59 protein-coding genes, 1 tRNA gene and 1 pseudogene (2 of these 61 cut by a window edge) are annotated in these 57,671 nt (G+C 38.2%); 40 read left to right on the top strand and 21 right to left on the bottom strand.

The annotated features are described in order from the left end of the window. Both QUD79_RS14310 and QUD79_RS14305 read right to left on the bottom strand, forming a co-directional pair. Window positions 1–176: the 5' portion of a hypothetical protein gene (locus QUD79_RS14310; RefSeq protein WP_184426757.1), read on the bottom strand. Its footprint begins 142 nt before the window's first position; the window shows 176 of its 318 coding nt (coding positions 1–176); it begins with the start codon at window positions 174–176; its stop codon lies beyond the left edge, outside the window. A 438-nt stretch (window positions 177–614) separates the two neighbouring features. Continuing rightward, window positions 615–1,127 (bottom strand): hypothetical protein, encoded by a 513-nt coding sequence (locus tag QUD79_RS14305; RefSeq protein ID WP_184426756.1) that lies wholly within the window; start codon window positions 1,125–1,127, stop codon window positions 615–617. Between the two features lie 142 nt (window positions 1,128–1,269). On the opposite strand from QUD79_RS14305, the gene QUD79_RS14300 reads away from it, so the two are divergent. Next, window positions 1,270–2,801, top strand: a protein-coding gene (locus tag QUD79_RS14300; RefSeq protein ID WP_385957716.1) for an IS3 family transposase whose coding sequence is annotated in 2 segments (ribosomal slippage) — window positions 1,270–1,732 and window positions 1,732–2,801 — 1,533 coding nt in all. Because the reading frame shifts where the segments join, the coding sequence is not laid out codon by codon here. A gap of 15 nt (window positions 2,802–2,816) precedes the next feature. On the opposite strand, the gene QUD79_RS14295 is transcribed toward QUD79_RS14300, so the two are convergent. Then, window positions 2,817–3,188 (bottom strand): hypothetical protein, encoded by a 372-nt coding sequence (locus QUD79_RS14295; RefSeq protein WP_184426754.1) that lies wholly within the window; start codon window positions 3,186–3,188, stop codon window positions 2,817–2,819. Between the two features lie 161 nt (window positions 3,189–3,349). On the opposite strand from QUD79_RS14295, the gene QUD79_RS14290 reads away from it, so the two are divergent. From QUD79_RS14290 to QUD79_RS14225, 14 genes are all read left to right on the top strand, one after another. Further along, the gene (locus QUD79_RS14290; RefSeq protein WP_221435291.1) at window positions 3,350–3,616 is read left to right on the top strand and encodes a hypothetical protein; all 267 of its coding nucleotides are present in this window, start codon (window positions 3,350–3,352) and stop codon (window positions 3,614–3,616) included. 221 nt (window positions 3,617–3,837) lie between these two features. Further along, complete coding sequence (locus QUD79_RS14285) at window positions 3,838–5,391, top strand: Mu transposase domain-containing protein (RefSeq protein WP_184426752.1); 1,554 nt, start codon at window positions 3,838–3,840, stop codon at window positions 5,389–5,391. Beyond that, a complete protein-coding gene (gene istB, locus QUD79_RS14280; RefSeq protein ID WP_158088381.1) occupies window positions 5,381–6,136 on the top strand; it encodes an IS21-like element helper ATPase IstB in 756 nt (251 codons plus the stop codon). Before QUD79_RS14285 ends, istB begins: the two co-directional genes overlap by 11 nt. Beyond that, on the top strand, window positions 6,133–6,624 hold the full coding sequence (locus tag QUD79_RS14275; protein ID WP_085286189.1) for a hypothetical protein: 492 nt from the start codon (window positions 6,133–6,135) through the stop codon (window positions 6,622–6,624). Before istB ends, QUD79_RS14275 begins: the two co-directional genes overlap by 4 nt. Further along, window positions 6,605–7,561 (top strand): tyrosine-type recombinase/integrase, encoded by a 957-nt coding sequence (locus QUD79_RS14270; protein WP_184426750.1) that lies wholly within the window; start codon window positions 6,605–6,607, stop codon window positions 7,559–7,561. The genes QUD79_RS14275 and QUD79_RS14270 overlap by 20 nt, the downstream gene beginning before the upstream one ends. A gap of 88 nt (window positions 7,562–7,649) precedes the next feature. After that, window positions 7,650–7,979 (top strand): type II toxin-antitoxin system PrlF family antitoxin, encoded by a 330-nt coding sequence (locus QUD79_RS14265; protein ID WP_184426748.1) that lies wholly within the window; start codon window positions 7,650–7,652, stop codon window positions 7,977–7,979. Window positions 7,980–7,999: 20 nt separating this feature from the next. Further along, on the top strand, window positions 8,000–8,455 hold the full coding sequence (locus QUD79_RS14260) for a type II toxin-antitoxin system YhaV family toxin (protein ID WP_184426776.1): 456 nt from the start codon (window positions 8,000–8,002) through the stop codon (window positions 8,453–8,455). Between the two features lie 58 nt (window positions 8,456–8,513). After that, window positions 8,514–9,179, top strand: coding sequence for an RHS repeat-associated core domain-containing protein (locus tag QUD79_RS14255; protein ID WP_246455045.1), 666 nt, complete (start codon window positions 8,514–8,516; stop codon window positions 9,177–9,179). 3 nt (window positions 9,180–9,182) lie between these two features. Then, window positions 9,183–9,545 (top strand): immunity 8 family protein, encoded by a 363-nt coding sequence (locus QUD79_RS14250; RefSeq protein ID WP_246455047.1) that lies wholly within the window; start codon window positions 9,183–9,185, stop codon window positions 9,543–9,545. Window positions 9,546–9,702: 157 nt separating this feature from the next. Beyond that, entirely contained in the window at window positions 9,703–10,701 is a 999-nt protein-coding gene (locus tag QUD79_RS14245; RefSeq protein WP_286288811.1) for a transposase, read from the top strand. Between the two features lie 189 nt (window positions 10,702–10,890). Next, entirely contained in the window at window positions 10,891–11,739 is an 849-nt protein-coding gene (locus QUD79_RS14240) for a transposase (RefSeq protein WP_286288809.1), read from the top strand. A gap of 189 nt (window positions 11,740–11,928) precedes the next feature. Further along, complete coding sequence (locus QUD79_RS14235) at window positions 11,929–12,777, top strand: transposase (RefSeq protein ID WP_286288809.1); 849 nt, start codon at window positions 11,929–11,931, stop codon at window positions 12,775–12,777. A 306-nt stretch (window positions 12,778–13,083) separates the two neighbouring features. After that, window positions 13,084–13,668: an RHS repeat-associated core domain-containing protein gene (locus QUD79_RS14230; protein WP_184426957.1), complete on the top strand. Its 585-nt coding sequence runs from the start codon at window positions 13,084–13,086 to the stop codon at window positions 13,666–13,668. After that, the gene (locus QUD79_RS14225) at window positions 13,668–13,964 is read left to right on the top strand and encodes a hypothetical protein (RefSeq protein WP_184426959.1); all 297 of its coding nucleotides are present in this window, start codon (window positions 13,668–13,670) and stop codon (window positions 13,962–13,964) included. The genes QUD79_RS14230 and QUD79_RS14225 overlap by 1 nt, the downstream gene beginning before the upstream one ends. A 46-nt stretch (window positions 13,965–14,010) precedes the next feature. Here QUD79_RS14225 and QUD79_RS14220 read toward each other — a convergent pair whose 3' ends face one another. Further along, window positions 14,011–15,393: an IS4 family transposase gene (locus tag QUD79_RS14220; protein WP_286288804.1), complete on the bottom strand. Its 1,383-nt coding sequence runs from the start codon at window positions 15,391–15,393 to the stop codon at window positions 14,011–14,013. A gap of 212 nt (window positions 15,394–15,605) precedes the next feature. Here QUD79_RS14220 and QUD79_RS14215 point away from each other — a divergent pair, with 212 nt between their 5' ends. The 6 genes from QUD79_RS14215 (at window position 15,606) to acnB (ending at window position 21,780) form a co-directional block, all read left to right on the top strand. After that, the gene (locus tag QUD79_RS14215) at window positions 15,606–15,818 is read left to right on the top strand and encodes a hypothetical protein (RefSeq protein WP_286288803.1); all 213 of its coding nucleotides are present in this window, start codon (window positions 15,606–15,608) and stop codon (window positions 15,816–15,818) included. Window positions 15,819–15,841: 23 nt separating this feature from the next. Beyond that, entirely contained in the window at window positions 15,842–16,840 is a 999-nt protein-coding gene (locus QUD79_RS14210; protein WP_286288801.1) for a transposase, read from the top strand. 497 nt (window positions 16,841–17,337) lie between these two features. After that, window positions 17,338–17,610, top strand: coding sequence for a type II toxin-antitoxin system TacA family antitoxin (locus QUD79_RS14205; protein ID WP_184420851.1), 273 nt, complete (start codon window positions 17,338–17,340; stop codon window positions 17,608–17,610). Beyond that, the gene (locus QUD79_RS14200; protein ID WP_184420853.1) at window positions 17,600–18,127 is read left to right on the top strand and encodes a GNAT family N-acetyltransferase; all 528 of its coding nucleotides are present in this window, start codon (window positions 17,600–17,602) and stop codon (window positions 18,125–18,127) included. Before QUD79_RS14205 ends, QUD79_RS14200 begins: the two co-directional genes overlap by 11 nt. A 480-nt stretch (window positions 18,128–18,607) precedes the next feature. Then, window positions 18,608–18,943, top strand: a complete 336-nt coding sequence (locus QUD79_RS14195) for a hypothetical protein (protein ID WP_184420855.1) — start codon at window positions 18,608–18,610, stop codon at window positions 18,941–18,943. Between the two features lie 245 nt (window positions 18,944–19,188). Then, window positions 19,189–21,780, top strand: a complete 2,592-nt coding sequence (acnB, locus tag QUD79_RS14190) for a bifunctional aconitate hydratase 2/2-methylisocitrate dehydratase (protein WP_184420857.1) — start codon at window positions 19,189–19,191, stop codon at window positions 21,778–21,780. A gap of 77 nt (window positions 21,781–21,857) precedes the next feature. Here the strand turns inward: acnB and ubiT are convergent, their stop codons facing one another. After that, window positions 21,858–22,400, bottom strand: coding sequence for a ubiquinone anaerobic biosynthesis accessory factor UbiT (gene ubiT / locus QUD79_RS14185; RefSeq protein ID WP_184420859.1), 543 nt, complete (start codon window positions 22,398–22,400; stop codon window positions 21,858–21,860). Between the two features lie 138 nt (window positions 22,401–22,538). On the opposite strand from ubiT, the gene ubiU reads away from it, so the two are divergent. Together ubiU and QUD79_RS14175 are read left to right on the top strand one after the other, a co-directional pair. Then, window positions 22,539–23,531: a ubiquinone anaerobic biosynthesis protein UbiU gene (gene ubiU, locus QUD79_RS14180; RefSeq protein WP_184420861.1), complete on the top strand. Its 993-nt coding sequence runs from the start codon at window positions 22,539–22,541 to the stop codon at window positions 23,529–23,531. A gap of 100 nt (window positions 23,532–23,631) precedes the next feature. Then, complete coding sequence (locus QUD79_RS14175) at window positions 23,632–24,498, top strand: U32 family peptidase (protein ID WP_184420863.1); 867 nt, start codon at window positions 23,632–23,634, stop codon at window positions 24,496–24,498. Window positions 24,499–24,517: 19 nt separating this feature from the next. On the opposite strand, the gene QUD79_RS14170 is transcribed toward QUD79_RS14175, so the two are convergent. Beyond that, window positions 24,518–25,267 (bottom strand): molybdopterin-synthase adenylyltransferase MoeB, encoded by a 750-nt coding sequence (locus QUD79_RS14170; RefSeq protein WP_184420865.1) that lies wholly within the window; start codon window positions 25,265–25,267, stop codon window positions 24,518–24,520. Between the two features lie 363 nt (window positions 25,268–25,630). Here QUD79_RS14170 and QUD79_RS14165 point away from each other — a divergent pair, with 363 nt between their 5' ends. After that, window positions 25,631–26,848, top strand: coding sequence for an alginate export family protein (locus QUD79_RS14165; protein ID WP_184420867.1), 1,218 nt, complete (start codon window positions 25,631–25,633; stop codon window positions 26,846–26,848). A gap of 119 nt (window positions 26,849–26,967) precedes the next feature. Then, window positions 26,968–27,540 carry a molybdenum cofactor guanylyltransferase gene (locus QUD79_RS14160; RefSeq protein ID WP_184420869.1) on the top strand — a complete coding sequence of 191 codons (573 nt, stop codon included), beginning with the start codon at window positions 26,968–26,970 and terminating at the stop codon, window positions 27,538–27,540. Window positions 27,541–27,613: 73 nt separating this feature from the next. On the opposite strand, the gene moeA is transcribed toward QUD79_RS14160, so the two are convergent. Both moeA and QUD79_RS14150 read right to left on the bottom strand, forming a co-directional pair. Continuing rightward, window positions 27,614–28,864, bottom strand: a complete 1,251-nt coding sequence (moeA, locus tag QUD79_RS14155; protein WP_184420871.1) for a molybdopterin molybdotransferase MoeA — start codon at window positions 28,862–28,864, stop codon at window positions 27,614–27,616. Window positions 28,865–29,122: 258 nt separating this feature from the next. Beyond that, window positions 29,123–29,788: a hypothetical protein gene (locus QUD79_RS14150; RefSeq protein WP_184420873.1), complete on the bottom strand. Its 666-nt coding sequence runs from the start codon at window positions 29,786–29,788 to the stop codon at window positions 29,123–29,125. Between the two features lie 243 nt (window positions 29,789–30,031). Between QUD79_RS14150 and QUD79_RS14145 the strand changes: the two genes are divergently transcribed. Together QUD79_RS14145 and QUD79_RS14140 are read left to right on the top strand one after the other, a co-directional pair. Next, a complete protein-coding gene (locus QUD79_RS14145) occupies window positions 30,032–30,409 on the top strand; it encodes a YacL family protein (RefSeq protein ID WP_184420875.1) in 378 nt (125 codons plus the stop codon). A gap of 66 nt (window positions 30,410–30,475) precedes the next feature. After that, window positions 30,476–31,549: a DUF6242 domain-containing protein gene (locus QUD79_RS14140; protein ID WP_246454841.1), complete on the top strand. Its 1,074-nt coding sequence runs from the start codon at window positions 30,476–30,478 to the stop codon at window positions 31,547–31,549. A gap of 449 nt (window positions 31,550–31,998) precedes the next feature. On the opposite strand, the gene QUD79_RS14135 is transcribed toward QUD79_RS14140, so the two are convergent. From QUD79_RS14135 to QUD79_RS14115, 5 genes are all read right to left on the bottom strand, one after another. Further along, window positions 31,999–33,108, bottom strand: a complete 1,110-nt coding sequence (locus QUD79_RS14135) for an NF038122 family metalloprotease (protein WP_184420877.1) — start codon at window positions 33,106–33,108, stop codon at window positions 31,999–32,001. 489 nt (window positions 33,109–33,597) lie between these two features. After that, complete coding sequence (locus QUD79_RS14130; RefSeq protein ID WP_184420879.1) at window positions 33,598–34,983, bottom strand: hypothetical protein; 1,386 nt, start codon at window positions 34,981–34,983, stop codon at window positions 33,598–33,600. Window positions 34,984–35,175: 192 nt separating this feature from the next. Next, window positions 35,176–36,332 (bottom strand): IS3 family transposase gene (locus QUD79_RS14125; RefSeq protein ID WP_184420881.1). Its coding sequence is split into 2 segments (ribosomal slippage): window positions 35,176–36,086 and window positions 36,086–36,332, totalling 1,158 coding nucleotides; the frame shifts between segments, so codons are not numbered across the junction. A gap of 309 nt (window positions 36,333–36,641) precedes the next feature. Then, complete coding sequence (locus tag QUD79_RS14120) at window positions 36,642–37,511, bottom strand: hypothetical protein (protein WP_184420883.1); 870 nt, start codon at window positions 37,509–37,511, stop codon at window positions 36,642–36,644. A gap of 22 nt (window positions 37,512–37,533) precedes the next feature. Next, a complete protein-coding gene (locus tag QUD79_RS14115; RefSeq protein ID WP_184420885.1) occupies window positions 37,534–38,073 on the bottom strand; it encodes a hypothetical protein in 540 nt (179 codons plus the stop codon). A gap of 1,058 nt (window positions 38,074–39,131) precedes the next feature. Between QUD79_RS14115 and QUD79_RS14110 the strand changes: the two genes are divergently transcribed. The 5 genes and pseudogenes from QUD79_RS14110 to QUD79_RS14090 all read left to right on the top strand — a co-directional run. Beyond that, on the top strand, window positions 39,132–39,389 hold the full coding sequence (locus tag QUD79_RS14110) for a ribbon-helix-helix domain-containing protein (protein WP_184420887.1): 258 nt from the start codon (window positions 39,132–39,134) through the stop codon (window positions 39,387–39,389). Then, window positions 39,376–39,666, top strand: a complete 291-nt coding sequence (locus QUD79_RS14105) for a type II toxin-antitoxin system RelE/ParE family toxin (protein ID WP_184420889.1) — start codon at window positions 39,376–39,378, stop codon at window positions 39,664–39,666. Before QUD79_RS14110 ends, QUD79_RS14105 begins: the two co-directional genes overlap by 14 nt. Window positions 39,667–39,671: 5 nt before the next feature. Then, window positions 39,672–42,029, top strand: a complete 2,358-nt coding sequence (locus tag QUD79_RS14100) for a TOTE conflict system archaeo-eukaryotic primase domain-containing protein (protein WP_184420891.1) — start codon at window positions 39,672–39,674, stop codon at window positions 42,027–42,029. Window positions 42,030–42,078: 49 nt separating this feature from the next. Continuing rightward, a complete protein-coding gene (locus QUD79_RS14095) occupies window positions 42,079–42,273 on the top strand; it encodes a hypothetical protein (RefSeq protein WP_184420893.1) in 195 nt (64 codons plus the stop codon). A gap of 86 nt (window positions 42,274–42,359) precedes the next feature. Beyond that, window positions 42,360–42,713 (top strand): annotated as a pseudogene (locus tag QUD79_RS14090) (JAB domain-containing protein); the annotation flags it as partial. A 223-nt stretch (window positions 42,714–42,936) separates the two neighbouring features. On the opposite strand, the gene QUD79_RS14085 reads toward QUD79_RS14090, so the two are convergent. The 5 genes from QUD79_RS14085 to rpsU all read right to left on the bottom strand — a co-directional run bounded on the left by QUD79_RS14085 (window position 42,937) and on the right by rpsU (window position 47,867). Beyond that, window positions 42,937–43,013 (bottom strand) — tRNA-Ile (locus QUD79_RS14085). A 263-nt stretch (window positions 43,014–43,276) separates the two neighbouring features. Continuing rightward, window positions 43,277–45,115 (bottom strand): RNA polymerase sigma factor RpoD, encoded by a 1,839-nt coding sequence (gene rpoD / locus QUD79_RS14080; protein ID WP_184420895.1) that lies wholly within the window; start codon window positions 45,113–45,115, stop codon window positions 43,277–43,279. 130 nt (window positions 45,116–45,245) lie between these two features. Continuing rightward, window positions 45,246–47,003, bottom strand: coding sequence for a DNA primase (gene dnaG / locus QUD79_RS14075; RefSeq protein WP_184420897.1), 1,758 nt, complete (start codon window positions 47,001–47,003; stop codon window positions 45,246–45,248). A 164-nt stretch (window positions 47,004–47,167) separates the two neighbouring features. After that, complete coding sequence (locus QUD79_RS14070) at window positions 47,168–47,611, bottom strand: GatB/YqeY domain-containing protein (RefSeq protein WP_184420899.1); 444 nt, start codon at window positions 47,609–47,611, stop codon at window positions 47,168–47,170. A 40-nt stretch (window positions 47,612–47,651) separates the two neighbouring features. Beyond that, complete coding sequence (rpsU, locus tag QUD79_RS14065; RefSeq protein ID WP_184420901.1) at window positions 47,652–47,867, bottom strand: 30S ribosomal protein S21; 216 nt, start codon at window positions 47,865–47,867, stop codon at window positions 47,652–47,654. Between the two features lie 214 nt (window positions 47,868–48,081). Between rpsU and tsaD the strand changes: the two genes are divergently transcribed. Next, window positions 48,082–49,095, top strand: coding sequence for a tRNA (adenosine(37)-N6)-threonylcarbamoyltransferase complex transferase subunit TsaD (gene tsaD / locus QUD79_RS14060; RefSeq protein WP_184420903.1), 1,014 nt, complete (start codon window positions 48,082–48,084; stop codon window positions 49,093–49,095). Here tsaD and plsY read toward each other — a convergent pair. Further along, complete coding sequence (plsY, locus tag QUD79_RS14055) at window positions 49,092–49,688, bottom strand: glycerol-3-phosphate 1-O-acyltransferase PlsY (RefSeq protein ID WP_184420905.1); 597 nt, start codon at window positions 49,686–49,688, stop codon at window positions 49,092–49,094. The two genes, tsaD and plsY, sit on opposite strands and share 4 nt — an antisense overlap. A gap of 216 nt (window positions 49,689–49,904) precedes the next feature. On the opposite strand from plsY, the gene folB reads away from it, so the two are divergent. The 4 genes from folB to QUD79_RS14035 all read left to right on the top strand — a co-directional run bounded on the left by folB (window position 49,905) and on the right by QUD79_RS14035 (window position 52,918). After that, a complete protein-coding gene (gene folB / locus QUD79_RS14050) occupies window positions 49,905–50,261 on the top strand; it encodes a dihydroneopterin aldolase (protein WP_184420908.1) in 357 nt (118 codons plus the stop codon). Continuing rightward, window positions 50,261–50,773, top strand: coding sequence for a 2-amino-4-hydroxy-6-hydroxymethyldihydropteridine diphosphokinase (folK, locus tag QUD79_RS14045; protein ID WP_184420910.1), 513 nt, complete (start codon window positions 50,261–50,263; stop codon window positions 50,771–50,773). The genes folB and folK overlap by 1 nt, the downstream gene beginning before the upstream one ends. Then, window positions 50,770–51,582: an undecaprenyl-diphosphate phosphatase gene (locus tag QUD79_RS14040; protein WP_184420912.1), complete on the top strand. Its 813-nt coding sequence runs from the start codon at window positions 50,770–50,772 to the stop codon at window positions 51,580–51,582. Before folK ends, QUD79_RS14040 begins: the two co-directional genes overlap by 4 nt. A 178-nt stretch (window positions 51,583–51,760) precedes the next feature. Continuing rightward, a complete protein-coding gene (locus tag QUD79_RS14035; protein ID WP_184420914.1) occupies window positions 51,761–52,918 on the top strand; it encodes an acyl-CoA dehydrogenase family protein in 1,158 nt (385 codons plus the stop codon). A 4-nt stretch (window positions 52,919–52,922) separates the two neighbouring features. On the opposite strand, the gene QUD79_RS14030 is transcribed toward QUD79_RS14035, so the two are convergent. Continuing rightward, the gene (locus QUD79_RS14030) at window positions 52,923–54,326 is read right to left on the bottom strand and encodes a transporter substrate-binding domain-containing diguanylate cyclase (protein ID WP_184420917.1); all 1,404 of its coding nucleotides are present in this window, start codon (window positions 54,324–54,326) and stop codon (window positions 52,923–52,925) included. A 305-nt stretch (window positions 54,327–54,631) separates the two neighbouring features. Between QUD79_RS14030 and QUD79_RS14025 the strand changes: the two genes are divergently transcribed. Further along, on the top strand, window positions 54,632–55,480 hold the full coding sequence (locus QUD79_RS14025; protein WP_286288771.1) for a tetratricopeptide repeat protein: 849 nt from the start codon (window positions 54,632–54,634) through the stop codon (window positions 55,478–55,480). A 31-nt stretch (window positions 55,481–55,511) separates the two neighbouring features. Here the strand turns inward: QUD79_RS14025 and msrA are convergent, their stop codons facing one another. Further along, window positions 55,512–56,054 carry a peptide-methionine (S)-S-oxide reductase MsrA gene (gene msrA, locus QUD79_RS14020; protein WP_184420921.1) on the bottom strand — a complete coding sequence of 181 codons (543 nt, stop codon included), beginning with the start codon at window positions 56,052–56,054 and terminating at the stop codon, window positions 55,512–55,514. 173 nt (window positions 56,055–56,227) lie between these two features. Here msrA and QUD79_RS14015 point away from each other — a divergent pair, with 173 nt between their 5' ends. Next, window positions 56,228–57,472 carry a sensor histidine kinase gene (locus QUD79_RS14015; RefSeq protein WP_184420923.1) on the top strand — a complete coding sequence of 415 codons (1,245 nt, stop codon included), beginning with the start codon at window positions 56,228–56,230 and terminating at the stop codon, window positions 57,470–57,472. A gap of 35 nt (window positions 57,473–57,507) precedes the next feature. Further along, a protein-coding gene (locus tag QUD79_RS14010; protein ID WP_184420925.1) for a response regulator transcription factor crosses the window boundary here: on the top strand, window positions 57,508–57,671 show its beginning. Its footprint extends 376 nt past the window's final position; only the first 164 of its 540 coding nucleotides appear in the window; its start codon is at window positions 57,508–57,510; its stop codon lies beyond the right edge, outside the window.

Below are 57,671 nucleotides of genomic sequence, written 5' to 3'. Positions count from 1 at the left end.
GTAATAATTAATCTTTTGTTTGGAAAAATCTTTTCAACCTTTGAAGTACTGATATAGCTGCCCGGTGAAAATCGGTAGGTCTCATCTTCTTCGCAAGTGCCCCAAAGGATTTTGCCGATCAATTCCTCATCATCAAAAACAGAAACGATGTACCAATCTTTAACCGTTGTACTCATGACCTAACCCTCATAAGAATTTAAGATGATCATAGATAAATTTCAGTTAAAAACATACTGAAAGCATGGATCTAATATCGACTTTTTCACTCTAAAATTGGCGTTGACGATAGACTGCTGCTATGGTCATGATCAGACAAATAGATATTTGTTAGCCATTAATTTTACAAATATTAATTAAGCGGTTGGTGGCGAAATTGAGCCTTGTTCCAAGGTCATGCTGATCGTGTTTCGGCTTAATAATTTTTGTTGTTCCAAACGGTGGTATTTGGTGTGCCATTCGGATGAGAATTTACAATTATATATTACCTTAAAAAGACACACCTAATTTCATCTTGATGATACGAGGACGTTAGTCCCCCTGAAACAAGAATTGCATAGGAATGAAACAAAAATAATAATTATTAAATTAATCACGGCTCAAATCGGCAGTTTTGGTTATTTGCCGTAGGCATGAAAATAAGGATGAGTTTTCTGCTTATTTAAGTAAGTCATGATCTTTTGACTGAGCTTTTCTTCTTGTTCTTTATTACTAAGTGATTCAGTCGATTTGATTAATGATTTAACAAATGCTTGGTCGGTGAACAACTGGTCAACATCTAGCGGTTTATTTGTATTGCTCGTTTTGAACAACGAATTGGATTCAAGCAAAAAGAAAATATAAACGTAAAGCTCAAGTGTCAACTTAATGTCATATTTAAATACCATCAAATAGAGAAACTGAGCGTAAAAGTATTTCTCCACTTTTCGACTGGCTTTTCTTCCCCCGCGATATTGATGAGCAACACACATCACCATCAAGGCAAGCAGTGAATCAATTGATTTGGTGGCATAAAGATTGTTGAGTTGCGCGGGGTTTATTTGCTTTAGGTTGTCGATGAACCTTTCTGTCGATAAGCCGTTAGGAAAATGATGGGTTTTAAAAATCCGTTTTTTCATTTCATCAGGCAATTGGAATGCACAATTTTGCACTCTGGCTTTTCGGTTTAATAAATTCCAGAAAGGATGTACGCGCCCAAACCCCCCTGTGTCAGGATAGTTGTCGCCTCAGTTTTTCATAAAAGTTCAACAGGGAGCGGTAAGTTAGTAATGAGTGAAACATTATCCAGAAGATCACAAGAAAGCGGTTATTAGAAAGCTGATTGAAAGTGGCTTATCATTACGTCAATTCGCAAAGCTAGAAAGTATCAACTTATCTACTTTGTATTCATGGCGAGATAAGTATTTAAAAGCAGGTTCTAGTTTGACAGATAGTAATAACTCAAATGGTTGGTCACCAGAGCAAAAGTTCTCAATCGTTTTAGAAACGGCCACATTAAGTGAAATAGAGTTAAGCGAGTATTGCCGTGAGAAAGGCCTTTACCCTGAGAAAATTAAAGAGTGGAAGCAAAGCTGTATTGCTGGTAATCAGACTCAAGCTCAACAGCGTAAACAATTAATTCAAGAGCGAAAAGTTGATCGAAAACGAATCAAAGAGTTAGAAAAAGAGCTAAAGCGTAAAGAAGCTGCGCTTGCTGAAACAGCCGCATTATTGGTGCTGAGAAAAAAGTTAAATGCCTACTGGGGGGAAGACGAGGACAGTTAACCTCACTCACAGATAGGCAGTATTACGCATCTTTGATTAATGAGGCTGTTATCTCAGGTGCTAGAAAAAATAAAGCTTGTGAAGAGGTTGGCATGTCTATACGCACCTTACAACGTTGGCAGGAAAGTGGTGAAATTATTGGTGATAAAAGGCCTATAGCGGATAGGTTAGAGCCGAGCAATAAACTCACAGAGCAAGAACGTCAAGCAATACTCGACACCTGCAACCAAGAAGAGTACGTGAATATAGGACCAAGCCAGATAGTACCCATGTTAGCAGATAGCGGACAATATTTAGCGTCGGAGTCGAGCTTTTATCGCGTATTGAAAGCCAATAACCAGCTCACCCATCGGGGTAAAGCAAAACCTAAAGGTAGCCGAGCTAAACCTAAGGGATTTAGAGCAACAGCGCCAAACCAAGTGTGGACTTGGGATATTAGCTACTGCCCGTCAACAGTCATTGGCCGGTTCTTTTATCTTTACATGATAATCGATATCTTCAGCCGTAAAGTCGTCGGCTGGGAAGTTCATGACAGTGAGTCTGGCGAACGTGCTGCTGAATTGCTAGAGCGCACGCTCTGGGCTGAAAAGTGCGTTAAACAAAACGTGGTATTGCACTCAGATAACGGTAGCCCGATGAAGTGCCTAACGATGCAAGCCAAAATGCTGGATATGGGCGTGATAGGCTCTCGTAGTCGGCCAGGAGTCAGTAATGATAACCCGTACTCGGAATCACTATTTCGTACGGTCAAATATAATCACCGCTGGCCAAGCGAAGGCTTTAAAAGTCTTGGAGATGCAAGAGCTTGGGTAAGAGGCTTCGCTCAATGGTACAACAATGAGCACAGACACAGTCGCATCAAGTTTGTAACACCAACTCAACGCCATAGAGGTGAAGACAAAGCGATATTGGCAAAACGTCGTGAGCTATATAGCAAAGCGCAAGAAAATAACCCTAACCGTTGGTCAAAGGGCACCAGAAACTGGGATGAAATCAGTGAAGTGGAGTTAAATCCAGAGAGCAAAAAAGAAGCAGCTTAATAACTCAGGCGACAACTACCTTGAAAAACGCCGAAACAGTTCATAAAAGCCAACCGCATCGTTTATTTGGAAAATCTTAGATGGCTTTTGAATTGACTGTCCCTTTGCCAATTTGTACCAATACCCCGTTTCAAATTCTAAATGGGTTATATCATTGTCTATTTTTGTCGGTTCAGAAAAATGATGTCGTTCAATTGTATGCAGGTGCCTGATGAATTCTGCAATAGAATGGTAGCCTTGCTTGGATAAATAACTCTTAAACTTAACCTGCGTGTATACCCGCTTTAATGGCGTACTTAACTTTTTATACTGCCTAATAGACAGGCTGTTTAAACTTTTTTTGTATTTATTTTTGGTATAAGTATATGGGTTTTCGTCAGAATTCATAAGCTTCATCAAAATTTATCAAATCAATTATTTATTACCTATCAACTAGTTACCGCACATTAAACCTAGAACGATTGCTTGTTCTTGCCCGAAGTAGATCTGGCTTGAATCTCATTCTACGCTAAAAGTTCCGCTAATTTCCAAAAGGAGAGTGACTTAACTTGAGTGAGACCGAAAAACAGGAACTGGCAAAAGCCCTTGAAGCAGATTTATTGAAACTTCATGGGTCTTCGATTCTAACGCTGAAGCAGTTACATCGGGCATTAAATTATCGCTCGGTGGATGCGGTTAAGCAGGCGATATTGCGAGGTGTTTTTCCTGTACACACATTTGAAATGCCACATCGTCGCGGCAAATTCGCCTTAATAAAAGACGTTGCACAATTTTTGGCAGAGCAAGCATTTAACGAGGAGAAAAAAGATGTCTAGTTAGCTGAATAAACTAAGCAGTATAAGTAGTAAACAATTTTTCTGGCGCAGAAACGACAGAAGCCCAATAATGAGCGGCAACTCTAGGGCTTCTGAAAAACATCTTTTGCATAGATGATGTTATTAGTGTCGTTGTAAGTGGGCCACATGTCAAGAAAGTTTGGTTATTTTCTTGTTGGCCCCTCTGTGCCTTTATTTTCGATAAATAAGGGTAATAACACATGTTAAAACCAACTCAAATCCGGGCAGCGATCCGCGCAAAATTCGTGCTGCCTGACATTACTATTCGTAAACAAGCAGATTTTGCCAATGCATCACCTTCTTCGATGGTGAGAGTTAACAAGCGCTGTGAAAAGTACGATGTTGATCACCTACTGGCTGAACAGCTCAATGATGAGGCGCTTATTAAGCTGATGTTTCCTGATATCTTGAAGAACGCAAAAAAGCGTGTGCCGAAAATTCAATATATTGTGGAAGAGCGTACTAAAGAAAAAGGAAAGCGTAAGTCGATAACAGTTCTGTACCTTGAGTATTATGCAGAAGATCCGATGTCGGCAATGAGCTATTCACACTTTTGCCGCACCCTCAAGAAAACCTTGAAACGTTGCAAACTTTCAATGAAACAGCTCCATGCAGCGGGTGAAGTCGTTTATATAGATTACGCTGGCACCAAAGTTCGCTATAACGCAAACGGTGAAAAGATATGGGTTAAAGTCTTTGTTGCAGTGCTAGGCTCTAGTCAAAAGATCTTTGCCTTTGCCACTCCCGGTGAAACCACGGCTGATTGGATTGAATCTATGCGTCGTATGTTTATTTACTACGGTGGTGCAACCGAAGTGGTTGTTATGGATAATGCAAAAGCACTGGTTTCACAACCGGGTCTCATTCCCACTTTTGTTGAGAATGTGAGTGCTTTTGGTGATCACTACAACTGCCTAATGGATTCTTGTCGTGTAGGCCGTCCACAGGATAAGGCACTTGCTGAACTTGGCGTTAAATTTGTTACTCAACGCATTCTCATTCCGATGAATCAGGATTGGGATTTCTTTAGCCTTAAAGAAGTCAATCAACACCTTAGCAAAGAAGTAGAAGTGTTGAATAATCTGAATTTTCAAGGCTTAGATTTCTCACGCAATGATCTCTTTTACAAAAATGAAAAAGGTGTCTTGAATCCTCTGCCTCATACCGATTTTGACATGATCGTAGAGAAAATGGTGCAACAGGTATCGACTGAATATACCGTTAAATATCGTAAGCATGAGTACTCTGTGCCTTGGGTGATTCATGGTGAAACGGTTGAAGTTTACGTTACGTTAACGCACCTTCGCGTGATACATATGCACAAGCTTGTTGCCGAGCATGAGCTTTCGGATGAGCCGATGGGCGCTACCATCCTTGAAGAACATATGCACCCAGATCACCTTGCCGATCTTGAAAGTAATGACATGGATAAAAATCTGGCATGGGCTGTTGAATCTGGTTCACATGTGAACCAGATGGTTGAACTTTGGTACTCCAAGGTAAATAACCCACGCTCTCGCGCTATAGGCAAACGTTGTCGAGCGCTGATGAAACTCAGCGATAAAAAAGGCAGCAATGTGCTTAACGATGCATGCGAGTATGCGCTTCAACATGACATGTTAAGTGTTTCGGATGTGGAGTTGGTTGTGCGTGCTCAAGTTGAGCAGGACGGTATCAAAAATCTACCTGCATATATCGCAGCCCATGAAAATGTGCGTGGTAGCGCGTACTACGGAGGTTCTCATGAAGCTTAGAGATAAAGTGATTGATAAATGCGAGAAGCTCAAATTAACAGGTGTTATGGCTGCGTTGGAAGTCCAGTTTTCTTCCAGCGCTTTCGATAACAAGAGCTTTTTAGCTCGACTTGACCATCTTCTCACAGAGGAGGAGTCATCAACGCTAAATAAACGCATTAAAACGCTTCAGCGACAGGCCAAATTGCGTTGGCCTAATGCGGTCATTGGCATGATCGATTATAAACTACATCCCGGTTTAGATCCTGCCAAAGTCGAAAACTTGGCGGAGTTACATTGGCTTCAAAACAATCAACATGTTGTTTTTACTGGCCCTACAGGATCTGGAAAAACACATTTAGCTTGCGCACTTGCCAATAAAGTTATCATGGCAGGTATAAGTGTTCTCTTTTTCCGATATAACGAGCTGCTGTTGCTTTTAACGGCAGCGGATAAAGAAGAGCGATTTACGCAGTATTGTAAAAAGCTCAACCGTGGTTCAGTCATTGTAATTGATGACTGGGGCGTTGCTCCGTTAAATGCTGCTCAAAGACATTTGTTATTTGAGTTCATTGAATCGCGTGATCAAAAAGGTTCACTGATCATTACTTCTCAGTATCCAATGTCGAGTTGGTATGAAGCTTTTGGGGACCCCACTATTGCTGACTCGGTACTTGATCGCATTGTTCACAATGCTCATCACATCGACCGCAAACAAGGTGGTTCAATTCGCAGAAAGCTTGGAGTTAATGGAGGTCGCAAATGAGTAATATACAACAACCATCTTATATGCAGGTATTGGGGCAGTTGAATTTAGAAGACATCTATATTCAGCAAATGTTTGATTATTATCATGAGTGCTTTGAAGCCAACGAGCAGTATCAACAATTTGTTCTGGAGTCCTCCCGTATACCAGACGAATTACGAGATCATAGTTACGCTGGTATTTGCGACAGAACCTTAGGTACTGAAGTTCCTAAAGCTCGTTCCTTATCAGGTGGTGCCATGCGTGGCACTATGCAAACGGTTGGCTTAATACGCTCCTCTGGCAGTGAACTGTTTAGAGGCTGTGCAGTGTTCCCGAAATTGGATGAGCGTGGACAAATCATTTCTGCTGTTGGTTATCGTTTTGGCAAGCGAATTCGCCATTGGCAACAGGAAGTTGTTTACTGGGAAAAACCTAAGCTCGATGGCTATGTTCATGAAGGGTTGGCATTTGTAAAGGAGGTCATTTATGGAAAAGCCTGTCACTAAGCGGATCAGCGACAACATTCCTTATTACCTAAAGCTTTGTGAGGCAAAGGGTGATTCGCCAGATACCATTGTGAATAAAGCTGCCGGATTGGATAAATTCAATGCGTGGTGTGCAACCAAGGGAGTATATGACATCGACCAAATTGATTTAGATTTGATGGATGACTACATGCTTTACCTCAACCAGTATCGCAAGCCCTTGGATGGCAAACCTATGACGGTTGCCAGTAAACGTGGCTACCTGACTTATGTGAAAACATTTGTTGAAAAACTATATGTTAAGGATTTACTCAGTTCAAATACGCTGGAAAATATTGAGCTGCCCAAGTTAGGTCGCCCACTGCCTAAAGCCATTTTTACACAAACTGAGATCTCGAAAATTCTTGATCAATCATTAGTGTTTGGCTTCACTGGTATGCGTGACAGAGCCATCATGGAAACCTTCTTTGCGACAGGTATTCGTCGTACAGAGCTTGCTAATTTAGACATTGATGATGTTGATTTAAATGAGCAACAAGTGCGTGTTCGTAAAGGCAAAGGTGACCGTGAACGTATTGTGCCGATCAGCACACGCGGCTGTGAATGGATTGCGTTTTATTTGAGTAAAATCAGACCACGTATTTCATTCATCAGCTCAGGTAGCGCATTATTTTTGGCGAATAATGGAAAACGATTTAAACCTAATAAGCTGTCAGATATGGTGTCTCGCTATGTTATGTTGGCGGGTATCAAACGTGCTGGCTCTTGTTATTTGTTCCGCCACGCTACTGCTACGACAATGCTTGATAATGGTGCTGATTTGCGTAATGTACAAGAAATGTTAGGTCACGCTGACATTTCCACCACACAAATTTATACCCATGTTTCACGCACTAAGCTTGCTGAGGTCTATGGCAAGTCCCATCCTTCAGCGTTAAGCAACTTGAGCATTTTCTAGCTCACTAAAAAGAGGTAATGCGTTTGCATTACCTCTTCATTCATACTAAAATCAAAATAACTGAAACAAGTAAAAGATAGAGGTTGTTATGGCACAAGTTGCTTTAGAAACTGAATCAACATTGACAGACCGTTTTCAAACTACGGTGCCTAGTCCTGTACGTCAGGCGTTGCACTTAGGCAAGAAAGACAAAATTAAATACGCGATACAGTCTGATGGCAGCGTTGTTATCTCGCGTGCAGCAGCGCAAGAAAGCGACCCTGTACTTGGCGAGTTTTTATCATTCATAGCGCGTGATATGAAGGCTCATCCTGAAAGACTAGAGCCGTTATCAGCAAGTATGCGAGAAAGCGTTGATGCGTTGGTTGAAGGTGTTGAAATTGATTTAGATGCTCCGTTATTGGATGAGGACGAGTAAGTTTGCAAAAAACGATACCAATGATCGTAAATGGTTGGACACTTTACACTCATTCATTGTTTAAAGAGCAGTACCTTAATCTGAAATCACAAGTTGAGACTTTACGTGATAAAGATCCAAAAGGTTACCTTAAAAAGAACGCCACGAAACGATTAGCCGCTATTCAAAGGCTAATCTTTGAATTAATACCACATGACCCTACCAGTGCTGAATTTCGCCAAGGAAGCACATTAGGTGATGAAAACAAACACTGGTTTCGGGCAAAGTTCTTCCAGCAGTACCGTTTGTTTTTTCGTTATCACCTAGAATCAAAAGTCATTGTTTATGCTTGGGTCAATGACGAGAAGAATAAACGTGCCTACGGTAGCAAAACAGATGCTTACAAAGTATTCGAAAAGATGTTAAAGTCTGGTCATCCTCCTGATGGATGGGATGATCTTTTAAAAGCAGCCAAGGACGAATTGCTCTCTCCATAAGCGAACCGCTTGTTTTTCCACAAGAAAGTAGTCTGGATCGTATTTCCGATTATTTTATATGCAGGCACGATACTATGATCCAGTTATCGGGCGGTTTTATTCGAATGATCCACAGGGTTTTACGAATGTACATAACTTTAACCGCTATGCTTACGCGAACAATAATCCATACAAATATATAGATCCTGATGGTCAGAATGCATTAACTGCATTTGGTGGCTTAATTTATGAAACTGGTCAATTCCTACAAGGAAATGGTTTTGATGGTGAAATGGTTATGGGAGCGTTAGCTGATGGATATAACGGAGACGGGGCTGGATTTGCTGCCTCTGCCGCAGAGGATGTGCTTTCTTTTGGTGGCGGTGCTATTGTAGGAGCCTTTGCTAAGGGGGTTCAACTTCTTAGAGCTTCAAAAGTTGCAACTCAAACTGCAAAGGAAATGGGAATATTGCGAGAAGCAGCAAAAGGAGAGGGAAATTTTGGTTTAGGTAGCGCGACAAAGGCAGAATCAGAAAAACTAGGTCAAGCGTGGGTTGGTGAAGGAAGTAGAATATCTAAAGATGGTTCATCTATCGTCAGCAAAGATGGATTAAAAGTCTATAGACCTCCGACAGCTAAACCTAATAGCTCGCAGGCTACAACTGGGGTACAAGCTAACTTTGAAAGAAAAACAGTTGCAGGTACTAAGCCTGTAGGGAATGGACATTTAGACATAGTTGATTAAGTGATGAAAGCAAAATTAAAAAATTTAAATGGGATTGATTTTGAGCTAGATTCTTTTTGGCCTGATGATGAAGATAACTTTTGCATATATATTAGGGCAATGATTGGACCAGATGATGCAGATGGTGAAGAATCGTTTGATATTCAGGTTTGTACTTTACATTGGCTAAAATCACAAATTATAGATGAAAAGGTGATTTTCGGTTTTCAAATGATGATCGTTTCCGAATACGATGTTGATATCATAAAGGCTAAAATAATAGATTTTTGTGAGACATGTAGTGGTAATAACTGGAAAGATATTGGTACGAAGTTAAACCTTATTGGAACATGGGAATTTCAAGACTACAAGCCATACGCACTTTAAATTAGATTGTGTGCTTTGAATCCAAAGCCTCGCCCTCAGGGAGGACGTAAATAAAGCGTAAATAATAGGAAGCGTAAATAATAGGACACCCAACATTATTGATTTATTCACTTCTCTTTACTATGGTTAAATAATCTACAGTAAAGTGGTGTTTAACATGACTCAAGCACGTAGCAAACAAGTATCCCTTGAAGATACTCGTTATTATCACTTAATCTCTCGCTGTGTACGTCGAGCTTATTTATGTGGCGAAGATAGTCACACTAATCAAAGCTTTGAACACCGCAGACAATGGATGGTTGACCGCATTCGATTTTTAACGTCTGTTTTTGCCATTGATGTAGCGGCTTATGCCGTTATGTCGAACCATTATCATCTTGTTGTGTATGTTGATGAAAATGAAGCTCTGGCTTGGAGTGACGAAGAGGTTTGTCAGCGCTGGCAGCAGCTTTACCATAACCACCCACTGGTTGAACGCTTACAAAAAGGCACGAGTAGCTGCCAAGCTGAAATTGATACAGCCCAAGAGATTATCAAGCAATGGCGAAGCCGTCTAAGTGATTTATCTTGGCTAATGCGTAACCTTAATGAGTATATTGCCCGCAAAGCTAATAATGAAGATAACTGCAAAGGCAGATTCTGGGAAGGGCGGTTTAAATCACAAGCGCTGCTTGATGAAAAAGCTGTACTTGCTTGCATGGCCTATGTGGACTTAAACCCGATAAGAGCGAAAATGGCAGATACGGTACAAACAGCACAATATACCTCTATTTTTGAACGTATTCATGACAAAGCCAGCGATGTTGATAATAAAGAGACCTTGCCATTTACTGCTAAACCTTTGCTAGGCTTTATTGGTAACGAGCATAAAAGCTCAGCTAAAGGAATAGCGTTCTCCTTGCTTGATTATTTAACGCTAATCGAAGAAACAGGAAAAATTATCAGAGAAGATAAGCGCGGTAAGATTAATGAAAAATTTTGCCCATTGTTAACGGCTTTAGGTATCGATAGTGACGATTGGTTAATGCTTGCCGAGCATTTTGGTAAAAAATATCATCAAGCAGTTGGCTCGCTAGCAGAGCTTAATACTTTTGCTGCCCACACAGGTAGGCGATGGGTGGGTGGACATCGACAGCAAGCGTTAATATTCCACTGAAACCACCAAACTAAATAAATACCAACTCCTAAGCAGCGTCTCGCTGATATTCGTGTGGGTAAAATTGACTGTTTTGTTTCTTTACAAGCTAGGTTAGCTTAATAAATTTATAGGTAAGCAAAGTTTATATCATCGTCTTTGATTGGCGGAGCTATTTATATAAAGTATTGTCTATTATAAAATATATGGATGTCCCAGAACTTATTAGTTTTTGCCATTGATGTAGCGGCTTATGCCGTTATGTCGAACCATTATCATCTTGTTGTGTATGTTGATGAAAATGAAGCTCTGGCTTGGAGTGACGAAGAGGTTTGTCAGCGCTGGCAGCAGCTTTACCATAACCACCCACTGGTTGAACGCTTACAAAAAGGCACGAGTAGCTGCCAAGCTGAAATTGATACAGCCCAAGAGATTATCAAGCAATGGCGAAGCCGTCTAAGTGATTTATCTTGGCTAATGCGTAACCTTAATGAGTATATTGCCCGCAAAGCTAATAATGAAGATAACTGCAAAGGCAGATTCTGGGAAGGGCGGTTTAAATCACAAGCGCTGCTTGATGAAAAAGCTGTACTTGCTTGCATGGCCTATGTGGACTTAAACCCGATAAGAGCGAAAATGGCAGATACGGTACAAACAGCACAATATACCTCTATTTTTGAACGTATTCATGACAAAGCCAGCGATGTTGATAATAAAGAGACCTTGCCATTTACTGCTAAACCTTTGCTAGGCTTTATTGGTAACGAGCATAAAAGCTCAGCTAAAGGAATAGCGTTCTCCTTGCTTGATTATTTAACGCTAATCGAAGAAACAGGAAAAATTATCAGAGAAGATAAGCGCGGTAAGATTAATGAAAAATTTTGCCCATTGTTAACGGCTTTAGGTATCGATAGTGACGATTGGTTAATGCTTGCCGAGCATTTTGGTAAAAAATATCATCAAGCAGTTGGCTCGCTAGCAGAGCTTAATACTTTTGCTGCCCACACAGGTAGGCGATGGGTGGGTGGACATCGACAGCAAGCGTTAATATTCCACTGAAACCACCAAACTAAATAAATACCAACTCCTAAGCAGCGTCTCGCTGATATTCGTGTGGGTAAAATTGACTGTTTTGTTTCTTTACAAGCTAGGTTAGCTTAATAAATTTATAGGTAAGCAAAGTTTATATCATCGTCTTTGATTGGCGGAGCTATTTATATAAAGTATTGTCTATTATAAAATATATGGATGTCCCAGAACTTATTAGTTTTTGCCATTGATGTAGCGGCTTATGCCGTTATGTCGAACCATTATCATCTTGTTGTGTATGTTGATGAAAATGAAGCTCTGGCTTGGAGTGACGAAGAGGTTTGTCAGCGCTGGCAGCAGCTTTACCATAACCACCCACTGGTTGAACGCTTACAAAAAGGCACGAGTAGCTGCCAAGCTGAAATTGATACAGCCCAAGAGATTATCAAGCAATGGCGAAGCCGTCTAAGTGATTTATCTTGGCTAATGCGTAACCTTAATGAGTATATTGCCCGCAAAGCTAATAATGAAGATAACTGCAAAGGCAGATTCTGGGAAGGGCGGTTTAAATCACAAGCGCTGCTTGATGAAAAAGCTGTACTTGCTTGCATGGCCTATGTGGACTTAAACCCGATAAGAGCGAAAATGGCAGATACGGTACAAACAGCACAATATACCTCTATTTTTGAACGTATTCATGACAAAGCCAGCGATGTTGATAATAAAGAGACCTTGCCATTTACTGCTAAACCTTTGCTAGGCTTTATTGGTAACGAGCATAAAAGCTCAGCTAAAGGAATAGCGTTCTCCTTGCTTGATTATTTAACGCTAATCGAAGAAACAGGAAAAATTATCAGAGAAGATAAGCGCGGTAAGATTAATGAAAAATTTTGCCCATTGTTAACGGCTTTAGGTATCGATAGTGACGATTGGTTAATGCTTGCCGAGCATTTTGGTAAAAAATATCATCAAGCAGTTGGCTCGCTAGCAGAGCTTAATACTTTTGCTGCCCACACAGGTAGGCGATGGGTGGGTGGACATCGACAGCAAGCGTTAATATTCCACTGAAACCACCAAACTAAATAAATACCAACTCCTAAGCAGCGTCTCGCTGATATTCGTGTGGGTAAAATTGACTGTTTTGTTTCTTTACAAGCTAGGTTAGCTTAATAAATTTATAGGTAAGCAAAGTTTATATCATCGTCTTTGATTGGCGGAGCTATTTATATAAAGTATTGTCTATTATAAAATATATGGATGTCCCAGAACTTATTAATAGGTAAGCAAAGTTTATATCATCGTCTTTGATTGGCGGAGCTATTTATATAAAGTATTGTCTATTATAAAATATATGGATGTCCCAGAACTTATTCCGTGGGTTATGAAGACCAGATGAATCTCTATGCTTATGTTGGGAATGATCCGATAAATCATAACGATCCATCTGGTAAATGGTTAAACTTTATTGTTGGTGGTGTTGTAGGGGCTGCTGTTGAAGCGTTTAGTCAAATCGCCACGGAAGGTAGTGTAACAAACTGGACGAAAGTTGGTGCAATGGGAGTAGCGGGAACTGTTTCAGGAGGTTTAAGTATTGCCAGCAAAGGGTTATCTTACGGTCAAAAAGCTTTAGCTGTTGGAGCTAACACAACAATAGATGCAACTTCTCAAGCTACTGCTAGTTTGATCTCTGATGGATTAACTGGAAATACGGAAGGTTCTTTCGCTAACGCTGGTGAAACTGCTTTAAATGCTGTCGCTGGACCGGGTAAAGCAACAGTTTCTGCGACAAAAGGAAAACTCGGTGTCATCAGTAAAATAGCTGGTATGAAAACTCCTACTGTTGATACTGGAAGGAAAGCATTAGACAAAACCATTACTGAAACTGGTCAAGGATTAGTTCAAACTGCTGAGGGTGTTGCAGCGAACAAAATCAATTATGAAATCAAGGAAAATAATTAATGAATAAAACTACATCTAATGCAGCTTTTCTTAAAGGGCTTAGGTACATGTTCTGGTTCACCCTTGCGGTGTTGTCAGCTTTATTTATTTTAAGTGTGGGCATTAGTGCTGATGAGAAGCTGAAACTTACAAATGTTTTGCTAGGGTATATTGGGGTTGTAATGACTTCTTTAGTTATTGCTTTTTTAGTCGCTTATTCGGGGATCAAAAAAAGTATTGAAGAAGGGGAGTCTTCTGACACTGACATTTTTAGAAAAAATGGGAAGTTAAATTTGAATTTTTTTAAACGAGAGTAATGTCGTCCTATTTGAATCCAAAGCCTCGCTAGTCGCTGTCTCTTGATCACATTTTCAGATCAAGAGATTGGGCTAATTCATAGCCTTCAAGGATGGTTTGCAATTTAAACCATCCTTCCCATAATCGCTCCCACCCGACACGGCCATTACGTTTTGAATCGTGCCAACCCGCTAACTTCCCAAGGTTAATGTAAGCCCAATAAAGGCTTGGTGCCGTTGTCGGTGGTTTTGATTTTTCTCGTTTTGTCCATAGCAACTTCCACGCTAACGGACTTAAAACCGTTTCACAACTATGCTTTTCTGCTTCTTTCTTATTAAGGCCAAGGTAACGAAGTTGATGAAGGCGTGCGGCAATAAACGCTAATATCACAATCACCTTTTCTAAATTGTCTTTACTTTGCATACGTAAATCTTCTACTTGAGTACCGCCGCTTTTCCACGCTTTGTGGAACTCTTCAATTAACCAGCGTTTTTCATAGTAGGTCAATACTTTTTCGGCTTCCTCTTTGCACGTCACAGGCTCAGATGTTAACAGGTGCCAACTTAATCCTTGGTCATTGTTTTCTTCCTGACAACCCACATAATAGAGAGATACCGAAGCGCCTTTTTTATTCGCTGGCATTTTTACATCAACTTTGGCATAACGTATTTGACAAGAAGCCTCCCGCGCTTTGCGTCCGCCTTTTTGCCTCACCGAAACAATACGTTGACCTGCTGATTTTAACGACTCACTATATTGATAAAGTTTATTTTCACTTTGTTCAATGCAACGACTCTGCATTGAGCGCACGACAAAACGTTGCTGCCTCGCTGTTTTATAAGTCAGGTATTCAATAATATCTGACTCTCTATCACACACTGAAATTACCTTATTCATTGTTGAACCTAGACGGGGAGTCATCGCTTCTGATGCTTGCTCCCACTTATAGCTTTCTTTGTCTTCGTACGCTCGGCTGGCATGGCGATTATTTTGGCCGTACAAACTGACGTCTCGTGTCCATCGTTTTTGCTCAATCAGACCAACAACATGCTGCTGCTCAGGGGCAAATAGCAATACGGAATGAGCATGCATGCCACGCGAACGCTTATTCGAAGTGGTATGCCCCATTTCATCGCGAATCGTTTGATGTTTAAATTCAAGTGATGTGGTGTCTTCTAAAGCAAGTAGGCAATCATAATCTTTAACTTTTGCTGCTGTTGCCTTAAAGCCAGCCTCAGCTATAGCTTGAGCATCAATAGCTTTATTACGAGTAAAACGATAGGCCGCTTCAATATCGGCTGTGGACGTAGATGATTGCACGAGTGATTGCCCTAACTTGTTGGAAAGATTAGAGGCTAACACAACAAGTCGTTTAGCTCTGCGGGTATCGCCCAATTTTGCATGTAAAAATGTTTCTTCTGCCCATTGCTCTGAACTTGTTGTAAACATAGAAATCCACCTCATCACTGAATAAATGGATCAGATCACGTTCTGTACAATAAGTTCATAAAAAAATCCCTCGATTTTTATCGAGGGATTTGTGTAGGAAAGACAGCGCTAGTCGGGGCTTTTTTATTTTTATATTTATAATATTTTCTGTACAAAAACGTTTGGTAAAAATGATAGAACTAACAATTAAAATAACGAGATAAGGATTTCCTATGGTCGATACATTCAGTAAAGCTAAATTTTGGAAATGTGCTTTGCAAGTTAACCCTGCTAGTTATACAGGCTATAGAGGTAACGAGCAAAGTCTGACGGAAGATGAATATAATAAAAAGTTGCTAGAAGTATGCCTTGAAGAAGGTATAAAAAGAATAATAGGACACCCAACATTATTGATTTATTCACTTCTCTTTACTATGGTTAAATAATCTACAGTAAAGTGGTGTTTAACATGACTCAAGCACGTAGCAAGCAAGTATCCCTTGAAGATACTCGTTATTATCACTTAATCTCTCGCTGTGTACGTCGAGCTTATTTATGTGGCGAAGATAGTCACACTAATCAAAGCTTTGAACACCGCAGACAATGGATGGTTAACCGTATTCGATTTTTAACGTCTGTTTTTGCTATTGATGTAGCGGCTTATGCCGTTATGTCGAACCATTATCATCTTGTTGTGTATGTTGATGAAAATGAAGCTCTGGCTTGGAGTGACGAAGAGGTTTGTCAGCGCTGGCAGCAGCTTTATCATAGCCACCCATTAGTTGAGCGATTACAAAAAGGGCAATGTAGCTGCCAAGCTGAAATTGATACAGCCCAAGAGATTATCAAGCAATGGCGAAGCCGTCTAAGTGATTTATCTTGGCTAATGCGTAACCTTAATGAGTATATTGCCCGCAAAGCTAATAATGAAGATAACTGCAAAGGCAGATTCTGGGAAGGGCGGTTTAAATCACAAGCGCTGCTTGATGAAAAAGCCGTACTTGCTTGCATGGCCTATGTGGACTTAAATCCGATAAGAGCGAAAATGGCAGATACGGTACAAACAGCACAATATACCTCTATTTTTGAACGTATTCATGACAAAGCCAGCGATGTTGATAATAAAGAGACCTTGCCATTTACTGCTAAACCTTTGCTAGGCTTTATTGGTAACGAGCATAAAAGCTCACCTAAAGGAATAGCGTTCTCCTTGCTTGATTATTTAACGCTAGTAGAAGAAACAGGAAAAATTATCAGAGAAGATAAGCGCGGTAAGATTAATGAAAAAGTTTGCCCATTGTTAACGGCTTTAGGTATCGATAGTGACGATTGGTTAATGCTTGCCGAGCATTTTGGTAAAAAATATCATCAAGCAGTTGGCTCGCTAGCAGAGCTTAATACTTTTGCTGCCCACACAGGTAGGCGATGGGTGGGTGGACATCGACAGCAAGCGTTAATATTCCACTGAAACCACCAAACTAAATAAATACCAACTCCTAAACAGCGCCTCGCTGATATTCGTGTGGGTAAAATTGCCTGTTTTGTTTCTTTACAAGCTAGGTTAGCTTAATAAATTTATAGGTAAGCAAAGTTTATATCATCGTCTTTGATTGGCGGAGCTATTTATATAAAGTATTGTCTATTATAAAATATATGGATGTCCCAGAACTTTTTCAGAACTTTTATTAGAACTTATGGATGTCCCAGAACTTTTATGGATGTCCCAGAACTTTTAATGGATGTCCCAGAACTTTTATTAGAACTTTTAAAGTCATCAACTTAAAACCGTTGTTTCACGCTCAAAACTCACAGAGGTTTACAATAAAACCCACCCTTGTGCGTTAAGTAAGGAGGTTTCCTTGAACCCTAATGAACCATACGTACAATATACGTGTATTGAGGTTGTTTGTGCTATATGCTATTGTTATCGTAATGATACGTACAAAAGCCGTATGGAGTTAGATTATGGTTGCTTTAGTATTAAAGAAAGATGCTCGATTGGATTTGAAAACAACACTGCAAAATAAAGAGTTATTAGCACAAGCGGCTCTTTTACGAGGTGTTGATATGACAAGCTTTATCATCGAGCCAGCATTAAAAGCTGCGAAAGAAGTTATTGAGCAATTGCATTTACAGACAGTGGAACAAGAAGCATTGTTTAATGCTTTATCAAAACCTAGTGCACCGACTGAAGGGTTAAAGGACTTACTTTCAGCGGGGACGTTTGGTGAGCGATAATAGATTTGTTCTGGAGCAATATGATGTAAGTAAAACGTATTTTCAGCAAAAGAAATTTGATTGCGGAAATAAGGTTATTAACAAGTTTGTTCATTCTTCACTTAAAAAGCAGGTAAGTAAAAAGTTTTCTCAAGCATATACCTTGTTAGATCAAGAAAATGAAGACTGCTTTTCTGCCTTTTACACATTAAGCTCATATAAACTATCAGCTTTTGATATGGAAAGATTATCAGAGGGCAGTTTACCAAGAGATATACCTTGCGTAAGACTTATCATGTTAGGTGTAGATAAAAAGCTTCAAGGTTGTGGTATTGGTAAAAAAATGATGTCTGATGCACTGCATAGAGTACATAGAGCCGCAAAAGAAATTGGCATTTATGGACTTTACTTAGATGCAGCTCCTAAAGCGACAGATTTCTATATTTCACTAGGATTTATTCGATTAGATAGCGGTAGCAAAGAAGACATTGCTAAAATGTTCTTGAGTATCGAAACCATTAATCAATTACTAGGATAGTAATTTCAAACACCCAGCATAGGAAGGTGCTATTTAAACTCCCCAAAACCAATGAATAAACCGGATCGTAATTACGATTATATTACTACAAAGAACGGATTTATCATCCAGCAAAATATTAGAGCAAAATATTAGGACACCCAACATTATTGATTAAGTCGCACTGTTTTACTATGGCTAAATAATCTACAGCAAAGTGGTGTTTAACATGACGCAAGCACTTATCAAACAAGTATCCTCAACCACTTAAAACCGAAATAGGCTTCATTGCCACACCAGAGAGTATGGCTTTAACTGTAAAAATGGTGACAGACTTTGAATATAATAATAAAGGCCTGATGATTAAAAAAGCATCAGGCTCAGTAAAATATATGGATGTCCCAGAACTCAGAACTCAGAACTCCAAGAACTCCATTCAATATTATAAAATGTCTGAGTTGGGCTATAATTATAATACTTGTATAAATTGAAAGGTTGTATATGCGTTTAATTTTATTTGTTTTAGGTTTATCACTTATCGGCTGCGCACAGTTTAAAAACACTCAAGATGTGAGTGAATGGGACTTTGATCACCAAGTTCGTTTTGAGCAAACAAAGCTTAATGACACCAGTTACTCTATTAAAGTACTTAGGCATAACGATACTCATTTTGCTCAACTGGCGACTTTCATTGTTAGGCATGCATATCAACTTTGCCAAGGTTATGGCTACTCTATAGAAATACTTGATGGGGTTGAAACATATGATGACAAACAAGCCCGACCTAACTGGATCCCTCCATCGCTTTCTGCCAACGTTGAGTGTGTTAAAAATTAAGCTACCTTTACTTATTAAGGTATAAAGCTTTAAATTATCTGTTAACTGCTTAACCAGTTGGTTGTTTTTAATGTGCTGATTTTAAAGCTCTATTCATTTAGGTTATAATAACTATAGATTTCATGATTATTAGTTTGATTTAAATGTTTCCAAGCATAACGTATAATTAGGCAAATTTTTCTAATCAAAGTCGATGTTAAGTAAGTTTACTTTACGTCACTATTTCTATTACAGGGGTGAACGCCGTGCTTCAAGAATATCGCAAACACGTTGCAGAACGTGCAGCTGAAGGTATTGTACCTAAAGCTTTAGACGCAGAACAAACCGCAGCATTAGTTGAATTAATTAAAAACCCACCAGCAGGTGAAGAGGAGTTTTTACTTGATTTATTAACCAATCGTGTTCCTGCAGGCGTTGATGATGCCGCTTATGTAAAAGCTGGATTTTTAGCTGCCATAGCTAAAAGTGAGGCAACGTCACCCATTTTAAACGCAGAAAAAGCAACTGAACTTCTTGGTACTATGTTAGGTGGCTATAACATCCAGCCAATGATCGACCTTTTAGATGATAGTGCATTATCGTCAATTGCAGCTAAGGGTTTATCTCACACTTTATTAATGTTTGATGCGTTCCATGACGTTCAAGAAAAGGCTGAAGCAGGTAATGCTGCCGCTAAGCAAGTTATGGAGTCATGGGCGAATGCTGAATGGTTTACTTCAAAAGAAAAAGTAGCTGAAAAAATTACGGTTAAAGTATTTAAAGTAACTGGTGAAACCAATACTGATGACTTGTCACCTGCACCAGATGCATGGTCACGCCCTGATATTCCTTTACATGCTAAAGCTATGCTTAAAATTGAGCGTGAAGGAATTACGCCTGATGAAGATGGTGTGGTTGGTCCAATTAAGCAAATAGAAGCATTACAAGAAGATGGTATTCCACTCGCTTATGTTGGCGATGTTGTGGGTACAGGCTCTTCGCGTAAATCAGCAACTAACTCTGTTTTATGGTTTATGGGTGACGACATTCCTTGTATTCCAAACAAGCGTAGTGGCGGTGTTTGTTTAGGTGGTAAAATTGCGCCTATTTTCTATAACACTATGGAAGACTCAGGTGCTTTACCAATTGAATTAGATGTACAAAAAATGAATATGGGTGACGTAATCGACATTTACCCATATGAAGGTGTTGTTAAAAATGCCGCTGGCGAAGTTATCTCTACCTTTAAGCTAAGTGCTGTATTGTTAGATGAAGTTCGCGCAGGTGGACGTATTCCATTAATTATTGGTCGTGGTTTAACAGGTCGTGCCCGTGAAGCATTAGGCTTACCTGTTACTGATTTATTTGCTACACCAGTTGATCCTGCGGCATCAACAAAAGGCTTTACCCTTGCTCAAAAAATGGTAGGTAAAGCATGTGGTGTTGATGGTGTTCGCCCTGGTCAATATTGTGAACCAAAAATGACTACGGTTGGCTCTCAAGATACAACGGGCCCAATGACACGTGATGAATTAAAAGATTTAGCTTGTTTAGGTTTTTCTGCAGACTTAACTATGCAGTCTTTCTGTCATACTTCTGCTTACCCTAAGCCTGTTGATGTAATTACACATCACACACTACCTGACTTTATTATGAACCGTGGCGGTGTTTCACTTCGCCCAGGTGATGGTATTATTCATTCGTGGTTAAACCGTATGTTATTACCTGATACTGTTGGTACAGGCGGTGACTCTCATACTCGTTTCCCATTAGGTATTTCATTTCCTGCGGGATCTGGCTTAGTTGCTTTTGCAGCCGCAACAGGTGTTATGCCACTTGATATGCCAGAGTCAGTTTTAGTCCGTTTTAAAGGTGAGATGCAACCAGGTATTACTCTACGTGACTTAGTTCATGCAATCCCATACTACGGTATTAAAAATGGTTTGCTAACAGTAGAAAAAGCAGGAAAAGTTAACGAGTTTTCTGGCCGAGTGCTAGAGATTGAAGGCTTAAAAGGCTTAACCATTGAGCAAATGTTTGAATTGTCTGATGCATCAGCTGAACGTTCAGCTGCTGGTTGTGCAATTAAAGTTGAAGAAGAAGCAGTTTCAGAATACTTACAATCAAACATTGTTATGCTTAAGTGGATGATCAGCGAAGGCTATGGTGATGTACGTACTATTGAACGCCGCATAAAAGCAATGAAAGAGTGGCTAGCTAATCCTTCGTTAATGGAAGCAGATGCCGATGCAGAATATGCGCATGTTATTGAAATAGATCTAGCTGATATTAAAGAGCCAATTGTTTGTTGTCCTAATGACCCTGATGATGCAAAACTATTATCAGAAGTGTCAGGCACAGCAATTGATGAAGTCTTTATTGGTTCATGTATGACTAACATTGGTCACTTCCGTGCTGCAGGTAAATTAATTGAGAAGTTCAACGGCGTATTGCCAACACGTTTGTGGGTTGCTCCGCCAACAAAAATGGACAGAGATCAATTAACTGCGGAAGGTTACTACAGTATTTACGGTAAAGCGGGTGCTCGTTTAGAAACGCCAGGCTGTTCACTCTGTATGGGTAACCAAGCGCGTGTAGCTGATAAATCGACAGTATTATCAACCTCAACTCGTAACTTCCCTAACCGATTAGGTGCAGGTGCTAATGTATATTTAACCTCGGCTGAATTAGCGGGTGTTGGTGCAATATTAGGTAAATTACCAACTGTTGAAGAGTATATGAACTATGCTAAGCAAATTGATGCGACAGCAGCAGATACTTATCGCTACTTAAACTTCCATAAAATGGATAGTTATAAGCAAAAAGCAGATACTGTAATTTTACAACAACCTGCGTAGTAGGTATTAAATAATTGAAAAAGCATTGCTTCGGCAATGCTTTTTTTTGTCTGCTAGATACTTAATTATAGGATAGGCTATGTGCTTAATATTTTATATTTAAGTAATAATTGCCTGACTATTATGGGAAATGACTCCCTGTCTACATCGTCTAAAAAATTCTTTATTTCTAAGCCTAATTCTGTATCACCAGTGATTAGAAGCTTTCGTTGAAAAAATAACGTATCTGGATCGACTGTTTGTCCAAACAGTTTGAGTAAACTTACGCTATCAGCTTCAAAAGTAACGTCAATGTCTTGATTGTGAATTAATGTAACTTGGCATTGACGGTTCGCGTCTGAGTGGGTAATCGTGATATAGCAGTGGTACTTAGCATCAGTAATCACTATCTTTAACCACTTGCCTATAAGAAAGTCTAAATCATCACTCTCTAACTCAACTTTAAATAAGTAATTAAGTGCCCAAGTTAACACTTTCTCTTGTATTGAATGTGGTAAAAATGAAAAAGGGATCAAGCTATTTTTAGGCGCAAGCTCTAGCCCTTGCTTAAAAGCCGTTTCTAGCTTTTCTTTGATAGAATTTGACGTTGGCAAAATAATATTAGACAAGTGAGAGGTCATGTGTGAGTTTCATTTTTCAGAAATAGATGGTCAGTATTCTCTACTGAATATTAACTATTGGCATTGAGCAGGATCAATAAAGGTGCCTAACAATTTAACTACCATAGCCAGCACTATATTAAGCATAAAGGAATGGTTGTGGAATTACTTTGTCCAGCAGGTAACTTATCTTCATTAAAAACAGCACTAGAGAATGGCGCAGATGCAATATATATTGGCCTTAAAAATGCAACCAATGCACGGCATTTTGCTGGGCTAAACTTCACTGATAAAAAGCTTGAACAAGCAGTAGGGTTAGTTAAAGCGAGTGGCAAAAAACTACACTTAGCTATTAATACTTTTGCCGACGCAGACAACTGGCAGTGTTGGCAAAAAACAGTAGATTTAGCTGCTTCTTTAGACGTTGATGCTTTGATTATTTCTGATCTTTCAGTATTGGCTTACGCCTCTCAAACGTATCCAGATCTTGAGTTGCACTTGTCGGTACAAGCTTCTGCTACCAACAGCGAGGCCATTAACTATTACCAGCAAAACTTTAACGTAAAAAGGGTGGTGCTACCGCGTGTACTTTCAATTCACCAAGTCAAACAACTTGCACGAACAACTTCAGTAGAGTTAGAGGTTTTTGCTTTTGGTAGCTTATGCATTATGGCAGAAGGGCGCTGTCATTTGTCATCTTATTTAACTGGTGAGTCGCCTAATATGAACGGTGTTTGCTCACCTGCTAAACATGTGCGCTGGCAAGAAACACCAAATGGGCTTGAATCACGCTTAAACGATATTTTGATTGATGTATATCAACCAGATGAAGCAGCAGGATACCCAACACTATGTAAAGGGCGCTTTGAAGTTGGCGACGACAAATACCATGTGCTTGAAGAGCCTACAAGCTTAAATTCAATGTCGCTTCTACCTGAGTTAATGGCCATGGGAATTGCCGCAGTAAAAATAGAAGGTCGTCAGCGAAGTAATGCCTATGTTAAATCGGTTACTAGTACTTGGCGACAGGCGATAGACCGCTGTACCAATAATACTGAATTCACAATTGAGCCTCAATGGGAGCAAGAACTAGCGGCCATTTCTGAGGGCGCTCAAACTACATTAGGTGCTTACCATAAGAAGTGGCAGTAAATAGCACTTTATTTTAATTATTGCCAACTTTAGCTGATTTACTTTTCTATGCGATATAAAACTACACACTAATGAAATGGCTATAACCAGAGGAATTTTAATGAAATACGCATTAGGGCCAGTGTTATATTTTTGGCCAAAAGATACCATGATTGATTTTTATCAACAGGCTGGAGTAAGTGACGCAGACATCATTTATCTAGGCGAGACTGTCTGTTCAAAGCGTCGAGAACTTAGATCAAAAGATTATTTAGCTATTGCTAAAGAATTATCGACAACCGGTAAACAAGTTGTTTTGTCGACCATGGTATTACTTGAAGCACCATCAGAGATAAATGAGCTTAAACGTTATTGCGACAATGGTGACTTTTTAGTGGAAGCAAATGACATGGCGGCAGTACAATTATTGTCTCAAGCTAAAGTGCCTTTTGTTGCTGGTAGCGCATTAAATATCTATAACCATCAAACACTTAAACTGTTAAGTGAACAAGGTATGACTCGTTGGTGTATTCCTGTGGAAATGTCGAAAGATAAGTTACAAGCAATAGTAAACCACTGTGACAATATAAATATTCGAGATAAGTTTGACATTGAAGTTGTCGGTTATGGTCATTTGCCGTTAGCGTATTCAGCACGTTGCTTTACTGCACGTTCAGAAAATAGAACAAAGGACGAATGTCAATATTGTTGTATAAATTACCCCCAAGGGCGGTTAACTAAAAGCCAAGAAGGGGAAGATCTTTTTGTTCTTAATGGCATTCAAACTATGTCGGGCGACTGTTATAACTTAAGCGCAGAACAAGCACAAATGCATGGGGTAGTTGATATATTTAGAGTGAGCCCTGAAAGCAATGAAGCTTTTAAAGTGTTAACTAGATTAAAGCAACAGCAAGTAATTGCTAGAGCTAATACCCACACGAATGGTTATTGGCATCAAATTGCAGGTATTTCAAGCGTGGTCATTTAAACCCTATTGTTGTAGCGACTTAGTCACCACAGACTTCACACTGTGGTGATTTAGGAATAATAAAGGTATTCACACTCATATCACTAGCATCAAGCAGCATTAATTTTCCCAGTAACGGCTTACCTATTCCAGATAAAACCTTTATCGCTTCACAGGCTTGAATATTACCAATTATGCCAACAACAGGAGATAAAACGCCAGCTTCAGAACAAGTAAGTACCTGCTCACCAAAGTGTTGACTTAAACACTGATAGCAAGGGCTTTTGGGTTGCATATCATAAACTGCAACTTGTCCTTCCATACGTATGGCAGCCCCAGAAATAAGTGTTTTTTGAAGCTGATAACAATGTAAGTTTAGCTCATTCCTTGTAGCCAAATTATCGCAGCAATCAAGCACAAGGTCATGGCTGTTGATTATATTAGCTAAACTTTTGCCGGATAGGCGTTGCTCAATAGTGTTGATAGTAATTTCGCTATTAATGGCGGATAAAGTACTTTTTGCTGAAACACATTTATTTACACCAATACTAGTTTCATGGTGCAATATTTGGCGCTGAAAGTTTGTGGTATCTACAGTGTCGTCATCAATTAATGTTAACTCACCAACACCTGAAGCGGCTAAATACTGTGAAGCAGCACAACCTAAACCTCCCATGCCAATTATGACAACTTTGCTGTTCCACAGCTTTTCTTGGCCGTCTATATCCATGTCTTTTAGCATAATATGTCGGCTATAACGCATCAGTTGTGCAGTAGATAATACTTTCATTTTAATGTGAAGTGTACTGTGTAAATTTAGTCGTCATTATATAGTAAATAGACTTAGAGGTGTTTGATTTGTTGTGCTAACAATCATCTTACCCTGTTATTTTATACTAATGCGAGTTGATCCTCTTCGTCAAAAATGTTGTAGCAGAAAGAACATTGCTGCCTAATTAATTGGCGTGACATCACCCGATGTAAATTGATGAAAATTTGATCTGAATTAAGTCAGCTAAAGTTAATAGAAAACACTTTGTATTAGTTGATTTAAGTCAAAACAGAAGCGTTTTTACAGGCGTAAGGTGCCCATAAGTTTCAAGTACTAGCAAGTTTTGCTAGTTATAAAATAAAACTCTATGGGAGAGTTATCATGAAAACTATTGTTAAATCTCATTCACCCTTAAAGTTAGCATTGCTTACTGGCGCTATAAGCTTGGCACTAAGTGGTCAAGCACAGGCTAGTACGATTGATGATATAGCTAAGGCCGTTAAAGACTCAACAGTTAATGTTAATCTTCGTTACCGTTTAGAGAGTGTTGATCAAGATGGTATCGATAAAGACGCTATCGCATCTACACTTAAAAGCCGGTTAACGTGGAAATCGGGGCCAATTAATAACCTTACCTTTAATGTAGAAGTTGACAACGTAACAGCTATTTTTGTCGACGATTACAATTCTACTGCGAACGGAAAAACACAATATCCTGTTATTGCAGATCCTGAAGGTACCGACCTAAATCAAGCAAATGTTAAATATACAGGTGAAAGCTTAACGTTTGTTGGTGGCCGTCAACGCATAACTCATAACAATCAGCGTTTTGTTGGTGGTGTCGCTTGGCGTCAAAATGAACAAACTTACGATGCTGCACGCTTTATTTACAATGTTTCTGACGATGTATCGTTCGACTATAGCTATGTATTTAACGTCAATCGAATTTTTGGCCCTAACGATGGAGCACAAGTAGCTGATTGGCACGGTAGCTTTCATTTAGTCAATGCTGAGTTTAAAGCAAATGAAGCGCATAAATTTAATGCATTTGCTTATTTACTTGATAATGAAGTATCGCTAGGTAATTCAAGTAATACCTATGGAATCGACTACACAGGTAATTTTGGCAAAGTAACAGCAAATTTAAGTTATGCCACTCAATCAGATGGCTACGATAACCCTAAAGACTTTACCGCAGATTATTATAAAGCTGAGCTTTCAGGAAAAGCAGGCCCAATTGTATTAACTGCAGGTTATGAAGTGTTAGGCAGCGATAATGGCGTTGGTTTTTCTACGCCACTGGCTACGCTGCATAAATTCCAAGGTTTCGCAGATAAATTTTTAGGCACGCCTGGAACAGGCATTGAAGATTTGTATGTAACAGCTGCCACCACGGTTAACGGCGTAAAACTCGCTGCCACATATCATGATTTTTCAGCTAATTCTGGCGGGGCAAGCTATGGATCTGAGCTAGACCTAGTTGCAGCCTATTCTTTTAGTAAGCACGTTTCTGGTTTACTAAAATTTGCAGCATACGATGCAGACGAATTAGGCACTGATACAAATAAACTTTGGGCAATGGCAACGTTTGCTTTTTAACTAAATAGCTATTAAAGCGGCTTAGCTTAAAAGTATCTAATAAAACCACTTAGTTTTACTAAGTGGTTTTCAGTCTGAAAGATAACTTATAACAATTTGATCAATGTAAGGGGGGGAGCATGAGAAGAAGGAAACCAAAGATATATGGTGTTATTTTAGCCGGTGGACCATCTTCACTGATGGGAGAAGATAAAGCACTCTTGCGGTTAGGTGATGAAACACTTCTCGATCGTAATACTCGCCTACTCGAGTCACTTGGTGTTAAAGAAGTGCTGGTATGTCGTAATGAAGAAGGATGTTTGCATGATATTTATGAAAATGCAGGCCCGATGGCTGGTATTCATAGCGCATTAATGAAAACAAAGTCAGCAAAAGTAGCAAACACTTTACTGGTTATGCCAATAGATATGCCGTTTCTTGATAAAAGAATAATGGAAGACTTACTTAGCTTTGGTAACGCGATGCGTTGTGCAGTAACTTACAGTAATTATCAACTGCCTTTATATTTACCAAACAGCGCTGAGAATAGAGAATTTGCTAAAGTGGTTGCGCTATCTAAAGAAGATCGCTCGATAAAACGTTATTTAAATATTATTAATAGCACGCAGGTAAATTCTACTGAACTTGATAAATTACTAAGTATGAACGATAAGAAAGACTGGCAACGTGCGTTATTATCATTAAATACTTAAATTTTGCTTTAACTAAAAGAGCAAAATTTAAGTATTTATATTGAGGGGTAATTCCTATAATTAATTGATTATATTAGCTGATAATACTGTCAAAAAGTTCAATTTCAACCAAGCTCCCCTCGGAACAACCGCCATGCTCTTGTGGTAAAATTATATAGCAATTAGCTTGGCTCATTGAAGATAAGGCTCCAGAGCCTTGATGATTTAGAGGCTTAACCATTAACTCGTTTTCATCGTTGCTAAAAGCTTGGCCGCGCTGAAAGTCTATTCGACCAGGGCGTTTTTTAATTTTCGCTGTAGTTTTAGCTTTAAGTCTCAGTGGTTTATCTGGCAGCTGCCCAGACATTTTCTTTATTGCAGGTATCGCTAGCTGATGAAATGTGACCGTGGCTGATACAGGGTTGCCCGGTAAACCAAAAAATACGCTATTGGCAAGCTTACCAAAAGCAAAGGGTTTACCTGGTTTCATCGCTATCTTCCAAAACTCGATATTACCTAATTCATCAAGTACTTCTTTGGTATAGTCTGCATCACCAACTGATACTCCACCTGAGCTAACCACTGCGTCGGCTTTATCATTTGCGGTGCTAAATGCTTGGCGTATTTTGACTTTGTCATCTGCGATAATTCCTAAATCTAGTACCTCAACATTTAAACGTTTTAACATAGCAATTAACACACGACGGTTACTCTCATAAATATCGCCCAAAGACAGGGTATCTGAGGGAGACTTAAGTTCATCGCCGGTTGAAAATACAGCAATAATAGGCTTGCGCCATACTTTTACCCTACTAACCCCTAGCGAAGCGAGTAATCCAACGTCAATGCTAGTAAATTTGTGCCCTTGCTTAAATACTTCTGCACCGGTTGCAATGTCATCACCAGCTAAACGAATATGATTTTTACTGGGGATTGCCTGCTTGGTAATAATACTATTATCAACTATGGTAATGTTTTCTTGCATTTCAACGGTGGAAGCCGAACTTGGCACAACAGCACCTGTCATTATACGAATACATTGCCCTGGTAGTAATTTACCCATAAATGGTTGTCCGGCCATTGCAACCCCGACAAGTTCAAACTTACTACCTTCGGGTATGTGGCTTTTTAAACTAAAGTCAAAACAAAAGGCATAGCCATCCATTGCTGAATTATTGTGTGCTGGCACATTAATGGGTGACACAATATTTTCTGCGCAAATACGTGAATCACAATTATCTAAAGAAATTAATTCGACTTCAGTAACAGCGTTAATGTTGGATAATAATGTTTCTTTTGCTTGGTGAAGTGGCATTAAGCCGGGAGCGCTGCAGCAGTCAACCATTTTGTTTTTCTACCTATTATTAATTGATGAGTTGTGACAGTAATTGTTGCCAGAAAGAATATGGTCTTAGTCTATTCTTGTGCTAGCCTTTGTTCAAGATGTAAGACTATGGTAGGTATTAAAAGCTAATATCTATGCAAGTTAATAGTCTTTATAGCAAACTGTTTCAAATTGAATCGTTTGAAAAATAGTTTTCATACTGTTAATGATTATACTCTGCATAAAGAGGTGATCATTTGTTTATACCTATTTATATAATTACCTTTTACCTAATTTTTTTTGTAGCTCTCTCATATGCTCACGAAAACTTTTATCAAACTTTGTTTCTCCACAGGCGAAACCACTTACTGCGGTAATCCCTTCCATTCCAACTACAGATAGGTCTTCTACTAGTAAACACTTACCATCGTCCCCTTTTATAATGCTCTTATCTGCGCTCATGGTTGTAGTGGCTTGCTTTGTTTTTACTTCATCAGATACTGCAATAGCAGAATGAGGCACTAACGATGGCGCACCATGCATAATTGAACCGGTATTAGGTTGTGCGAGTTCTTTTTGAAATTGTTGGATGTTTTGCTGTTTAAGTTTATCTCGTAATTGTTGTAAAGCGTTATAACTAAAATTTTGTGTATTTGGCGGTGTAGTATTCGCAGCTACACTTTTCTGTTCTGATATCAATTTTTCACTTTCTTTTTTAGTTTCAAGTAAAGCTGATGAACCTTTTGGTGGCAAAGGCTCAGCATCAAGGCTTGGCTTGGTTAAGTCGTGCTTTGTTATTGATGCTTTTGGTTTGGTGGGCTTTGGTTTTATTTCTAATCTTTCTTCAACTTTAGGGGGGATAGGTTGATAAATATAACTTTTGATAGAGATAGGCTGAGTGCTTTTATTTACAATAGCCTTCGTTTGACTGTTATTTAATAGCATAATTATCGCCACATGAAGTAGTAGTGATAGAAGTATAGTAATATGCGTTTTTTTAAACACTTGCGCCCTTTGTTATCAAAAAATATTTTATAGAAGAGACTAAAATGAAAGGTCAATAGAACAACACTTCTATAGACGAATATTTTAGCAGATAGTTCACTTGATGTAAGATCGGTGAAATATAAAGCTTTCAGCTATAATTAATATATTTAGCGCAAACTTATCACTCGCATTGAGATCTCTATGGAATATGAATTTAGACACGATACAGTTACGGGAAATGCCACGGCTACCTTTTCGTACGAACATCAAGTACTTGGGCCATGGCTTGAGGTTGAAGTTGGTCAAAGTATTAAGCAATTATCGAAAGTATTGCAAGGAATTGATCAAGTGCTGTCTGCTGAGCAGCAAGAAGTACTTTTGATAGGGCAAGAATATACCTTAGTTATTACAAAAAATGATGTTGAGGTGAGTGCTAACAGTTTAATGGATACCACTAATGAAGTGCCTGAACTTGCATCTGACGAGCTTAATATTGATGAAAGTAGCACGGCAAGTTGTGGAATTGATGACTTTCGTACACTACTGATGTCTTGGGCTCAATTTATTAAAAAAGCCTAGGCAGACTTGTACTTTGAGCGTAAATATCTAATAGTAAGCGAATTTCCACAATTAAAGAGACTGACCTTGAATAAAAAACTACCGATCAAGCGTATAGCAGCGATGTATTTCGTTGTACTGTTAAGTGTTACTGCAAGTGCAACCACTATGGTTGATCTACCTCAGTGGCAACAAATACAAATAGATGAAAAGCTTTCATTTAGGGGAAGCGCTATCAATGGTAGATCTTTATGGGTAACAGGCTCAAATAATAGTGTTTTTGTTAGCCAAAATGGCGGTAAAACATGGCAAGATAAATCAGTAAAAGCAATTGTGAACACTGATTTTCGAGACATTGCATTGTTTGATAAAAACACTGCGGTAGTGATGGGGGTTGGTAACGGCGCACAATCAGTGCTTTATAAAACAACTGACGGTGGTAATAGCTGGAATTTGTTATATCAAAATACTGATGAACAAGGTTTTTTTGACTCAATCGCTTTTTGGGATAGTAATAAAGGCTTGTTATTAGGCGATCCTGTCGATGGTTATTATGTGTTTAAATATACCGAAGACGGAGGCAGCACTTGGCAACGCATACCTCAGAATAACTTACCGAAAATACTTGATAAAGAAGCTGCTTTCGCTGCGAGTGGAAATACTCTTATTGTTGGTAAACAAGGTAAAGCATGGATCACTACAGGCGGCTTTTCAGCGTCGGTTTATGTCAGTGACGATTACGGTCAAACATGGCAAAGACAAACAGTACCTTTATATAACCAAACACAAACCTCTGGTGGTTATGGCATAGCATTAAATCATAAACATCAGGTTTTTGTTTTAGGTGGTGACTACTTGCAGCGTTCAGTAAAGTATCCCAATATGGCTACTTTTACTGATGGACAGTGGCATCAGGTTAATACAGGGGAAAGAGGACTAAGAACAGCTATGAGCTGTCAAGGAAATATTTGCTTAGCTACAGGAAAAACAGGTAATGATATTTCGTATAATGCAGGTGAGTCTTGGCATGCTTTTGACCACAAGCAAAGTAAAGTAGGCGATCAAGGTTTTTATACTTTAGCAAGCGATAGCATGGTATTTCTTGCCGCTGGGGCTGAAGGTAAAATAGGTGTGCTTTCTTTCAAACGAGAGAAAAGGTAAAAGTGTCGAGATACTTTCTAATATAATTAACCTGAATTCGGGATAAGCTAAGTACACCAAAGCTACGACATTTATGCGTATCTGCGTTGCCTGCATGGACGTAGGTACTTGGTTTTTGTCTGGAACTAAAAAACCGTTAATTTGCTACTAGCTAATTTGCGACTATTAGGTACACAAATTAGCCTTGATTCACACCAAACTTATAGCATTGGTAGTAAACTTGCACCTAGTACCAAATTAGAAATAATCTAAAATATTGCAAAGAATGACTTTTATAGCAGTTTCATTAATTAAGTGATCTATTTTTAGCCCGTAGAAATGATCACATAGTTAGTGAGATTGGTATTATATGCTTTAAACGTACATCCATTATCCCGAGTTCAGGTTAAAATCATTTATAAAAAAAGACGCTAAGAAGCGTCTTTTATATTTCAATTTTGACTTATAATTTATTTAACATTTATAGAGCGACGACGTGACGCTAAACCAGCAAGTGCTAAACCAAATATTGCGATAGTAGCTGGCTCTGGAACAGCAGCGGTATTTATATCCCAACCAATAGCATCAAAAGCGAGTATATCTAAAAAGCTAATGTCACCAAACTCACCAAAAGAAAACGTTGGGTCCATTATGCCAATACCTAAGTTATCTTTAAAATGGCTCGCTTGTCTGCCGTCTCCACCAAATGAACCGGTAGAGAATGGAGCAAAGTTTGTAGTGCCGTTATCAAGAGAAAAATAAGCATCAGAACCAGGAGTCCAGTCTCTTACCCCCGTACCGGCTTGTACACTTGCTTCAGAAAAACGAAATAAATCTAAAACCGATGCCATAGCGTAGCCATCTAAGTCTAGTTCTGGGTCAATGTTGCCAGAGTTATAAACGAAATCATAAGTATCAACGCCACTAACAAAACCAAGGGCATGACCAATTTCATGAATAGCTACACCAACAAAATCCATTTTGTCTAAATCAATACCGTCTGTTCTATCAAAATCGAAAGCAAACTCACTACTAAAGTTAACTTCAGCATCTAGTGCTGACCATCCACCTAGCCCTACACCTAATCCTAAAGCTTTAGCATTAGCTTGGTTCACAGCCAAAGCAAAGTTGTCGCCTGTGCCATCAGCATCTAATTCAGGAGAAAATGGAGCGCTAGGGTTTTCTTGATCTAAAAAGCGAATAGCACAAGCCCCGACACTTTGGTCATCGCATGGTAAGCTACTTACAGCCATGTTATCAGCGATAGATTGTTGATCATTAAATAATGCAACGGCGACATCTTGATAGTAATAAACATCTGCACTTGAACTTGTAGAGCCAATTACGTTTGGCGGTAACGCGCTAAATCCAATACCTAAATTTACCGTGATATTATCAGAAAATAGTGTTTCCCAAAATTTTGCAGCTTGCTGAAAGCCCGCTAATGCTTTTTGACCTCGGGCATCAGCAAACTGAGCGGGGTCATAATCAAGGGCGATAGTTGTTGCATTTGCTTGAGACATCAACATCGAAGCGGCTAAAACAGCTCCTGATATTGCTGATAGTTTAGTTTTACTCATCTAATGTTCTCTTTATATTATTGTTGGTTTTAATAACATTTATCTTTGATAAACTGTTAACTTAATGTAAATGCAATATTTAAGCCGCTGTTAATAAGTTTAATAAAAGCAAGGGTTTAACATGATTTTACTTTTCTCTTTGAACATATGTGTAAAAAAATTCGACATTAATTATGGTCAAATAACGATAGTTTATGAGCAGAGCAATGTATTTTTGAAGGGCTTTAGTGAATTCATAGGTAGTTGATCTAATTTAAAAGGCAAAAATGTAAATAACCTCAACTCGGGATAATAAATAGCTCTCTAGCAGCTATTTTTCCTTACTTCTGTGTTAAATTCATAAACAATAGAGTAACTATTCTTAATGAATTTGCCTTGAATTAAGAAAAACTATCAAACTAGTGAGTGGCTACAACCACAAGTCTAGCAATTTCAGGGCATTAACTTATCTCTTAACCCGAGCTAAGGTTAAATAACCAAGCCAAACCGTTATTCGCTTTGTTCAAAATTTTGTTCATTTTCCATTTCTTCAATATTGACTATTTTAGAGCGGTTAATGGTAATTTTATAACGTGAATAAAATGTTTTTTCATGCTTGTTTGTTTGTACCAGAATTAAATTCATTTGATAGCGGCGTTCAACGCCTTGGTTAGATATTTTACCCCCTTCGAATGAATATAAGCGCCCCTCACCTTTTTTTAAAAAACGCACAAAAGGCGTCATATTAAAAAATAGTTGATTTTGAATCTCACCAAATCCAGGCATAAACTCTTTAGCAAACACTCTGGATTCACAACGAAAGTGCAATAACTGAGCTGATTGTTTATTCTGTTGCCGACGCTTTTGAAATAATGCATCTACTTTCTCGGGCAGGTCACTTTCTTTAATATATTCCAACCAAATAGTTTGCTGGGCCATTTTTGCCTTACTTAAACTGTCGGTAAAAACATGAAGCCATTTAGGCCTACCTTTCTCTATCCACCGCCAGATAATACGCATAAGGTCATCGCGAAATACTTCACGCAAGCCGTATAAAAGCCCTAAAAATAATATGAGTAACAATGTAACTTCAGTATAAACTGTTCGAGAGTTAAGCACGATAGCCATCATAAACCCCATGATAACAGTTGTTACCCCACCTCTAACAAATCGCTTTAAGTGATTGTTCAGGTTAGATGTTTCTCTTTTAAATACTACGCCAAATTCACTTAATCTTTGTAGAAGTCGCATTTTGTTTGTAATGCGATTAGGGTCGTCTAAAGTAATTTGTGAGTTGTAGTTGTTGTCTTGACGGTATTTATTCTCACTGCGACATAAATCAAATATTTTGTCGCGCACAACAGTTTGGTCGCTACTTTTTGGGCTATTAGCAAGTAAACTTAAAAAAGACTGTTCAGTGTACCAACTTAAATAGTTGTCTACATTTTCAAAATATGAACTCAGCTTTTGATCGGGTGGCGTATAACGCCTTAATTTTTTAAGTAAACCTTCTGTTTGTTCAAGCAAATCGGTAGCGGCTTGATAAAAAACGTCAACATCTTCTTCTTGTAATGCTTGTTTTAAATCATTGTCTAAGGCAAGCCTGAACTGATAGGAGAATAAATTTAAATTAGTACGGTAATCACTTTCTTCCCCTTTTTTTTGGCTAATAAAACGACTGCGTACCAGCGGTAAGTGCACCTCTTGGGAGAAATAAGCTAAGTAGCTTTTAATACTACTATAAAAATAAGTATCTTCAGGTAAAGTAAGGGCATTAATACCCATTTCGTCAGGTATAGAAAAATATAAATCGAGTTGCTGCGTTTCTTGAGGAAGCAACTGCTGATTAACTTTAAACGACAAGTTTTCATCTTGCATTAACGACACTATTTTCACGCGTTACTGGTTACCTCAATTCGTTGATTAGCTAGGCTAAGTATCTGTCATTTTTGATGTTTTTACCAATAAATTTTCCGAAAATCTTTTAAATAAGGCAAGTGTGCTACTGAATATTAATTGCAAAAACGTGACAATTTGTCGTGGATATAATTATTAACAACATTATATAATCGATGCACTTTGTTCTGGTCAACTCCAGGCGGACACTTTTCTTAAAGAATTTTCATACTGTACTGGTGACTGATCACCATTTGCTGAATGCAACCTTTCTAGGTTGTAATACCTCATGTATTCAGTCACACCTTTTTTCATGTGTTCACGTGTAGGTTGAGCCACTTTTAATAACCAACCGTACTTTAGACTACCAAAGAAACGCTCAACAACAGCATTATCCCAACAAGCACCAACATCGCCCATACTAGATCGAACACCAAGTTGATTCAGTAACTTACGATACCGCTTGCTCGTATATTGTGAACCTCGGTCAGAGTGAAACACTAAGCCCTTAGGTGGTTTTCTTATGTTATAAGCTTTAATCATGGCCTTCATCACTAAGCCTGTCGTCATACGTGTATCAATATGCCAGCCAACAATTCGACGAGAGTATAAATCCATGACTACCGCTAGATACATCCAGCCTTCACCCGTTTTAAGGTAAGTGATATCACCAGCCCACACTTGATTGGGGCCTTCTGGGTCAAAGTTCTGGTTAAGTAAGTTATCTGCAACCGTATCTGAATGCTTTCGTTTGGTTGTCACTTTGTAAGCAACACGTTGCTTAACAACTAGATTAAGCTTTTCCATAAGCTTTCGTGTTTTATATGTGCCAATGTTAAAGCCTTCTTTGCGTAACTTTTTTCGAAGCTCTCGATAGCCTAAACTATTCCTACTGCGCTTAAAAAAAGTTTTAGCTTTCCTATATAACTGCAGCGTTTCAGCGGTAATGAGTTTTCCAGGTCGCTTAAGCCAAGCATAATAACCTGAACGACTTACTTGCATTGCAGCACAAAGCGGTAGCACGGGATAAGCCGGACTGTGAGCATTAATGAATTTATACTTTACTTCATTTCTCTCGCAAAGAAGGCGCTGGCCTTTTTTAAAATTTCTTTCTCCATTTTAAGATTTTTAACTTCTTTTCGTAGCCGCTTTAACTCGGCTCGTTCATCTTCACTTAACACCTTATCAGCTTGCTGCTCTTCGAACTTGGCTTTCCAGTTATAAATCAACTTTGTGGTTATACCTAAAGAAGCCGCGGCCTCTGTAACGGTGTAACCTTGCTCGGTAACTAAAGCGACTGCTTCTTGCTTGAACTCTGTTGAATACGTTTTATTTTTTCGTTTTGTCATTTTACACCTCAATATTGGAACATTGTCCGTTATTAAAGTGTCCAGCTCAATTAAACCAGTTCATAAAAACAGCAGTTCATTATTAGGTCAAGAATATGTAGATCATAATATCAATGATTGGTGGTCCAGTATTGAAGGTTCTATGATGATGGGCCCCAATGACAATGTAAATATTAATAACGGAAACAGAGCATAGTGGCTCATCAATTATAAACTCGGACTATTAACATAAATGCCATGATAACATTATCATGGCATTTTGATTTGGTATTTAGATTAATAACGTCATTTAAATAATAATATATCAAACTAGTTGATATCCTTTTCATTACGTAGTTTTTCATATTCTTCAATATGTTCAGGGTAGTGGTGTGCAACATAGTTAGATAAGTTGTTATTGCCTCCAAGTTTTTTATCCGCTTTGGCTAACTTAGTTAAAACTGTTGTAGCATTACTCTGGCCTTCACCCATTCCAAAACTTAATTGCTCATATCTTGCACGAGCGAGATATTGAATTGCCGTATGCTCTCTTACACTTGCATAAGATGTAATTATTGACCTTAATACCTCATTTACCTGTTCAGGGCGCTCACCATTAGGCCACTTACTTGTAACAGGGAATGGCTCGCCTTGTTGGTATTCAGGAAAATAGTACCTGACTACTGTCTCTAGTTCTGCAATGGTTTCAATTAAGTTGATAGCACTTAATGCTGGTAAGTTTAATGAAGGTTCGTCGGTAAATATAGGATATGAACTAGCGCTATTAAATAGAGTTAGCCCTAAATCCTTCCTGTCATATTGTGATAAATAGTTAATCTCTCTAACCGATGGAAAACCTTGCTTGAGCCAGATCTCGTAAGTATTATTATCTGTAAATTCTAATGCACCAAATAATTGTTTATTGAGTGTTAAATATTTTTCTTGCTCATATGGGGTTAGCTTTTCTAATAATTGAGCAAAAGAATTCACTGTTTGCTGCGTTGATATTTCATCTGAAATGCCTGAATCAGTAGTTTTTTCAGGTAGTTGTTGAGATAAACTACTTTCAGGTTGCAAACGCTTAGTTTCAATAGTTTCTTCGATCATGTTATTAGATACTGGTTGGTCATTTGTTTTGAAATACGTTAGCCCAACAAGAATGCATGCCAATATGGCTAAAAAGGTAATTAATATTTTCATTATTTACTCCAAATACCAATGATTAAGTGCCACTTATGCCGCTTACATCACTGCAATTTTCTTTCATGTCATTTTTAAACTCTCTACATTCTTGAGTCTTACCAGCGTTTTCGTAGGGGTCTTCACCAAATATTTTGACAGCACTGCCATATGCATCTGCAAATTTTTCACAGTCGTAATTTGAACCGCATATTCCAGTTAGTGTATCATGAAAAGCCACATCACAACCTATTTGGCCAGAAGAGCCGCTATAACATAAATCGTGGGTGTTACATGCGCTTTCAAATGAATATCCATCAGAAGGTTCATTTAAGTTGCCGGAAAAGCCGCCAGTTCCTTTGGTGTATTTTGCTAACGCCCATTCTAAAGCACTTCCAGTCCCACAACCGTTTGTTGCTGAGGGGATATTCCATAATGCGCTTGAATCTCCAGTGAATGGCCAATGCATATTACCACCAAACATTGACTGACAATGATCAGGTCTTTCGCCACTCAATTCTGTACAAAATAACCCTTGTACCTCTTCTTGTTCAACATACTCTTCTGCGGCATTTTGTAACATGTTATCAATCGTACTTTGTACGTTGTCTGCAGCACTTTTACAGCCGGAACCTTCGCAAGTTACCGTCCAAGACCCTGTATGAGTTCCCCATTGTGATGCAGTTATTTGAATGATTTCAGTCGTATCTGCGTATGTTTTCGAACTTAAAGTAAATTGTAATATTAGTAAGAAAAGCGTTGAAAAGGTGAATATTTTACACAGAATATGTGTGTTTGTGTGTTTGTGTGTTTGTGCATTATTTATCCTTAAATAATTTTATTTTGTAGATATAAGTTAGAACAGAGTTCTTCTAATAAAGATGACATTACACGAGTTAAATATAATGACAATTTTTAAATTATCACAGAAAAATCAATAAGGACATACGTTCCTGATAAAAAGTAAAAATAATTTGTAAATATGTTAAATGAAATCTCAACTTTAACTAATTTTAGAACTTAACAGTCTTGCTGAAGGGAAAGTCCTAAACGAATTGGTATCAGCTTGTTTTATTTCCGTATTTGTTAGAGGTTTTGTGTTAGAGGTTTTGTTGTTCTAGCCATTTTAGTAATACCAGTTTCATTACTTAAGTGATCTATTTTATACGCAGTGAAAACAGTCAAATACAAGGCATTTATTTTCATAACTAGTTGTTCTAATTATAAAGTAAATAACGCAGTAGTTGATTGTTTTAACCAGTAGAAATGTTCACATAATTAGTGAGATTGGTATAACACCAAAGTTAGTAACATTAGGTCCGTGTTACTTAAAACTTAAGATTTCGCAAGATTGTATCAGAACTGTACAGGTAGGTATTATATATATTTGTTAGGTTTAAAGGGGGTTCGAGATAATTACCCTCCCTGACTTGAACAGGGGACCCGCCGATTATGAGGCCCCATTGGCGAGACTGTCACCCCAACTATTTTTCAGCCTTTAAGTTGGTCAAGACCACTACCTTACCGATATTCTTATCGCCTTCTATTTGAATAGTAACATCTATATGAATTACCAATATTCCGTACTAAACTTATATGTGGTAGTATAAAGTAGGAACATATCCTTACGAGGTGTCTATTATGGCTATGGTAAAGAAAAGTATCACTGTAACTGCTCAGCAAGAGTTGTGGTTACAATCGCAACTTGCTACAGGAAACTATGCAAGCGATAGTGAGTTGTTACGTGATTTGATTAGAAAAGAACAAGCACGTTCTAATGAAATTGATGTTATTAGAAAAGAACTTATTAAGGCCGAACAAAGTGGCTTTAGTTCTCGTTCAGCAGAAGATATTGTTAATGCAGTAATTGCACAAAAGCAAGCTAATGGCGAACTATAAATTAAGTAGTGCTGCTGATAAGGATTTCGAACAGCTTTTCGAATATGGTATTGATAACTTTGGTTTGTCAAAAGCCAAATCATATGTTGATGGCTTAATCATTAAATTTCAGGCCATTGCTGAAAATCCACTTTATTATCAAGCCGTGGACTATATACGTTCAGGATATCGGCGCAGTGTTTATGGCAAACATGCTATTTATTACATAATTTCGAACGACTGTGTCGATATTATGCGAATATTAAGAGCTGAAAACCTAGCAACAGCTTTTGAGTAATCAATTTGTCTAGCCCACTACCTGAAAGGTTATCGCAAATAGATAGTAGACTTCAGCAGCTTGTTAAAGAGAAAGAATTACTGATAAATGAGCGAAATACTATCTTAGCAGAGCAAGAAAGTGAGCTTGCTAAACACTTCAACCAACATGTATCGCCAGAAGCCAAAATCGATTTATTCATTTCCTATTTTAAAGGTAGAAGTGATGTCTACCCATTTAGATGGGAGTCTAAAAATAGAAGAAGCGGTTATTCTCCAGCCTGTTGGAATGAATGGAAGCCTAAGATTTGTAATAAACCTCGCGTAAGTTGCACTGAATGTTCAAATCAAAACTTTAAGCAATATGATCAACAGTCTATATTCGATCATCTTAAAGGGAATCAAACAATTGGTATTTATCCACTTCTAGAAGATAATTCAACTCACATATTAGCAGCTGATTTTGACAAAGAAGATTGGGCTGAATCAATCCGAGCTTTCTCTGAAGCATGCGAGTGTTATCAAATACAACACATCATTGAAAGACCTCGAAGCGGTAATGGTGGTCATGTATGGATTTTCTTTGCTCAACCTGTTGAAGCATCAAAAGCAAGAAAACTAGGTAATGCCTTATTAACCAATGCAATGGAAATGTATCCTGCTTTGTCGTTCACCTGTTTTGATCGTTTATTTCCAAACCAAGATGTAATGCCAAAAGGTGGTTTTGGTAACTTGATCGCTTTACCATTGCAACTAATACCAAGAAAGCAAGGGAATAGTATTTTCATTGATAGCTCTGGAACAGCGTATAAAGATCAATGGGCAAAGCTTGCTTCAATAAAAAAAATTGATAGTAAACAACTTAATGACTTACTTGATAAAGTATCATTGTTTGATGACAAAACAAGCGACGAATTAACAGACACGCCATGGAAGAAACTGTCTCACATTGATAGTGACTCAATTACCAATTGCCCCGAAGAAATAACACTTGTCATTGCTGACCAACTTTATATTCCAATTGACAAGCTGCCCGGAAAATTAACATCAAGGTTGAAACATTTAGCTGTATTTTCTAACCCCGAATTTTTCAAACGACACGCATTAAGAATATCAACGATTGGTATTCCTAGATATATCTGTGCGGCTCATATTGAAGGAAAGTATTTAACCCTTCCTCGTGGTAGTTTGCAAAATGTGGAATCTAAATTATCAGAACAAAATATCTCGGTAACTCAAGATGATAAACGTTTTGTTGGAGACAAACTGCTCAAGATCAAATTTACAGGTAAGTTAAAGAGCCAGCAAAAGAAAGCGGTTAATGCGTTATTAAACTCGACTGTTGGTATACTTGAAGCGTCTACAGGATTTGGAAAAACTGTAACGGCACTCGCGTTGATTGCTAAACGCAAAGTTAATACATTAATTTTGGTTCATAGTCGCCAGTTAGCAGATCAATGGCTAGAGCGTATCAAAGTGTTTATAAAAGATGTTGAAGTTGGTTCGTTATTCGGTGGTAAAGAGAAACTAACTTATCAGATTGATGTTGCTACTTATCAAAGCATGGTTAGCCGTAATGGCATAGATATCAAGCCATATATTGAAAAATACGGTCAGATCATCGTTGATGAATGCCATCATTTACTAGCATCAAATTATGAAAGTTTAATCAAATCTTGTCATGCTAAGTTTATTCACGGGTTTACCGCTACACCAAAACGACAAGATGGCTTGGAAAAGTTGATGATGTTCCAATTAGATAACATTGTATGTAAAGGCATTAAATCTACCGTAATGTTAAACCCGCAAGTTATCGTTGCTGAAACATCAACAAACTTCCCTGAAGAGTGGCAACAACCTGAATCTAAACCTCATATTTCTCAAGTCTATAAACACTTAGTAGAATGCCAAGAACGAAATCAGCGTATAGTAAATGATATAGTTGCTGCTGTTACAGATAAACGCTCAGTGATGGTTTTGACTGAAAGAAAAAAACATATTGAAATTTTATCAGAAATGCTTACAAAAACTGGCATGTCGGTTGTAGAGCTACATGGCGGTATATCTACTAAACAGCGGAAAGAACGCATTGCAATGCTTGAAACTAACAAAGGTCTAGCAAATGAGAAGCAAGTTATTTTGGCGACTGGTAAATATGTTGGTGAAGGTTTTGATATGCCTTATTTTGATACCTTGTTTATAACGTTACCTATTGCTTGGAAAGGAATCCTCGCTCAATATGTTGGACGTATTGGACGAGAGTGGAACAACAAGCAATCTGTTCAAGTTTATGATTACTTAGATAACTTCCTAACATTAAAACGCATGGTTTCAAAAAGAGAAAAAGGTTATAAAGCGTTGGGTTATGAAGTTACCTTTAGATAGTCAACATACTTAAGTAAATCGGTTGTTGGTGTTTTTAAACAAATATTGGTTGTTTCGAAATATCTTAAAATCACTAGAAATTGAGAAAGGAAAGCCTGCAATTGAAGTAGGTAGTAAAGAAAATTTATTAGCTGTTATTGATACGATCACTGATGCTGCTAAAGAGGGGATTCTTGATAATGAACTTAAAAAAGTGAAAGGTCCTGCAAAAATCAAAACCACTAATAAAATTCAAACTAAGTAATGGCAATACTACGAGAACTCAGTATTTGCTATAACTTTAAAGAAGTAGCAAGTGATATTTTAAATTAAACACTTGATAGCCCTGAAAAGGTTTATCAAGTGTTTAAATTTCTATCTTTAGAAACTAAAGAACACTTTATTGTGGTTAACTTAACTAACCAACACACCATTATAAACTATGAAACTGTTGCTATAGGCACGGTAAAGGCTGTATCACTCAGACCAGCAGAGGTTTTACGTTCAGCTATTATAATTAATTCGCCAACGATAATACTGGTGCATAACCACCCATCGCATAACCACCCATCGGGAAATCCCAAACCAAGCTGTGGTTTTCAATTTACACATAATATTAAACAAGCGGCTAAGTACTTTGATATTGAGGTATTAGATCATGTCGTGATTGGTTATCAGTGTTTTGAGCACGCTGTGAGAGACTAACAATCCCTGATAATTTCAGGATTTAATCCAATTTTATATTTACTGAATAATTACACGAATTTCGTTACTAGGAGCGAGCCCTAATCAAACGTGGCGACTTTATCACTATATATTAGGAAATTTTAGGTGGTCCAAGCTGAGCATGGTTGGGATTGGCGACTTATTTGGTAAACTGAGGAATGTGAGTGTTTAATTACCATCTAACCCACGTAATAAGCGGAAATGGTGGCCCCTCCCTGACTTGAACAGGGGACCTGCCGATTATGAGTCGGATGCTCTAACCAACTGAGCTAAGGGGCCATATTTTCTGCGTCGTGTTGATGATCTCTACAAAACGGCGTGCAGTATAAGCATTTTTTAAATTGTTGTCACTATCAGAAGTTTAAAAAGTCATTAAAATAATACTGATAGCTTAAATGTTAGGCAGTTAGTGGGGTTCATTAGCTTTATAGCTGTTATTTGTTAAAAGTTATCATCTGGAAAATAATGAATTTAGTACTGTTCTTTCCTTTAGATCAAAAAAGCTCCGTTAAGGAGCTTTTTATTTATGCTATAGAATAAGCTTACTCACCATCTAAGAAGCTTTTCAGCTGTTCAGAGCGTGATGGGTGACGTAATTTACGTAACGCTTTAGCTTCAATTTGACGAATACGTTCACGAGTAACGTCAAACTGCTTGCCTACTTCTTCTAGCGTGTGATCGGTATTCATATCAATACCAAATCGCATTCTTAGTACTTTAGCCTCACGAGCAGTAAGACCTGCTAATACTTCGTGTGTAGCATGCTTTAAGTTTTCAGCTGTTGCTGAGTCAACAGGTAATTCACCGCTGCCATCTTCAATAAAGTCACCTAAGTGTGAATCTTCATCGTCACCAATAGGTGTTTCCATTGAAATTGGCTCTTTCGCTATTTTCAATACCTTACGAATTTTATCTTCAGGCATGATCATACGTTCTGCTAATTCTTCTGGCGTTGGCTCACGACCCATTTCTTGTAACATTTGACGAGAAATGCGATTAAGTTTGTTAATCGTTTCAATCATATGTACAGGAATACGAATAGTACGTGCTTGGTCAGCAATTGAGCGTGTTATTGCTTGACGGATCCACCATGTTGCATAAGTTGAGAACTTATATCCACGACGGTATTCAAACTTATCAACAGCTTTCATCAAACCGATGTTACCTTCTTGGATCAAGTCTAAGAATTGTAAACCACGGTTGGTGTATTTTTTAGCAATTGAAATAACTAAACGTAAGTTAGCTTCCACCATTTCTTTTTTCGCACGGCGAGCTTTTGCTTCACCAATTGACATGCGACGGTTTATGTCTTTTATGCCATGTACGTTTAAGAAGGTTTCTTCTTCAAGTTGGTTGAGTTTATAAATACAACGCTCTACGTCTTGCTCAACATCGGCTAGCTTGGCTGAATAAGGTTCACCAGCAGCTTTTTGCTCTTCAAACCAGTTTTTAGACGTTTCATTACCAGGAAATATTTTAATGAACGTTGTTTTTGGCATACCTGCGCCAACAACACAATGTTTCATTATCAAACGTTCTTGAACACGTAAACGATCCATAACTGCACGCATATTTTTAACTAGGCGATCAAACAATTTAGGTACTAGTCTGAACTCTTTAAAAACTTCAGCCAATTCATCAATCGCTATTTGTGCGTTTTTATGATCACGGCCTTTGTCAGCAATTACAGCGTTAGCTTTCTCGTAAGCGGCGCGTAATAAGGTAAACTTTTCTCGTGCTAGCTCAGGATCTGGACCTGTATCAATTTCTTCTTCGTCTTCATCTTCTTTATCTTCATCTTCATCATCAAGTTCTTCTTGTGATAATTCAGATCCGATATGCGTTGCCGCTACTGGAATTTCTTCTTCTTCAGCATCGGGGTCTAAAAAGCCTACGATTATATCGCTTAATCGGCCTTCTTCTGCTTCGAAGTTGTCCCACTGCTCTAACAAGAAGTTAATTGCTGGTGGATACTCTGAAACTGAGCGTTGAACTTCTTTGATCCCTTCTTCGATACGCTTGGCAATAACTATTTCCCCTTTACGGGTTAATAGTTCTACCGTACCCATTTCACGCATATACATGCGGACAGGATCTGTAGTACGACCTATTTCACTTTCAACCGTAGCCAGTGCTTGCGCGGCTGCTTCTGCGGCATCTTCGTCGGTATTAGCTTCGCTCATCATTAACGTGTCGCTATCCGGTGCATTTTCAAACACCTGAATACCCATGTCGTTAATCATGCGAATGATATCTTCAACCTGATCAGAATCAATAATATCCTGCGGGAGATGATCATTAACCTCGGCAAACGTTAAGTAACCTTGCTCTTTACCTTTGGTTATAAGCTCTTTAAGTCTAGATTGTGGGGCTTGATCCATTGACGATTGTCCACCTTTTATGGCTATCAAATTACGAACAGTAAAGCTGAAAATTATAGCAAAATGCTTGTTTAATTACCAGCGCTTAAATTATAGCAGCTAAGTTTATAGTCAGGTAATATTAATGCATTTACGCATTTAATAGTGCTTGTAACTCTTGCTTTTCTTGCGTATTCATTTCGCCTGTTCGCGCTTTTTGTAATAATAGTTCTGTTCTTTGTTCTACAAAACTGTCTAATATTTTTTCAATGCTGTCTAAAAAGACACCTTCTGCGGCTTCTTTAACCACATGATGCTGCCAACACATGAGTTTGGCGAGCTGATTACCTTCTTCTGTCGATCTAAAGTGTTCAATTAGCTGAGCGCTATTGATATTTTGATATTCTAAACAAATACTAATTATTTGATTTAATAAAGGAATACCAGGTATATCTAAATGCTGTAGTACAGATGGCTCAGGTAATGATCTTACTATATGGGGATACTCAAGTAATAATGCAATAGCTAAACGTACTGGGGTAACTTTTTGCTGCTTTATTTTAGGCTTTGTTGCCGACTGATTCGCAAAAGATTTTGTTAATTTTGCTAGTTGTTGTTCATTGCTGTGTCCGAAGTGGTTTGCCAATTGGGTTAATATTGAATCTTTTAGTGTGCTTGCAGGCAATTTGGTTAAATAGGGCTGAAAAGACTCAATTAATGCGCCTTTGCCTTCGGCTGTTTGAAGATTTACTTGTGCTAGCAAATGGTCAAAAATAAATTGAGATAACGGTGTCGCTTCGTCAATTATTTGTTCGAATGCTTGTTGGCCTTTCTGACGAATTAAAGAGTCTGGGTCTTCACCATCGGGCAAAAAGACAAATTTAAGTGAATAACCATCTTGAATAAGCGGTAGTGCATTGTCCATTGCGCGCCATGCGGCTTCGCGACCTGCTCGGTCACCGTCATAGCAACAAATAACTTCTTTTACAGTTCTAAAAAGTGTTTGTAACTGCTCAGGTGTTGTTGCTGTACCAAGTGATGCAACAGCATAATCAACGCCATGTTGTGCAAGAGCAACAACATCCATATAGCCTTCAACTACAACTAATCGTTGTAAGTTTTTATTGGCTTGTTTTGCTTCATAAAGCCCGTAAAGTTCTTGTCCTTTATGATATATGCGAGTTTCAGGAGAGTTTAAATACTTAGGCGTGCCATCGTTGATCACACGCCCACCGAAACCAATTACGCGACCACGCTTATCACTTATAGGGAACATTATACGGCCACGAAAACGGTCGTACGGCCTATTTTTGTCGCCTTCAATTGCCATACCTAAATCGATTAGTTGTTGGTTGGTACTAGCAGTACCACCAAAATTTTTCATTACGCCGTCCCAACTATCACTAATGTAGCCAATACCAAAACGTTTACATATTTCGCCGCTTAAGCCTCTACCTTTTAGGTAGTTAATCGCCACGTCTTTATCTGTAGCCACTTTTAGCTGCTGTTGATAAAACCGGCTAATGTTCGCCATTAACTCGTAATCGTCTTGTTTTTGTAAATACGCTTGTTGTTGTTGTTTAAGCTGGGCTGGACTTTGGTTTTGTTGCTCTCGGGGTACTTCCATACTGTAATGAGAGGCTAATTCTTCTACTGCGTCAGGAAACTCTAGGCGGTCGAACTCCATTAAGAATGAAATAGCGTTACCATGCTCGCCACAGCCAAAACAGTGATAAAACTGTTTATCTTGGCTAACAGTAAAAGAGGGTGATTTTTCGGTATGAAAAGGGCAGCAAGCTTGGTAATTTTTACCTGCCTTTTTTAATGGTACACGTGAATCTATTAGCTCAACAATATCTGCGCGAGCGAGTAGGTCATCAATAAATTGTCGAGGGATCATACCGGCCATTAACTGCAAAACCTCCACAAAAGTATTATCGGGAGCATAGTTTACACCCGACTAGATCTTGAACTCAATCGCTAATTAGATCTTTGTTGAAATAATACTAATTAGTGTATTAAAAAGCCGCGTATTCAGCGAATACGCGGCTTTTTGAAATTATTTTTTAGTTACTATTGTAAGGCGGTTCTAACTTGCGCGCTTACTGCACCTAAATCAGCTTTACCTTGCATGGCTGGTTTTAAAATTGCCATTACTTTGCCGATTTCAGCCATTGATGTAGCCTCAGATTCAGTAATTGCCTTGCTAATAAGTGTGTTAATTTCTTCTTGGGAAAGAGGTTGTGGTAGAAAGTCTTCTAAAACAACTACTTCTGCTTTTTCAATTTCTGCCATGTCGTCACGACCACCTTCAGAAAACATTTTTATCGACTCTCTACGTTGTTTAACCATTTTGGTTAAAATAACAATTACATTGTCGTTAGTTGCTTCGGTGTTATGATCAATTTCGGCTTGTTTTACAGCAGATAATGCCATGCGGATAACGCCAAGACGTAATTTGTCTTTAGCTCGCATGGCATTTTTCATTTCATTTTTGAGTTGTTCAAGTAAAGTCACTTGTAGGTACTCAAATTGATAGTTCTAAACTAAGGTTGGCTTAGTACATGCGAATGCGGCGTGCATTCTCACGAGAAACTTTTTTAGCTGCGCGTTTAACTGCGGCTGCTTTCTTACGCTTACGTTCCCAAGTTGGCTTTTCATAAGACTCACGACGACGGACTTCTGAAAGGATACCTGCTTTTTCACATGAACGTTTAAAACGACGTAATGCTACGTCAAATGGTTCGTTTTCTCTAACTTTAATTACTGGCATGTTGCCTCTTACCTTAGTTTATATCTATATAAATCGGTGATCGCTTCGACTTAAATTAGTCTTACGTGCACCCGCTCTATCAAAAATTGGTGCCATATTCTAATGCTAATGACATAGAGTTGTAAAGTTTTAAATAGAAGTACACTAGTTTAATTGTGAAATGCTAGGTAAAATCACCGTAACTTATATTATATAGCCGTAGTTATTACTTAATATGCGAATTTTAGGAATTGAAACATCTTGCGATGAAACTGGTATTGCCATTTATGATGAAAATGAAGGGATTTTAGTTCATCGTTTATATAGTCAAATAGCGGTACATGCTGACTACGGCGGCGTTGTGCCAGAATTAGCATCACGAGATCATGTGCGTAAAACTATCCCATTGATTAAAGAAGTGTTGGCGGATGCTGGTTTAACAGCTAAAGATTTAGACGGCGTCGCTTATACTGCCGGGCCAGGGTTAGTAGGAGCATTACTTGTTGGTTGTTCTATTGGTCGCAGTTTAGCGTATGGTTGGAATTTACCTGCAGTTCCAGTGCATCACATGGAAGGACATCTACTTGCGCCCATGTTAGAAGAGGATGTACCTGAATTTCCTTTTGTTGCATTACTGGTTTCTGGTGGTCACACTATGCTGGTTCGTGTTGATGGCATTGGTCGTTATGAACTACTTGGCGAGTCTGTAGATGATGCTGCAGGTGAAGCATTTGATAAAACCGCTAAACTATTAGGCTTAGATTACCCTGGAGGCCCTGCCTTAGCTAAAATGGCAGAGCAAGGAACTAAAGGCCGGTTCAAATTCCCTCGACCTATGACAGATAGACCAGGGTTAGACTTTAGCTTCAGTGGCTTAAAAACATTTGCGGCAAATACTATTCGTAAAGAAGAGATGGATGAGCAAACACATGCTGATGTTGCTTATGCGTTTCAAGAAGCCGTTGTTGATACGTTGGCGATCAAGTGTAAAAGGGCACTACTTCAGTGTGAACTTAAACGCTTAGTTATAGCCGGTGGTGTAAGTGCTAATACCGAATTACGAAATAAGCTTGAGCAAATTACGGCGAAATTAGGTGGGAAAGTTTATTACCCTCGTCCTGAATTTTGTACTGATAACGGAGCAATGATCGCTTACGCGGGTATGCAGCGGTTAAAGGCAGGTGTTTTTGCCGATTTGTCTTTTAAAGCAACACCTCGTTGGCCTTTAGATACACTAGCGGCTATTTAAATTGATTTTTTGGTTGATATTTTAGGCTCTATGCCTCTAATTAGTCGCCACAAGTTAGCTCTGTGCCTTAAAATTATTAATACAGAGAGCATAATAACAGGGTAGGTATAAAGTGGTTTTAATAACCAAGTATAAACAGGCGCTAAACTCACCGTTACAATAGCGGCTAAACTTGAATAGCGTGTTATTTTTGCAACAAAATACCAAGTAAAAATAAGCAGACCTGCTAAATCTAAGCCTATTGGCAGTAACACACCGAAGGCTGTTGCAACTGCTTTGCCCCCTTTAAATTGAAAAAATATAGGGTACATATGCCCTAAACATGCAGCAAGTGCAATGAGACCAAGAGATATAGGTTCAAGTCCAAAAAAGTAGGCTCCCCAAACGGGTATAGTCCCTTTTAATACATCGAATGTTAAAACGGCTATCGCAGTACGTTTATTACTTATGCGTAAAACATTAGTTGCACCAGGGTTATTCGAACCTTGGGTGCGAGGGTCGGGTAAGTTAAGTATTCGGCAAATTAAAATGGCACTAGAAATAGAGCCTAATAAGTAGGCAAAAATAATTAGAACAACTGTTAACAGCAACATAACTAGTTTCTATCCATGAAAGTAAACGCCATTGTCTTTTTTCAATTTTCCCCGCCAGTTAAACAAAACTTTGAAGTTTCTCTATTCTATCCCTTACTTTGCTAGTTTTTCTACTCTTTGGCAGGTAAACTCGCCATTTATTTCGTTATTTTTTACTGTTTTGTTATTTTTGCGGTAAATTTTACTTTTTAGTTGTTATCTCGAGTGAGAGTTGTCATGGACAAAGTGTTTATTCAAGGATTAAGTATTCAAACAACCATTGGTTTTTATCCTTGGGAAAAAGAAATTAAACAAACCTTAGTAATCGATCTAACCATGGGGTGGAATACTGCACTTGCTGCTGAGAATGATGAGTTAGCAAAAACATTAGACTATGCTGAAATATCAGAAAAAATTGCAGAATATGCTAATAAAACTCCAGTAGATTTAATTGAAACATTAGCAGAGCGAATGGCTCATTATTTATTAACACAATATAATATCCCCTGGTTAAAGTTAAAAATAGGTAAACCAGGAGCTGTGCATAATGCAGTAACAGTTGGTGTTGAAATAGAGCGAGGCCAACAATCATAATGGCGCAAGTGTATATATCGCTCGGTTCTAATGTTAATAAAGAAGCTAATGTAGCGAATGGTTTAAATGCCCTTCACCATGCTTATGGTGAATTAATATTATCTTCTTTGTACGAATGCCAAGCTGTTGGTTTTGTCGGCGACAGTTTTTTTAATATGGTTATCGGTATTCAAACAGCTCAAAGTATTAGTGAAACATCTAAAAAATTGCGCGAGATTGAGTTTCAATTTGGCCGGCCAAATAACGCACAAAAATTAAGCTCGCGCACCTTAGATTTAGATATTTTATTGTTTGACGACATAGTATTAGCAGAGCCTGTTCAACTTCCTCGACATGAAATTCTAACCAATGCTTTTGTATTGTGCCCTTTAGCTGAAATCGCAGGCAATTTAATTCATCCTGAAAAACAACAACGTTTTAATGATTTGTGGCAAGCATTTGATAAAGATTCACAACAAATAGAAAAAGTTCCTTTTACTTGGGAACCTTTAACAGGTGAGGTTAAGCTTTGAGCACTTTAGAAATTATTATATTATCCCTTATTCAAGGGCTTACAGAATTCCTTCCTATTTCAAGTTCTGCACATTTAATTTTGCCTTCTGCTGTTCTCGGGTGGCAAGATCAAGGTTTAGCATTTGATGTGGCTGTACATGTTGGTACTTTGTTAGCGGTCGTGCTTTATTTTAGAAAAGAAGTTGGTTGCATGGCTGTTGCTTGGTTTGGCACATTAGGTGTAGGGCCTAATAAAGGGACTAATAGCTTTGATGGCAGATTAGCTTGGTGGATTTTATTAGCAACAATACCAGCTGGTCTTTTTGGACTTTTAGGTAAAGATATAATTGAAGAGCATTTACGTTCAGCGTTAGTTATTGCTGCCACCACGCTAATTTTTGGTGCATTACTTGGCTTTGCTGATTTGAAAGCAAAGCAAAATGTGAATATAGAAGCGTTAGGCTTAAAAGGTGCAATGATTATAGGTTTGGCACAAGCAATTGCTTTAATACCAGGAACATCGCGTTCGGGTATTACAATGACATTTGGATTAATGCTTGGACTCAGCCGTGAAAATGCAGCGAGGTTTTCTTTCTTATTATCTATTCCCGCTATTGCAATGGCGGGTAGTTACTTATCGGTAAAACTAATCACAAGTACTGATACTGTCGATTGGCAAGCTATGGGAATTGGCAGTGTTTTAGCTTTTATTAGTGCTTATGCCTGTATTCATTATTTTCTTATTTTAGTTAATAAACTTGGCATGATGCCATTTGTTATTTATCGTCTTTTACTTGGTGCTGGTTTGTTGTGGTTCGTACTTGGGTAATTTGTATCTTGGTATGATTACTTTACAAAAAAGAATGCGCTGTTGAGCGCATTCTTTTTGCTATAGGCACCAAGACAATATATTTCGTGTAAAATAATAATTTTTGTACCTACAAATCGTAAAGATGCTCAGGTATATGCTTTTCTCCTATTAAATTAACCACGGTGAGTTAGAAATTATGGATCTTTCGTTATCTGAAGAACAAATGATGATTCAAGATATGGCACGTAAGTTTGCAGAAAGCGAGCTTGCGCCTGTTGCAGCACAGTTAGATGAACACCAAGATCAGTCTTTGTTTTTATGTAATTTAGCTAAATTAACTGAGCTAGGCTTTATGGGGCTGAACATTAAAGCGGAATATGGCGGCGTTGAAGCAGGCACTATTGCATTTAGTTTAGCGATTACTGAAATTGCTAAAGCATGTGCATCTACCGCTGTAACCACTTCTGTGACTAATATGGTGGCTGAAGTGATACAAGCGGTTGGTAATGAAGAGCAAAAACACACATATTTACCTAAACTGTGTGGTGGCGAATATAAAGCAGGTGGTTTTTGTTTAACTGAAAATAATGCAGGCTCTGATCCCGCAGGTATGCAAACTACCGCAATAAAAGACGGTGATAACTATATTTTAAATGGTAGTAAGCTTTATATTACTAGTGCGAGCTTTGCTGACTTATTTGTAGTTTGGGCTGTTACCGACTCAAATGCACCTAAAGGCAAAGGAATCTCTTGTTTCTTAGTTGAAGCTAATACCCCTGGCATTACGGTTGCTAAAGCTGAAGAGAAAATGGGTCAAAAAGCATCGCCAACAAATGAAGTACACTTTGAAAACTGTCGTATACCATCATCAGCGCTTATGGGCTTAGAAAATAAAGGATTTTCAGTAGCTGTTGGCGAGCTTGCAGGCGGGCGCATAGGTATTGGATCTTTAGCTTTAGGTATTGGTAAAGCCGCGATGGACTTTGCACGTCAACATTTATTAGAACGTAAACAATTTGGTAAACCACTGGCTAATTTTCAAGGTTTACAGTGGATGTTAGCTGAGCGCTATACAGAATTAGAAGCCGCACGTTTGTTACTTATGCAGGCTGCTTACACTAAAGATCTAGGTCAACCGTTTGGAATGGCAGCATCAATGGCAAAGCTTTTCGCTAGTGAAAAAGCGAATAAAGCTTGTTACGACGCTTTACAATTAATGGGCGGTGCTGGTTATATTAAAGAATATCCGCTGGAACGTTATTCGCGCGATGTACGTGTCACTTCTATTTACGAAGGGACAAGCGAAATACAAAAAGTGATCATTGCAAGAGAGCTATTAAAGCAAGTTAGTTAAACAGTTAGTATTCAGTTAGTTCAACTAACTGAATACAATTTTTTCCACTGCTTTTAGCTTGGTACATGGCCTTATCAGCCCTTTTAAACCACTCTTTGGCGGTAATGTTTTTTTCAAGTTCTGCAATGCCAATACTACAGGTAATGCCATCAATGTCTTCAATAGTTATAGACGCCATTGCCTTTTGAAAACGCTCAGCTAGTTGCAGTGCTGATGTTAATGTGGTTTCAGGACAAATAACCACGAACTCTTCACCACCCCAACGCGAAATAATATCTGTCTCTCTTGCTAATTTGCACAGTATTGCTGAAATACGTTTTAAAATATCATCGCCGACTATGTGCCCGTTGTTATCATTTATAAGCTTAAAGTCGTCTATATCTATCATTAACATGCATACGTTTGTTTGATAGCGTGAGATTAATTTAATTTGTTGATCAATGATCGTGGACAGGTGAGTTCTGTTATATAAACCGGTTAACGGATCTTTCATCGCAAGGTCTGTTAATTGTTTATTTTTGTGATCAAGCTCGCTGTGCAGTTTTTCAAGTACGTTATTTTTTTCTGCAAGCATTCTGGCGTATTTAGTTGATTGAAAGTATCTGATGCTAAGTACAATTAAGATAATTATAAACACTAAACCAGCTTGCATTAAATGAGTATAGTCTGGTGACTTAATAACTTTAATCGACCTTAAATAACTTGAAATCCCTTTACGCTCTTCAGGTGTAATTTGTTTAATAGCACTATTGAATATGGGTAATAAATGTTCGTTACCTTTACTAACACCAATTCGAAAATAGTCTTCCAAATTTGTTATTCCTGCAATTCTAATATCACTGAAATTATTTTCTTCAATAATTCGATTTGCCGCATGAAAGGAGCCCACAAAGTAGTCTACTTCTTTGTTATCTATTTTTTTTAATCCAACCAGGCCTGTTTTAACTGCAACAATATTAATATTAGGGTAATTGTTTTTTAGGTAATGATGTAGACGGTAGTTTGAGACAACAGCGACAGTTTGATTTGTTAATCCAGACAAGCTCCCTATTATAGGCTTGTTAAAATGTGCATAGATTGCGTTGGGTGCTCTGAAATATTCATCACTGAATGAAAGAAACTTTTCACGTTCTGCACTAGCGTTTAATAAGGGGATTAAATCGCACTGACCTGTTTGGGTATACTTTAACGTTTGCCCCCAAGATGTGGTTGGCACTAAAATAAAGTTTATCTGCGACTTTGCCGCGATTAAATCAACAAAAACTTTAGATATACCAACATGTTTTTGGTCTACAATTGACTCGTAAGGTGCCCAGTCGGGATCTACACAATACTTTACCGTTGTTGGTTGTACGGCATAAGTAAATATTGGAATTAAACTACTCGATATTAGTAATAATACTTTCAACGTCTTTCGCACTTTTCCTCACAATATAATTTATTTTCTAGGGGCTGTTTCTTTTTTATTTTATTCTCTGCTATAAACTGAGTACTCGATAGCCCTATAACCTAAATTTGGCACACTTTTTTAAACTTATTATAAAGATAAACCAACTATAGCCTTATTAGTTCTAAAAATAAAAATTTAATTAAAGTACACAAACCCTTGCATAAGTAGTAATAGTCCCAAAATCAATATTACTTAAGCATATATTTGATCTGCTAAAGATGACAGGATCAGGTAATCGTGAAGACAAAAAAGTGGAAACAACAGTGACAGATTATCCAATAGCAATAACGTTAGAAAATTTTCAAGATGTAATACTTGAACGATCTAAAACCACGTTAGTTTTAGTTGACTTTTGGGCTGAACAAGTGCCTGAAAGTGTAGAGTTAAGGGATAAACTTACCCAAAAACTTGCACAATATTCAGATACTATTTTATTAACAACTGTTGACTGTTTAACGCAGCAGCAAATAGCGGCTCAATTTGGTTTACAATCTTTACCAACGGCGGTTTTAGTGCAAGATGGCCAACCCATAGATGGACTTTCTGGCCCGCAGACAGATGAAACTATTGACGCTTTTTTAGAAAAATATCTACCTAAGGCTGAAGATACTTTATTTAAAGAAGCAAAGGAACTGCTCGCTCAAGAGCAAATTAATGAAGCATACACTAATGCTCACAAAGCCTATCAGTTAGCGAATGATCGTGCAGATATTAAGTTAATACTCGCTGAATGTTCGATCTTGGTGGGAAAACTAGATGAAGCAGAGTCGTTAATCGCGAGTATTAAAATGATAGATCAAGACAGTGACTATCAAGCAGTACTTGCAAAGCTTGAATTAGCAATGCAAGCCGCAGACTCGCCAGAAATAAAAGCATTAGAAGAGCAGTTAGCAAAAACTCCCGATAACATAGAATTGCAGAAGCAACTGGCTACACAATACAGCCAGGTAAATCGAAATGAAGAAGCCTTGGTGATTCTTTTTTCACTTGTGCAAAAAAATGCAGATGAAGGTGAAAGTAAACATTTATTACTCGATGTACTTAAAGCATTACCAGAAGGTGATCCGCTAGCTTCAAAATATCGACGTAAATTATTTTCAATGATGTATTAGAGCTTAAACCCTAGAGCCCTAGGGTTTAAAGTTATTTTTCATCTTTTAATAAGTGTGAAAAGTTGCTAAGGAATTTTTGTACTTTTTTGGCAACAACTAACTGGCAATATTGGTTATCGGTGTTATTAGTAAAGTAATCTTGGTGATAACTTTCAGCACTATAAAAATGTGAAAAAGGTACCACAGTGGTTACAATTTTTTGTTCAAACTCACCACTCTGTTCTAGCGCTTCTATTTTGTTTATTGTTGCAGCACGCTGCTCATCAGTATGAAAAATTACGGTTGAGCGGTATTGTGTTCCTATGTCACCACCTTGGCGATTTAATGTGGTTGGGTCATGAATAGCAAAAAAGACAGTAAGTAATTTCTCAAAAGAAATAACGTGTGGGTCATAGCTTATTTGCACTACTTCTGCATGATTGGTTGTTCCTGTACAAACCTGCTCGTATGTTGGATCTTCTATATCACCATCAGCGTAACCACTAATTACTTTGTTTACACCTTTTAAACGTGCAAATATTGTTTCAACACACCAAAAACAACCTGCACCTAGTGTGATTTGTTCAGTTTTCATTTTCGATCCTTGTCAGTTGCTATTCATTGGGTGTAACAGATTGTTGTATTGTATTTTGCTTGTGTAATAGTGTCTATTAAGTTTTAACTTTCTTTTGTTTCTATGTTTTAAGTCATATTATTTTTGTTATTAAATTAATACACTGTTATTTCAAACAACAAGTAATAAGCAAGATGCCACTAAACTATATGCCGTTACATTCCTCTAAATTAACTCCTATTTTTATGGTGCTGTCGTTACGTACCATCGCTATAATAATTCAAATAATATTGCTTTTATTTGTTCACTTTGCGCTGCATTATCATTTGCCATGGTTTGAGCTGATGGTCGTTATTTTTTGTGAGATAGTTTTCACTTTTATTAGTTATTGGTACTTCAGAAAAAAACAACATGTCACTAAGCAGGCGCTTTCATGGCAAGTTATTGCAGATATTGTTTTTCTTTCTGCGTTATTAAGCTTTAGTGGCGGAGCGACTAATGCCTTTGTCTCTTTACTACTAATACCTATTGCCATATCAGCTGTAACACTATCTGCTCCTCGTTTGTTTTTTGTTGCCTTTTTGGCGATTGCTAGTTACTCGGTACAGTTATGGTTAATGCCAATGAGCGTTATGCATGGCAACATGGAAGGGCATTTTATTGCTATGTGGATAAACTTTTTGTTCTCTGCATTGGTAGTTGCATTGGTGGTAGGCAGAATGGCGATTAATAACCGTGTGAAAGATAAAGCCATTGCTCAATATCGAGAAGAACAGCTTAAGCAAGAAAAAATCATTTCTTTAGGGGTGGCATCTGCGCAAGTAACACATCAGCTGGCAACACCAATATCAACAGCATGTATGATAGTTGACGAGTTAAAAGAGGATAATCCTTCATCAGAGTTGATCAATGACTTGCAGACAGAGCTGCAGCGCTGTACTGATAGTTTAAATACTTTCAGACAGATGGTGTTTGATATTAAGGAGCAGAATACATATTTAATTTCGGCGACAAAAATCTCTTCAGACATCAAAGATTATATTGCATTAAATCATCCTGAGTTACTTTTAACTACGTTGGAGTGTGATGAGGGTGATGATAAAAAGGTCCAGGCGAATAGTTCTTTATTACCTGCAATTATTAACATTGTAAATAATGCAATTAGAGCGACACAAGCCAATTACAGCCAGCATATAGAAATTAAAACTCATCATGATGATAGTAATTTATACTTAGAGATAAGAGATTTTGGCAAAGGCTTCAGCCAAGAAAAGCTCGCTCAGCTTGGTGTTCAGCCAATTGTTAGTGAGCAAGGGTTCGGCATGGCAGTACTTTTAAGTCATTCCAGTTTTGAAAGATTAGGAGGAGAGTTGATATTAACTAACCATGGTGAAAAAGGTGCAATTGCCACCGTTAGTTTACCTTTGGTTTTACCTTAAAGGTAATTATCATGCTGTGTAAAGTAGGAGGGAAAATGAAAAAATTATTAATAGTAGAAGATGATGTGGCATTAGCAAAAACAATGAAAAGACGCTTGGAACAACATGGTTTTGAGGTTTATAACTGCTTTAATGTAAGTGATGCCTTATTAGCGTGCCACCGACATATTCCACAATATGTTTTATTAGATATGAAGCT

Source organism: Thalassotalea piscium, assembly GCF_030295935.1.
Taxonomy (GTDB): Bacteria; Pseudomonadota; Gammaproteobacteria; order Enterobacterales; family Alteromonadaceae; genus Thalassotalea_B; species Thalassotalea_B piscium.
The sequence above is the reverse complement of the archived record's forward strand: the minus strand, read 5'-3'. Positions and strand labels throughout refer to the sequence as shown.

Coding starts and splice junctions, on each gene's coding strand:
- QUD79_RS14295 (WP_184426754.1), bottom strand. CDS start 3,188: ATGAATTCTGACGAAAACCCATATACTTATACCAAAAATAAATACAAA.
- QUD79_RS14285 (WP_184426752.1), top strand. CDS start 3,838: ATGTTAAAACCAACTCAAATCCGGGCAGCGATCCGCGCAAAATTCGTG.
- istB (WP_158088381.1), top strand. CDS start 5,381: ATGAAGCTTAGAGATAAAGTGATTGATAAATGCGAGAAGCTCAAATTA.
- QUD79_RS14275 (WP_085286189.1), top strand. CDS start 6,133: ATGAGTAATATACAACAACCATCTTATATGCAGGTATTGGGGCAGTTG.
- QUD79_RS14270 (WP_184426750.1), top strand. CDS start 6,605: ATGGAAAAGCCTGTCACTAAGCGGATCAGCGACAACATTCCTTATTAC.
- QUD79_RS14265 (WP_184426748.1), top strand. CDS start 7,650: ATGGCACAAGTTGCTTTAGAAACTGAATCAACATTGACAGACCGTTTT.
- QUD79_RS14260 (WP_184426776.1), top strand. CDS start 8,000: ATGATCGTAAATGGTTGGACACTTTACACTCATTCATTGTTTAAAGAG.
- QUD79_RS14255 (WP_246455045.1), top strand. CDS start 8,514: ATGCAGGCACGATACTATGATCCAGTTATCGGGCGGTTTTATTCGAAT.
- QUD79_RS14250 (WP_246455047.1), top strand. CDS start 9,183: ATGAAAGCAAAATTAAAAAATTTAAATGGGATTGATTTTGAGCTAGAT.
- QUD79_RS14245 (WP_286288811.1), top strand. CDS start 9,703: ATGACTCAAGCACGTAGCAAACAAGTATCCCTTGAAGATACTCGTTAT.
- QUD79_RS14240 (WP_286288809.1), top strand. CDS start 10,891: ATGTCCCAGAACTTATTAGTTTTTGCCATTGATGTAGCGGCTTATGCC.
- QUD79_RS14235 (WP_286288809.1), top strand. CDS start 11,929: ATGTCCCAGAACTTATTAGTTTTTGCCATTGATGTAGCGGCTTATGCC.
- QUD79_RS14225 (WP_184426959.1), top strand. CDS start 13,668: ATGAATAAAACTACATCTAATGCAGCTTTTCTTAAAGGGCTTAGGTAC.
- QUD79_RS14220 (WP_286288804.1), bottom strand. CDS start 15,393: ATGTTTACAACAAGTTCAGAGCAATGGGCAGAAGAAACATTTTTACAT.
- QUD79_RS14215 (WP_286288803.1), top strand. CDS start 15,606: ATGGTCGATACATTCAGTAAAGCTAAATTTTGGAAATGTGCTTTGCAA.
- QUD79_RS14210 (WP_286288801.1), top strand. CDS start 15,842: ATGACTCAAGCACGTAGCAAGCAAGTATCCCTTGAAGATACTCGTTAT.
- QUD79_RS14205 (WP_184420851.1), top strand. CDS start 17,338: ATGGTTGCTTTAGTATTAAAGAAAGATGCTCGATTGGATTTGAAAACA.
- QUD79_RS14195 (WP_184420855.1), top strand. CDS start 18,608: ATGCGTTTAATTTTATTTGTTTTAGGTTTATCACTTATCGGCTGCGCA.
- ubiT (WP_184420859.1), bottom strand. CDS start 22,400: ATGACCTCTCACTTGTCTAATATTATTTTGCCAACGTCAAATTCTATC.
- QUD79_RS14175 (WP_184420863.1), top strand. CDS start 23,632: ATGAAATACGCATTAGGGCCAGTGTTATATTTTTGGCCAAAAGATACC.
- QUD79_RS14170 (WP_184420865.1), bottom strand. CDS start 25,267: ATGAAAGTATTATCTACTGCACAACTGATGCGTTATAGCCGACATATT.
- QUD79_RS14165 (WP_184420867.1), top strand. CDS start 25,631: ATGAAAACTATTGTTAAATCTCATTCACCCTTAAAGTTAGCATTGCTT.
- QUD79_RS14160 (WP_184420869.1), top strand. CDS start 26,968: ATGAGAAGAAGGAAACCAAAGATATATGGTGTTATTTTAGCCGGTGGA.
- moeA (WP_184420871.1), bottom strand. CDS start 28,864: ATGGTTGACTGCTGCAGCGCTCCCGGCTTAATGCCACTTCACCAAGCA.
- QUD79_RS14150 (WP_184420873.1), bottom strand. CDS start 29,788: ATGCTATTAAATAACAGTCAAACGAAGGCTATTGTAAATAAAAGCACT.
- QUD79_RS14145 (WP_184420875.1), top strand. CDS start 30,032: ATGGAATATGAATTTAGACACGATACAGTTACGGGAAATGCCACGGCT.
- QUD79_RS14135 (WP_184420877.1), bottom strand. CDS start 33,108: ATGAGTAAAACTAAACTATCAGCAATATCAGGAGCTGTTTTAGCCGCT.
- QUD79_RS14120 (WP_184420883.1), bottom strand. CDS start 37,511: ATGAAAATATTAATTACCTTTTTAGCCATATTGGCATGCATTCTTGTT.
- QUD79_RS14115 (WP_184420885.1), bottom strand. CDS start 38,073: ATGTTACAAAATGCCGCAGAAGAGTATGTTGAACAAGAAGAGGTACAA.
- QUD79_RS14110 (WP_184420887.1), top strand. CDS start 39,132: ATGGCTATGGTAAAGAAAAGTATCACTGTAACTGCTCAGCAAGAGTTG.
- QUD79_RS14105 (WP_184420889.1), top strand. CDS start 39,376: ATGGCGAACTATAAATTAAGTAGTGCTGCTGATAAGGATTTCGAACAG.
- rpoD (WP_184420895.1), bottom strand. CDS start 45,115: ATGGATCAAGCCCCACAATCTAGACTTAAAGAGCTTATAACCAAAGGT.
- dnaG (WP_184420897.1), bottom strand. CDS start 47,003: ATGGCCGGTATGATCCCTCGACAATTTATTGATGACCTACTCGCTCGC.
- rpsU (WP_184420901.1), bottom strand. CDS start 47,867: ATGCCAGTAATTAAAGTTAGAGAAAACGAACCATTTGACGTAGCATTA.
- tsaD (WP_184420903.1), top strand. CDS start 48,082: ATGCGAATTTTAGGAATTGAAACATCTTGCGATGAAACTGGTATTGCC.
- plsY (WP_184420905.1), bottom strand. CDS start 49,688: ATGTTGCTGTTAACAGTTGTTCTAATTATTTTTGCCTACTTATTAGGC.
- folB (WP_184420908.1), top strand. CDS start 49,905: ATGGACAAAGTGTTTATTCAAGGATTAAGTATTCAAACAACCATTGGT.
- folK (WP_184420910.1), top strand. CDS start 50,261: ATGGCGCAAGTGTATATATCGCTCGGTTCTAATGTTAATAAAGAAGCT.
- QUD79_RS14035 (WP_184420914.1), top strand. CDS start 51,761: ATGGATCTTTCGTTATCTGAAGAACAAATGATGATTCAAGATATGGCA.
- msrA (WP_184420921.1), bottom strand. CDS start 56,054: ATGAAAACTGAACAAATCACACTAGGTGCAGGTTGTTTTTGGTGTGTT.
- QUD79_RS14015 (WP_184420923.1), top strand. CDS start 56,228: ATGCCACTAAACTATATGCCGTTACATTCCTCTAAATTAACTCCTATT.